At 68.1% G+C, this 49,612-nt stretch carries 51 protein-coding genes (1 of these 51 only partly in view); 20 read left to right on the forward strand and 31 right to left on the reverse strand.

Translation table 11 applies throughout. The features are described 5' to 3' along the window. From ACJH6J_RS04205 to ACJH6J_RS04220, 4 genes are all read right to left on the reverse strand, one after another. Positions 1 to 854 carry the 5' portion of a cytosine permease gene (locus ACJH6J_RS04205; protein ID WP_318984122.1) on the reverse strand. It extends 541 nt beyond the left edge of the window, so 854 of the gene's 1,395 nt are visible here — the first part of the coding sequence; its start codon is at positions 852 to 854; its stop codon lies beyond the left edge, outside the window. Between the two features lie 58 nt (positions 855 to 912). Further along, complete coding sequence (locus tag ACJH6J_RS04210) at positions 913 to 1,767, reverse strand: TIGR02569 family protein (RefSeq protein WP_073697168.1); 855 nt, start codon at positions 1,765 to 1,767, stop codon at positions 913 to 915. Between the two features lie 36 nt (positions 1,768 to 1,803). Beyond that, positions 1,804 to 3,009 (reverse strand): adenylyltransferase/sulfurtransferase MoeZ, encoded by a 1,206-nt coding sequence (gene moeZ / locus ACJH6J_RS04215; protein ID WP_318984121.1) that lies wholly within the window; start codon positions 3,007 to 3,009, stop codon positions 1,804 to 1,806. A 126-nt stretch (positions 3,010 to 3,135) separates the two neighbouring features. Further along, on the reverse strand, positions 3,136 to 4,182 hold the full coding sequence (locus tag ACJH6J_RS04220; protein WP_212806559.1) for a DUF3152 domain-containing protein: 1,047 nt from the start codon (positions 4,180 to 4,182) through the stop codon (positions 3,136 to 3,138). A 224-nt stretch (positions 4,183 to 4,406) separates the two neighbouring features. On the opposite strand from ACJH6J_RS04220, the gene ACJH6J_RS04225 reads away from it, so the two are divergent. After that, positions 4,407 to 5,084: a TetR/AcrR family transcriptional regulator gene (locus ACJH6J_RS04225; RefSeq protein ID WP_212806560.1), complete on the forward strand. Its 678-nt coding sequence runs from the start codon at positions 4,407 to 4,409 to the stop codon at positions 5,082 to 5,084. 70 nt (positions 5,085 to 5,154) lie between these two features. On the opposite strand, the gene ACJH6J_RS04230 is transcribed toward ACJH6J_RS04225, so the two are convergent. Then, positions 5,155 to 5,391 (reverse strand): DUF3107 domain-containing protein, encoded by a 237-nt coding sequence (locus tag ACJH6J_RS04230; RefSeq protein ID WP_135355331.1) that lies wholly within the window; start codon positions 5,389 to 5,391, stop codon positions 5,155 to 5,157. A gap of 335 nt (positions 5,392 to 5,726) precedes the next feature. Between ACJH6J_RS04230 and ACJH6J_RS04235 the strand changes: the two genes are divergently transcribed. Further along, on the forward strand, positions 5,727 to 6,659 hold the full coding sequence (locus ACJH6J_RS04235; protein ID WP_293019003.1) for a hypothetical protein: 933 nt from the start codon (positions 5,727 to 5,729) through the stop codon (positions 6,657 to 6,659). Positions 6,660 to 6,692: 33 nt separating this feature from the next. On the opposite strand, the gene ACJH6J_RS04240 is transcribed toward ACJH6J_RS04235, so the two are convergent. Then, positions 6,693 to 7,406, reverse strand: coding sequence for a ferritin-like fold-containing protein (locus tag ACJH6J_RS04240; RefSeq protein ID WP_244872814.1), 714 nt, complete (start codon positions 7,404 to 7,406; stop codon positions 6,693 to 6,695). Between the two features lie 336 nt (positions 7,407 to 7,742). On the opposite strand from ACJH6J_RS04240, the gene ACJH6J_RS04245 reads away from it, so the two are divergent. After that, on the forward strand, positions 7,743 to 9,290 hold the full coding sequence (locus tag ACJH6J_RS04245; RefSeq protein WP_318984120.1) for a DEAD/DEAH box helicase: 1,548 nt from the start codon (positions 7,743 to 7,745) through the stop codon (positions 9,288 to 9,290). Between the two features lie 20 nt (positions 9,291 to 9,310). Beyond that, positions 9,311 to 10,525 carry a PQQ-binding-like beta-propeller repeat protein gene (locus tag ACJH6J_RS04250; RefSeq protein WP_318984119.1) on the forward strand — a complete coding sequence of 405 codons (1,215 nt, stop codon included), beginning with the start codon at positions 9,311 to 9,313 and terminating at the stop codon, positions 10,523 to 10,525. 9 nt (positions 10,526 to 10,534) lie between these two features. Here the strand turns inward: ACJH6J_RS04250 and ACJH6J_RS04255 are convergent, their stop codons facing one another. Continuing rightward, positions 10,535 to 11,338, reverse strand: a complete 804-nt coding sequence (locus ACJH6J_RS04255; RefSeq protein WP_318984118.1) for an AAA family ATPase — start codon at positions 11,336 to 11,338, stop codon at positions 10,535 to 10,537. A 50-nt stretch (positions 11,339 to 11,388) separates the two neighbouring features. On the opposite strand from ACJH6J_RS04255, the gene ACJH6J_RS04260 reads away from it, so the two are divergent. The 5 genes from ACJH6J_RS04260 (at position 11,389) to ACJH6J_RS04280 (ending at position 17,258) form a co-directional block, all read left to right on the forward strand. Continuing rightward, positions 11,389 to 12,024: an acid phosphatase gene (locus ACJH6J_RS04260; RefSeq protein ID WP_212806565.1), complete on the forward strand. Its 636-nt coding sequence runs from the start codon at positions 11,389 to 11,391 to the stop codon at positions 12,022 to 12,024. A 35-nt stretch (positions 12,025 to 12,059) separates the two neighbouring features. Further along, on the forward strand, positions 12,060 to 13,103 hold the full coding sequence (locus tag ACJH6J_RS04265; protein ID WP_318984297.1) for an isochorismate synthase: 1,044 nt from the start codon (positions 12,060 to 12,062) through the stop codon (positions 13,101 to 13,103). Between the two features lie 13 nt (positions 13,104 to 13,116). Continuing rightward, complete coding sequence (locus tag ACJH6J_RS04270) at positions 13,117 to 13,608, forward strand: GNAT family N-acetyltransferase (RefSeq protein ID WP_318984117.1); 492 nt, start codon at positions 13,117 to 13,119, stop codon at positions 13,606 to 13,608. A 126-nt stretch (positions 13,609 to 13,734) separates the two neighbouring features. Further along, the gene (locus ACJH6J_RS04275; RefSeq protein ID WP_318984116.1) at positions 13,735 to 15,861 is read left to right on the forward strand and encodes an adenylate/guanylate cyclase domain-containing protein; all 2,127 of its coding nucleotides are present in this window, start codon (positions 13,735 to 13,737) and stop codon (positions 15,859 to 15,861) included. Beyond that, positions 15,861 to 17,258 (forward strand): mechanosensitive ion channel family protein, encoded by a 1,398-nt coding sequence (locus ACJH6J_RS04280; RefSeq protein WP_406774255.1) that lies wholly within the window; start codon positions 15,861 to 15,863, stop codon positions 17,256 to 17,258. The genes ACJH6J_RS04275 and ACJH6J_RS04280 overlap by 1 nt, the downstream gene beginning before the upstream one ends. 5 nt (positions 17,259 to 17,263) lie before the next feature. On the opposite strand, the gene ACJH6J_RS04285 is transcribed toward ACJH6J_RS04280, so the two are convergent. Together ACJH6J_RS04285 and aroQ are read right to left on the reverse strand one after the other, a co-directional pair. After that, entirely contained in the window at positions 17,264 to 17,653 is a 390-nt protein-coding gene (locus ACJH6J_RS04285) for a hypothetical protein (RefSeq protein ID WP_212806569.1), read from the reverse strand. Continuing rightward, a complete protein-coding gene (gene aroQ, locus ACJH6J_RS04290) occupies positions 17,650 to 18,093 on the reverse strand; it encodes a type II 3-dehydroquinate dehydratase (RefSeq protein WP_020102966.1) in 444 nt (147 codons plus the stop codon). Before aroQ ends, ACJH6J_RS04285 begins: the two co-directional genes overlap by 4 nt. A 39-nt stretch (positions 18,094 to 18,132) precedes the next feature. Here aroQ and ACJH6J_RS04295 point away from each other — a divergent pair, with 39 nt between their 5' ends. From ACJH6J_RS04295 to whiB1, 3 genes are all read left to right on the forward strand, one after another. Next, on the forward strand, positions 18,133 to 18,528 hold the full coding sequence (locus ACJH6J_RS04295) for a YchJ family protein (protein ID WP_212806570.1): 396 nt from the start codon (positions 18,133 to 18,135) through the stop codon (positions 18,526 to 18,528). A gap of 51 nt (positions 18,529 to 18,579) precedes the next feature. Then, the gene (locus ACJH6J_RS04300) at positions 18,580 to 19,539 is read left to right on the forward strand and encodes a diacylglycerol kinase family lipid kinase (protein WP_318984115.1); all 960 of its coding nucleotides are present in this window, start codon (positions 18,580 to 18,582) and stop codon (positions 19,537 to 19,539) included. 250 nt (positions 19,540 to 19,789) lie between these two features. Then, a complete protein-coding gene (gene whiB1, locus ACJH6J_RS04305; RefSeq protein ID WP_020102963.1) occupies positions 19,790 to 20,044 on the forward strand; it encodes a transcriptional regulator WhiB1 in 255 nt (84 codons plus the stop codon). Positions 20,045 to 20,243: 199 nt separating this feature from the next. Here whiB1 and ACJH6J_RS04310 read toward each other — a convergent pair whose 3' ends face one another. Both ACJH6J_RS04310 and ACJH6J_RS04315 read right to left on the reverse strand, forming a co-directional pair. Then, complete coding sequence (locus ACJH6J_RS04310) at positions 20,244 to 21,737, reverse strand: sensor histidine kinase (RefSeq protein WP_212806572.1); 1,494 nt, start codon at positions 21,735 to 21,737, stop codon at positions 20,244 to 20,246. A 27-nt stretch (positions 21,738 to 21,764) separates the two neighbouring features. Then, positions 21,765 to 21,980 carry a biotin/lipoyl-binding carrier protein gene (locus ACJH6J_RS04315; RefSeq protein ID WP_036421130.1) on the reverse strand — a complete coding sequence of 72 codons (216 nt, stop codon included), beginning with the start codon at positions 21,978 to 21,980 and terminating at the stop codon, positions 21,765 to 21,767. A gap of 137 nt (positions 21,981 to 22,117) precedes the next feature. On the opposite strand from ACJH6J_RS04315, the gene ACJH6J_RS04320 reads away from it, so the two are divergent. Next, positions 22,118 to 22,192 (forward strand): 50S ribosomal protein bL37, encoded by a 75-nt coding sequence (locus ACJH6J_RS04320; RefSeq protein ID WP_085976028.1) that lies wholly within the window; start codon positions 22,118 to 22,120, stop codon positions 22,190 to 22,192. A gap of 55 nt (positions 22,193 to 22,247) precedes the next feature. Here ACJH6J_RS04320 and rsrA read toward each other — a convergent pair whose 3' ends face one another. Together rsrA and ACJH6J_RS04330 are read right to left on the reverse strand one after the other, a co-directional pair. Further along, entirely contained in the window at positions 22,248 to 22,559 is a 312-nt protein-coding gene (gene rsrA / locus ACJH6J_RS04325; RefSeq protein ID WP_212806573.1) for a mycothiol system anti-sigma-R factor, read from the reverse strand. Beyond that, on the reverse strand, positions 22,559 to 23,185 hold the full coding sequence (locus ACJH6J_RS04330; protein WP_168176135.1) for a sigma-70 family RNA polymerase sigma factor: 627 nt from the start codon (positions 23,183 to 23,185) through the stop codon (positions 22,559 to 22,561). Before ACJH6J_RS04330 ends, rsrA begins: the two co-directional genes overlap by 1 nt. A 210-nt stretch (positions 23,186 to 23,395) precedes the next feature. Here ACJH6J_RS04330 and ACJH6J_RS04335 point away from each other — a divergent pair, with 210 nt between their 5' ends. Together ACJH6J_RS04335 and ACJH6J_RS04340 are read left to right on the forward strand one after the other, a co-directional pair. After that, positions 23,396 to 23,887 (forward strand): aminoacyl-tRNA deacylase, encoded by a 492-nt coding sequence (locus ACJH6J_RS04335; protein WP_212806574.1) that lies wholly within the window; start codon positions 23,396 to 23,398, stop codon positions 23,885 to 23,887. A 23-nt stretch (positions 23,888 to 23,910) separates the two neighbouring features. Then, positions 23,911 to 24,759 carry an NAD(P)-dependent oxidoreductase gene (locus ACJH6J_RS04340; protein ID WP_212806575.1) on the forward strand — a complete coding sequence of 283 codons (849 nt, stop codon included), beginning with the start codon at positions 23,911 to 23,913 and terminating at the stop codon, positions 24,757 to 24,759. Here ACJH6J_RS04340 and ACJH6J_RS04345 read toward each other — a convergent pair. Genes ACJH6J_RS04345 through ACJH6J_RS04355 form a run of 3 tightly spaced genes read right to left on the reverse strand, consistent with a single transcriptional unit; the run spans position 24,756 to position 26,115 of the window. Continuing rightward, the gene (locus tag ACJH6J_RS04345) at positions 24,756 to 25,001 is read right to left on the reverse strand and encodes a hypothetical protein (protein WP_318984114.1); all 246 of its coding nucleotides are present in this window, start codon (positions 24,999 to 25,001) and stop codon (positions 24,756 to 24,758) included. The two genes, ACJH6J_RS04340 and ACJH6J_RS04345, sit on opposite strands and share 4 nt — an antisense overlap. Beyond that, positions 25,001 to 25,885, reverse strand: coding sequence for an oxygenase MpaB family protein (locus ACJH6J_RS04350; RefSeq protein WP_318984113.1), 885 nt, complete (start codon positions 25,883 to 25,885; stop codon positions 25,001 to 25,003). Before ACJH6J_RS04350 ends, ACJH6J_RS04345 begins: the two co-directional genes overlap by 1 nt. Then, positions 25,882 to 26,115 carry a hypothetical protein gene (locus ACJH6J_RS04355; protein WP_318984112.1) on the reverse strand — a complete coding sequence of 78 codons (234 nt, stop codon included), beginning with the start codon at positions 26,113 to 26,115 and terminating at the stop codon, positions 25,882 to 25,884. Before ACJH6J_RS04355 ends, ACJH6J_RS04350 begins: the two co-directional genes overlap by 4 nt. A gap of 31 nt (positions 26,116 to 26,146) precedes the next feature. Here ACJH6J_RS04355 and ACJH6J_RS04360 point away from each other — a divergent pair, with 31 nt between their 5' ends. Next, positions 26,147 to 26,908 (forward strand): methyltransferase domain-containing protein, encoded by a 762-nt coding sequence (locus tag ACJH6J_RS04360; protein ID WP_318984111.1) that lies wholly within the window; start codon positions 26,147 to 26,149, stop codon positions 26,906 to 26,908. 2 nt (positions 26,909 to 26,910) lie between these two features. Here the strand turns inward: ACJH6J_RS04360 and ACJH6J_RS04365 are convergent, their stop codons facing one another. Continuing rightward, the gene (locus tag ACJH6J_RS04365; RefSeq protein ID WP_318984110.1) at positions 26,911 to 28,380 is read right to left on the reverse strand and encodes a class I SAM-dependent methyltransferase; all 1,470 of its coding nucleotides are present in this window, start codon (positions 28,378 to 28,380) and stop codon (positions 26,911 to 26,913) included. Next, entirely contained in the window at positions 28,377 to 29,177 is an 801-nt protein-coding gene (locus ACJH6J_RS04370) for an SOS response-associated peptidase (protein ID WP_318984109.1), read from the reverse strand. Before ACJH6J_RS04370 ends, ACJH6J_RS04365 begins: the two co-directional genes overlap by 4 nt. A gap of 18 nt (positions 29,178 to 29,195) precedes the next feature. On the opposite strand from ACJH6J_RS04370, the gene aroA reads away from it, so the two are divergent. Both aroA and rsgA read left to right on the forward strand, forming a co-directional pair. After that, entirely contained in the window at positions 29,196 to 30,470 is a 1,275-nt protein-coding gene (aroA, locus tag ACJH6J_RS04375; RefSeq protein ID WP_318984108.1) for a 3-phosphoshikimate 1-carboxyvinyltransferase, read from the forward strand. Between the two features lies 1 nt (position 30,471). Continuing rightward, complete coding sequence (gene rsgA / locus ACJH6J_RS04380) at positions 30,472 to 31,449, forward strand: ribosome small subunit-dependent GTPase A (RefSeq protein ID WP_318984107.1); 978 nt, start codon at positions 30,472 to 30,474, stop codon at positions 31,447 to 31,449. Here rsgA and ACJH6J_RS04385 read toward each other — a convergent pair. From ACJH6J_RS04385 to ACJH6J_RS04405, 5 genes are all read right to left on the reverse strand, one after another. Continuing rightward, positions 31,446 to 31,850 carry a hypothetical protein gene (locus tag ACJH6J_RS04385; RefSeq protein ID WP_318984106.1) on the reverse strand — a complete coding sequence of 135 codons (405 nt, stop codon included), beginning with the start codon at positions 31,848 to 31,850 and terminating at the stop codon, positions 31,446 to 31,448. The two genes, rsgA and ACJH6J_RS04385, sit on opposite strands and share 4 nt — an antisense overlap. Positions 31,851 to 31,909: 59 nt before the next feature. Next, entirely contained in the window at positions 31,910 to 33,169 is a 1,260-nt protein-coding gene (locus ACJH6J_RS04390; RefSeq protein WP_318984105.1) for a fatty acid desaturase, read from the reverse strand. 93 nt (positions 33,170 to 33,262) lie between these two features. After that, complete coding sequence (locus ACJH6J_RS04395) at positions 33,263 to 34,405, reverse strand: ferredoxin reductase (RefSeq protein ID WP_318984104.1); 1,143 nt, start codon at positions 34,403 to 34,405, stop codon at positions 33,263 to 33,265. 85 nt (positions 34,406 to 34,490) lie between these two features. Next, entirely contained in the window at positions 34,491 to 35,000 is a 510-nt protein-coding gene (locus tag ACJH6J_RS04400; protein WP_318984296.1) for a DUF6912 family protein, read from the reverse strand. A 14-nt stretch (positions 35,001 to 35,014) separates the two neighbouring features. Beyond that, positions 35,015 to 36,427 (reverse strand): wax ester/triacylglycerol synthase family O-acyltransferase, encoded by a 1,413-nt coding sequence (locus ACJH6J_RS04405; RefSeq protein WP_318984103.1) that lies wholly within the window; start codon positions 36,425 to 36,427, stop codon positions 35,015 to 35,017. A 181-nt stretch (positions 36,428 to 36,608) separates the two neighbouring features. On the opposite strand from ACJH6J_RS04405, the gene ACJH6J_RS04410 reads away from it, so the two are divergent. Beyond that, on the forward strand, positions 36,609 to 37,109 hold the full coding sequence (locus tag ACJH6J_RS04410; protein WP_318984102.1) for an Rv3235 family protein: 501 nt from the start codon (positions 36,609 to 36,611) through the stop codon (positions 37,107 to 37,109). Between the two features lie 5 nt (positions 37,110 to 37,114). Here ACJH6J_RS04410 and secA read toward each other — a convergent pair whose 3' ends face one another. From secA to ACJH6J_RS04445, 7 genes are all read right to left on the reverse strand, one after another. After that, complete coding sequence (gene secA / locus ACJH6J_RS04415; protein ID WP_318984101.1) at positions 37,115 to 39,883, reverse strand: preprotein translocase subunit SecA; 2,769 nt, start codon at positions 39,881 to 39,883, stop codon at positions 37,115 to 37,117. A gap of 128 nt (positions 39,884 to 40,011) precedes the next feature. After that, complete coding sequence (gene hpf, locus ACJH6J_RS04420) at positions 40,012 to 40,644, reverse strand: ribosome hibernation-promoting factor, HPF/YfiA family (protein WP_406774253.1); 633 nt, start codon at positions 40,642 to 40,644, stop codon at positions 40,012 to 40,014. 343 nt (positions 40,645 to 40,987) lie between these two features. Beyond that, on the reverse strand, positions 40,988 to 41,617 hold the full coding sequence (locus ACJH6J_RS04425) for a ComF family protein (RefSeq protein WP_406801412.1): 630 nt from the start codon (positions 41,615 to 41,617) through the stop codon (positions 40,988 to 40,990). A 35-nt stretch (positions 41,618 to 41,652) separates the two neighbouring features. Then, positions 41,653 to 43,401, reverse strand: coding sequence for an MtrAB system accessory lipoprotein LpqB (lpqB, locus tag ACJH6J_RS04430; protein WP_346414821.1), 1,749 nt, complete (start codon positions 43,399 to 43,401; stop codon positions 41,653 to 41,655). Between the two features lie 8 nt (positions 43,402 to 43,409). Then, entirely contained in the window at positions 43,410 to 45,062 is a 1,653-nt protein-coding gene (mtrB, locus tag ACJH6J_RS04435) for an MtrAB system histidine kinase MtrB (RefSeq protein WP_029105562.1), read from the reverse strand. A gap of 43 nt (positions 45,063 to 45,105) precedes the next feature. Then, positions 45,106 to 45,792, reverse strand: a complete 687-nt coding sequence (mtrA, locus tag ACJH6J_RS04440) for a two-component system response regulator MtrA (RefSeq protein WP_020102929.1) — start codon at positions 45,790 to 45,792, stop codon at positions 45,106 to 45,108. A gap of 87 nt (positions 45,793 to 45,879) precedes the next feature. Further along, entirely contained in the window at positions 45,880 to 46,509 is a 630-nt protein-coding gene (locus tag ACJH6J_RS04445) for a dTMP kinase (protein WP_406801411.1), read from the reverse strand. 98 nt (positions 46,510 to 46,607) lie between these two features. Between ACJH6J_RS04445 and dctA the strand changes: the two genes are divergently transcribed. Beyond that, positions 46,608 to 48,002, forward strand: coding sequence for a C4-dicarboxylate transporter DctA (gene dctA, locus ACJH6J_RS04450; RefSeq protein WP_406801410.1), 1,395 nt, complete (start codon positions 46,608 to 46,610; stop codon positions 48,000 to 48,002). Between the two features lie 107 nt (positions 48,003 to 48,109). On the opposite strand, the gene ACJH6J_RS04455 is transcribed toward dctA, so the two are convergent. Continuing rightward, the coding region (locus ACJH6J_RS04455) for a DUF222 domain-containing protein (RefSeq protein ID WP_406803558.1) at positions 48,110 to 49,612 on the reverse strand (1,503 nt) is incomplete at its 5' end.

The raw sequence follows: 49,612 nt of genomic DNA on the forward strand, positions 1-49,612 counted from the left end.
GCCGTGAACGACGCGGTCGGATTGGCCAGGCTCGCGGTGCCGAACGTCGCCGATGCCGCCCCGACGATCTCCAGGACCGCGCACGAGATGAACAACCCGGTCGAGGCGAAGAACCCCGTCGCGAAAGTGGACACCGCCGACGGCAGATAGCGCGTGTAGTCCGCGGCGTACGGGGTCCAGCCGGCCGCGTAGCCGAACGACGTGCCGACGGTGAGCAGGAAGCCGCCGAGTCCGCCGACGCCGCCCGACGGCGCGGGCGCACCCAGATTCGCGTGCGCGAAGATTCCGACCGATGCCGCGCCGAAGACGACGACGAGCGCGGGGAACGACCACCGCTCGAACGCCTGCACCAGGTTGTGACCGAAGAACGCGAACGCCGTCTGCAGCACCACGATGATGATCAGGCCGATCAGCGGCCCGAAGCCGAACAGGGTGGACAGGGCAAACGCACCGCTGACGCTGTTGGTGGCGAACCAACCGACGCCCGCGGTGATCGACATCAGCGTCGCCGGCAACGCATTGCCCTTGAACCCGAACGCCATTCGGCCCAGCACCATCTGCGGCACGCCGTGCAGCGGCCCACGCGCGGACAGGAAATAGTGCGCGATGGCACCCAGCCCCGTCCCGACGACGATCCCGGCGACCGCCTGCCAGAAGCTCATGCCGAAGGCGAGGACGGCCAGCATGCCGACGAACACCGTCGCGAATTCCATGTTGGGCGACGTCCACGTCCAGAACAGCTGGCTCGGCTTGCCGTGCCGGTCCGCCTCGGCGATGAACTCGTTGCCACCGGGTTCGACCGCAGCGATCCGGTCTTTGTAGGTTCCGTCGGTGGTGGGTTCAACAGCCGTCATGCGAGGTAACTTTCCCACCGAACGGGGCGCGCTGCCATTCGAACGACGGTGCGCGGAATTACAGCACCAGGCGGACCAGAGCTGCGGTGCGGGCCAGCCCCGGGAAAGCCGCGGCCGTCGACCGGGGGTGCAGGGCATGCACAGCGAGCCGGAAGATCAAGGCACGCAACAACATCTGCGGCCACTCCGGCAGCGATGCCCAGCGTTCGATGAGACCGTCGTCGGCCTCGCCCCAGGACAGCGCATCGACGACGACCACGCCCGCGGCCCACGACGCCGGGCGCCAGTACGGCGTGATGTCGGTGATGCCCGGCGCGGCGGTGCCGGCGAACAGCACGGTGCCGTAGAGGTCGCCGTGCACCAGCTGGCTCGGGTTGCGGGTCGGCTTGCGCAGCGACGCAAGCTGATTGATCAGCTCGATCGAACGGCGGCCGTCGGTGGTCCCGGGTACCACCCGCGAGCCGGGCGGCAACGACTGCAGTGGCCGGTCTTCCCACGCGGCGCGGTCGGCGGCGATGAAGACATCGACGTCGCTCCACGGCACCGCGGGCGGCTGCGTCAGGAACCGTGGACGCTCGAGCTTGGCCGTCGCCTCGTGCAGGCGCACCGCCGCCGAGACGATCTCGTCGTGCCGCGGTTCCGGTGTCCCGGTGACGAACGTGTCAGCGCGCCAGCCGGCGACGACGTAGCGGCCGTCGGTGGCACGCACCGGGCGGGCCAGCCGGACGCCGTCCACGAACAGCGTCTCGCGCACCTTGGCCGACCAGGACGCCCGCGCGTTGTCGGCGACCATGGACAGCACGACCTCGCCACAGCGCCAGCCGCCCTCCCAGCTCGAGCCGAGCGGCACCGGCCGGAGACCGGTCAGGCCGAACGCCGTGAGCACATGTTCGGGAGGACGGTCGACGGTCACCCGATCAGACTAAGGTGTGCCCGGCCAGACCTGACGTCAGTACATGACCATGTCGGGCTCGAGTTGCCGGGCCCAGGCCACGATTCCGCCCTGCAGGTGCAACGCGTCGGCGAATCCGGCCTGTTTGAGGGCGAGCAGGACCTCGGCCGAGCGGATCCCGGTCTTGCAGTACAGCACCGCAATTCGGTCCTGTGGCACCCGGGCCAGCCCGGCCCCGGAGTCGAGCGTCGACTTGGGAATCAGTTCGGCACCCTCGATGCGGTTGATGGCCCACTCCGCGGGCTCCCGCACGTCGATCAGGGCGACGGGCTTGCCGGAGTCGATCAGCTCCCGCAGCTCGAGCGGAGTCACCGTCGAGTCGGCCGCCGCCTCGGCGGCCGCGTCGGACACCACGCCGCAGAACGCGTCGTAGTCGATGAGTCCGGTGATCTTCGGGGTCGCCGGGTCCTTGCGGATCGCGATGGTGCGGTAGGTCATGTCGAGGGCGTCGTAGATCATCAGCCGGCCCAGCAACGACTCGCCGATACCGGTGATCAGCTTGATGGCCTCGGTGCCCATCACCGAGGCGACAGACGCGCAGAGAATCCCCAGCACGCCGCCCTCGGCGCATGACGGCACCGTGCCCGGGGCCGGCGGCTCCGGGTAGAGATCGCGGTAGTTCAGCCCGCGCCCGTCGGGGGCGTCCTCCCAGAACACCGACACCTGGCCGGAGAACCGGTAGATCGAGCCCCAGACGTACGGCTTGTGCGCCAGCACCGCGGCGTCGTTGACGAGGTAGCGGGTGGCGAAGTTGTCGGTGCCGTCCAGGATCAGGTCGTACTGCTCGAACAGCGGCACCGCGTTGTCGGTGTCGAGCCGGAATTCGTGCAGATTGACGGTGACCAGCGGGTTGATCTCCAGGATCGATTCGCGGGCGCTCTGGGCTTTCGACCGGCCGACGTCGGACTGGCCATGGATGATCTGGCGCTGCAGGTTAGATTCATCGACGACGTCGAACTCGACGATGCCGATGGTGCCGACGCCCGCCGCCGCGAGATAGAGCAGGGTCGGGGAACCCAGTCCCCCGGCGCCGATCACGAGCACCCGTGCGTTCTTGAGCCGCTTCTGCCCGTCGACGCCGAGGTCCGGGATGATCAGGTGGCGGCTGTATCGCGCCACCTCGTCGCGGGTCAGTTCGGCTGCCGGCTGCACCAGCGGCGGCAAGGAGCCGTTTTCCTCCTTGCGTCCGGACGGGGATGCCATGCCCTCAACAGTAATCAGCGGCTTCGCATGACATTTCGGGGCCGCTCGGCGGCGACGAGCGTGCGCTCCATGTACGCCGAATACGGCGTGTCGGGGTACAGACACGGCCGCTCGCGGGAGGGGCGGCTAAGGAATGGGGTACGGCCAGGAGTTGACGTGGCAGGTCTTGCCGTCGGGCTTGACCGACTCCGGGTCGAACTTGGCGTCGTCGTTGTTGTTGGTCGAGAAGGTCTGCTGCATCATGATCGGCGCCAGCCCGCCGTTGTCACCGCAGGGCTCGTGCATCCGGAAGCCGAGGGCGTGGCCGACCTCATGGTTGATCAGGTACTGGCGGTACGAGCCGATGTCGCCCTGGAACGGCACCGCGCCGCGCACCCAGCGCGCCTCGTTGATGAAGACGCGGGACTGCGCCTTGCCACCGTCGGCCGGGAAGTACGCCGGGTTGAAGCACGACGACTCCAGCTGGATGTCGTAGCCACAGCCCTCGCGGACCGTCATCGGCGAGGTCAGGGACACCCGGAAATCCGGTGTCTCCGGCGACGACGCGTCGAGCCGGGTGAAGGCGAACTTCCCGTCATGCGTCCAACTCTTGGGGTTCGCGAGGGTTTCGGCGACCATCCGGGCGAACGCCTCGTCACCGCCGAAACTGGTGGTGTCGACGCCGTCCTCCACCTCGACGGTGTAGGTCACCGACTTGGTGGTGCCCTGACCGATCTTGCCGGTGGTACCCGGCACGATGTGCCAGGCCTTGGCGCCGGCCTCGGTGAACGGACCGCCGTCCGGCAGGATGCCGGTGGGCAGGTTGACGTCGAACTGCGTCAGGCCCTTGGGCGGTGCGCCGACGATCGCGGTGCTCGCCGAGTTGATGGTGGGCTGGCCGACCATCGGCACGTGCGGATGCGACGGTGTGATCGGCGCCGGACCGGAGATGCTCTGGTAGACCACGATTCCGGTGACGACGGCCAGGGCCGGCAGGGCGTAGGCGCGCCACCCGTAGGTGGATACGAAGCGGCCCAGCCAGGACTGCTTGCGCCACTGCTGCCGGTCGTCCCGGTTGGACCGCAGCCGTCCGGAGTCCTCGGCCACCGGATCCCGCTGCGCGCGCAAGGGCTCACGCCACTCGTTGCGCACCACAGGGACGCGACCGGTGCCTCGGCCCGGGTCGTAGGTCACCGAACCAGGATGGCACAGAGCTGGGCGTACGCCGGTAATGGCACGCCACCAGGTTGTTCAAGTGGGACCGGACACAATCGCCGAACCGCTGGTAGCACGCGAATGCCGCGAACTAACGGTAGTAGTGTCGTGGCGATAAACTGCCGGGTCGGTCAACCTGAACAACACGTTGGGCGGCCATGAACAGCGGGGTCCAGATCGGACAATGCCAGATTGAGGACGTAATGAGCGAGGTTGCCAACACCTCAGACGCCAGAGGCACGCAAGCCGGAACCGACGGTGCGCAGGGCGGCCCGACCACGAATCGACGGGGCAACCGGCTGCCTCGCGACGAACGCCGCGGCCAGCTGCTGATCGCGGCGAGCGACGTCTTCGTGGACCGCGGCTACCACGCAGCCGGCATGGACGAGATCGCCGAACGCGCCGGCGTGAGCAAACCCGTCCTGTACCAACACTTCTCGTCGAAGCTGGAGCTGTACCTGGCCGTGCTGCAGCGGCACGTCGACAACCTGCTGCAGGGCGTGCGCGGCGCGCTGAGCGCCACCACCGACAACCGGCTGCGCCTGCGTGCGGCCGTCGAGGCGTTCTTCGACTTCATCGAGCACGACAGCCAGGGCTACCGGCTGATCTTCGAGAACGACTACGTCACCGAGCCGCAGGTGTCGGCGCAGGTGAAGGTCGCAACCGATTCGTGCACCGACGCGGTGTTCGACCTGGTGAGCAGCGATTCCGGGTTGGAGCCCCATCGCGCCCGGATGATCGCCGTCGGGCTCGTCGCGATCAGCGTCGACTGTGCCCGCTACTGGATCAACAACGACCGGCCGATCTCCAAGGACGCGGCCGTCGACGGCACGGTGCAGTTCGCCTGGGGCGGACTGTCACACGTTCCACTCACCCGCTGACGCGGCCAGAACAAAGAAAGCTGCCCCTTTCCATGATGGAAAGGGGCAGCTTTTCTGCGTGTGGGCGGTGTCAGTCCTTGCCGGTGACGCCGAAGCCGACGCGGCGGACGTCGGCAGCGCCGATCTCGACGTAGGCGATCTTTGCGGTCTGCACCAGGAACCGGCGACCCTTCTCGTCGGTCAGTGCGAGCACGCCCGAATCCTGACCGAGCGCGTCGGTCACCAACTTCTCCACTTCCTCGGGAGTCTGCGCGCTGTTGAGGAACAGTTCGCGCGGGCTGTCGGTGACACCGATCTTGACCTCCACGCTGACCCCTTTCATTCGTTTTCAAGACTTCGGTCGAGCTGCTGTCGAACTCTCCTCAGGAGGCTAGTGGACGACGGCCGCCGCGGTGGCCGCGGGCCGTTCGCCGGTGGCGAACCGGTGCAAGTCCCGGCGCCGAGGTCACGACGTCATCACAGTTGTCGGCCCGAAAACACCGCCCGGCGGCACCGCTCTTCGAGGTCGCGACAGGTCGTCTCGGCGCGGTCGACCGAACCGAGTCCCGACCGTTATCCGACGGTCAGCGAGCCGACCTCATCCGTAACTTTTGCACCATTAGCATCGACGAGGTAAGTGATACTCGACCGGGGAAAGTCGCCATGAGCAGGACATATTCGCGATATTCAACACCGTCGGGGGCGTCCACCGGCAGCTACGGGGACACCCCGAGCCACCAGGGCTACGACCGCGGCTACAGCTACAGCTACGGCTCCAGCACCGGGTACGGCAGCGACCGGACCCACTCGTACGGCTCGTACAGCTCGTACAGCTCCGCCACCGACCTGGCCGACCGCCCCACGCGCGAGTACAGCAGCACCTACGGCGACACCGATCGGTTCACCGCAGCCGATACGGACTACACCGGTGGCGACGCCGACGCGGCCTATGACGACGCGGCGTATGACGACTACGACGACGAGATCTACGAGTACGACGAAGGCATCGACCGGCGCTGGGTGTGGGTGGCCGGTGTCGCCGGCGCCATCCTGCTGGTGGCGGTCATCTGCACCGTCGTCATCCTCGGCGGCGGTGACAGCGGGCCTGTCACGGCGCCGATCACGCCGCCCAGCACGAGCCAGTCGGCCACGCCGACGGCCGCCGCCACGCCGTCGGCCGCACCGCGTCCCCGGGTGACGGCGGCGCCGCCGACCGCGTCGCTGGCTCCCGAGACGGTCACGACCGTCACCCCGACCGCAGCGGCGCCCACACCGGCCGAGGCCGTACCGCCGGTCGACCCCGCGGCCGTGCCCGCGGCACCGCTGCCGAACACGGTCACCTACCGCATCACCGGCAACAAGTCGCTACTCGACCTCGTGACGGTGATCTACACCGACGGGCAGGGTGCGCTGCAGACGGACGTCAACGTGGCACTGCCGTGGGCCAAGACGGTCACGCTGAACCCGGGCGTCACGCTGAGTTCGGTGACCGCCACCAGCGTCACCGGTCAGCTGAACTGCTCGATCAGCGACGGTTCGGGACAGCCGGTCGCCGTGCAGAGCAACAACACGATGATCACCACCTGCACGAAGTAATCGCCACAGGCATCCAGGACCGGGTGTGTGAGCTCAGCCGAGGCCGAGTTCGCGCACCCGGTTCTTGTGTGTCTCCTGCAGGCGCTCGAAGAACTCGGTCATCTGGGTCAGGCCCTCGCCGCTGGACAGCACCAGGTCGACGAGTTCGTCGTGCTCGGCCATCACGAACTGCGCCTGGGTGATGGCCTCCCCCAGCAACCGGCGCGACCACAACGCCAGCCGGTGCCGCTGCCGGTCGCTGGCGCTGACCGCGGCCCGCACCTCGGCCACCACGAACTGGGAGTGCCCGGTTTCCGACAGCACCGCGCGCACCACGTCGGCGGCCTCGGCGGGCAGCGACCCGGCGATCTCCAGGTAGAAATCGGCTGCCAGGGCGTCGCCGACGTAGGTCTTGACCAGCGCCTCGAGCCACGTGCTCGGTGTGGTCAGCCGGTGGTAGTTCTCCAGTGCCGGAGCGTATTTCGTCATCGCCGGGACGACGTCGACACCGCGGCGCAGCAGCGCCTCGCGCAGCACGTCGAAGTGCCCCATCTCGGCGGCGGCCATGCGCGCCAGGTTGATGCGACCGGCCAGGTTCGGCGCCATCCGCGCCTCCTCGGTCAGCCGGTAGAACGCGGCGACCTCGCCGTACGCGAGCAGGGCGAACAGCTCGTTGATACCGGGATGATCGCCGGTCACCGCCGGCTGCGCCGGAGTTGCCGTCTGCTCGGGCAGCGCCTGGGACCTCGAAGGCGACGGGGAAGGCATGGCCCCAACTGTAGACCGCGACTCGCGTCACAGCCGACCGGCGATGCGACCAGCTACAATGTTCTCGGCTGTAGCCAGTTCCGGGCAAGTTCCGGATCGGGAAAAGGTCCGGCGCGGGCAACGCGCGACCGGCTGCGACCAAGGAAATGTGCGTGCACGTGTTGGCCCACCTCCATCCGCGACCGACGCGGTAGACGGTTCTCCAGCTCGCCGGAACACCCGGCTGATTCGGCAGAACCGCCCCGAGGGCCCAAGTGTTGATCGTCAGACTCGTGCGCGCGTGGACAAACAGCGAGCACAGACTCCGATGACACTGGAAGGCATCCACGCCACCTCATGACCGCATTGACTGCAAAGACAACCGAAGAAAAAACATTCGCTGACCTGGGCGTTCGGGACGAAATCGTCCAGGCACTCGCCGAAGACGGCAAGGCCCACCCGTTCGCGATCCAGGAGCTGACCCTCCCGCTCGCGCTGGCCGGCGACGACCTGATCGGCCAGGCCCGCACCGGTATGGGCAAGACCCTGGCGTTCGGTGTGCCGCTGCTGCACCGCGTCGCGTCCGACGCCTCGCTGCCGCTGACCGGCACCCCGCGCGCGCTCGTCGTCGTCCCCACCCGTGAGCTCTGCATCCAGGTGCACGGCGACCTGACGATGGCCAGCAAACACCTCAAGGCCGGCGAGAACGGGGAGCGCAAACTCCGCGTCGAGGCCATCTACGGCGGCCGCCCCTACGAGCCGCAGATCGAGGCCCTGCAGCAGGGTGTCGACGTCATCGTCGGTACCCCGGGCCGGCTCCTGGACCTGGCTCAGCAGGGTCACCTGCAGCTCGGTGGCCTGAGCGTTCTGGTCCTCGACGAGGCCGACGAGATGCTGGACCTGGGCTTCCTGCCCGACATCGAGCGCATCCTGCGGCTGACCCCGGATTCCCGGCAGGCCATGCTGTTCTCGGCGACCATGCCGGACCCGATCATCACGCTGGCCCGCACGTTCATGAACCAGCCGACGCACATCCGGGCCGAGGCCCCGCACTCGGCGGCGACCCACGACACCACCAAGCAGTTCGTCTACCGCGCCCACGCGCTGGACAAGGTCGAGATGGTGAGCCGCATCCTGCAGGCCAACGGCCGCGGCGCGACCATGATCTTCACCCGCACCAAGCGCACCGCGCAGAAGGTGTCCGACGAGCTCGCCGAGCGCGGTTTCAAGGTCGGCGCCGTCCACGGTGACCTGGGCCAGATCGCCCGCGAGAAGGCGCTCAAGTCCTTCCGCAACAGCGACATCGACGTTCTGGTCGCGACCGACGTCGCCGCCCGCGGTATCGACATCGACGACATCACGCACGTCATCAACTACCAGATTCCCGAGGACGAGCAGTCCTACGTGCACCGCATCGGCCGTACCGGCCGCGCCGGCAAGACCGGTATCGCCGTGACGCTGGTCGACTGGGACGAGCTGACGCGCTGGGCGCTCATCGACAAGGCCCTGAACCTGGACTGCCCGGACCCGGCCGAGACCTACTCGCGGTCGCCGCACCTGTACGAAGAGCTCGACATCCCCACCGATGTCACGGGCTCGATCGGCGCCTCGCGGGCCAAGCCCGCCAAGAAGTCCTCGGACCCCGAGCTCAAGCGCGAGTCGAGCGCCGACAAGGACCGTCCCGCCCGCAACCGCAGCCGGTCGCGCCGCCGCACCCGCGCCGGTGAGTCCGCTACGGGTCATGTCGAGGCAGCGGGCACAGTCGAGGGCGACACTGCCGAAGCCGGTGCCCCGGCCGGTGACAGCCCGGCCGAGTCGAGCCACTCGGGCCGCCGCCGCCGGCGTCGTCGTCCGAGCAAGGCCGCCTCGGAGGCCGCGGCCGTCGCAGCACCTGCCGCCGAATAGCCGCAGGCCGCCCGAGCCCTATGGTCAAACCGGAGCGACGTACCAGAGCTGATCTGATCGCCGCCGCGGCCATCGTCGTGGTGGTCGCGGTCGGCGCAGCGCTGATCTGGTGGAACAGCGACGCGCGCGCCACCGTCAGCCGGCCCGCCGACCGTCCCATCCCGGCCTTGCACGCCGCCAAGACGGTGCCGACGACGCTGCGCGAACTGTGGACCGCGGCCAGCGGCAAGACCAGCCAGCCGTCGGTCGTCGGCGGCGTCGTGGTGACCGGCGACGGCGATCAGATGCTGGGCCGCGACCCGGCGACCGGCAACACGCTGTGGAGCTACTCGCGCGCCCGCGAGCTGTGCGGCGTCACGACCGTGTACCAGTACGCGGTGGCGGTGTACCCCGACGGCCGCGGCTGCGGACAGGCCAGCGCCATCGACGCCGGCACCGGACGCCGCGGACCGGCCCGCAGCAGCCTCGCCGATGCCGAGGTGAAGCTGTCCACCGACGGGACGACGATCCTGTCGTACGGCGACAGCCGCCTGGAGCAGTGGCGTTCCGACCTGGTGCGGATGATCAGCTACGGCTACCTCGACGCGGTCGTCAAACCCGGCGTCCCGGCCTCTCCCCTGTGCCGCTTGGTGTCCGCCGCGGCCAGCTCGGCGTCGGTGGCCGTCATGGAGGCCTGCCCCAAGCAGAACGACCTGCGGCTGACACTGCTGAAGGCCGCCAAGGAAGAGGACCAGCCGGACGTCAAGCGGGTATCGCTGCCCGGCGTCAGCGTGGACTCCGACGCACAGGTGATCGCGGTGTCGGACACCAAGGTGGCGGTCTACCTGCCGACGCCGCAGCCGTGCGTGAACGTCATCGACGAGACCGGCAACACCATCGCCAGCACGCTGCTGCCGCATGCCGCGACGCCGGTGACGGCGACGACCCGCGTCGGTGACGTCGTCACCTGGTACACGGGTGACTCGGTGCTGGTCTTCGACAGCAACGGGCTGCGCTACAAGTACACCGTCAGCGCGCAGGGCGGGCAGGCACCGATCGGCCCGGCCACCATGCTGGCGGGGCATCTGCTGGTTCCGGTGACCAGCGGCTACGACACGTTCGACGCGCAGAGCGGCGCCGGTCAGACGCACATCGCGCTGGCGCGGCAACCGGTCAACTCCGCGGTGATCCCGGCCCTGGCCGGTTCGGTGCTGCTGGAGCAGCGCGGCAGCCAGTTGGTGGCGCTGGGTCAGTGACCTGAGGTGTCACACCTCAGGGGTGAAGACCGGCAGGGCCTTGTTCTTCTTCCAGTGCTTGATCAGCGACTGCGCCAGTTCGCGATAGGCGATGGCGCCCTTGTTCTTCCGGCCCGCGAGGACCGACGCACCCGAGGCGCTGGCCTCGGCGAAGCGCACCGTGCGCGGGATCGGCGGGGCGAGCACCACGAGGCTGTAGCGGTCGGCCACGTCGAGCAGGACGTCGCGGCTGTGCGTGGTGCGGGCGTCGTACAGCGTCGGCAGCGCGCCCAGCAGCCGCAGGTCGGGGTTGGTGATCTGCTGCACGTCGTTGACGGTCCGCAGGAACTGGCCGACACCGCGGTGCGCCAGCGTCTCGCACTGCAGGGGCACGACGACGTCGTTGGCGGCAGTCAGGCCGTTGAGGGTCAGCACGCCGAGTGACGGCGGGCAGTCGATGATGACCACGTCGAACTGGTCGGCGATCTTCGCCAGCGCGCGCTTGAGCGCGTACTCCCGGCCGGCCCGCATCAACAGCATCGCCTCGGCACCGGCCAGGTCGATGTTGGCCGGCAACAGGGTCATGCCCTCGGCGGTCGAGACCAGCGCGACATCGGGTTCCACGTCGCCGAGCAGCACCTCATGCACCGAGACCGGCAGCTTGTCGGGGTCCTGGCCCAGAGAGAAGGTCAGACAGCCCTGCGGATCGAGGTCGACGAGCAGTACGCGCTGCCCTTCCTCGGTCAGCGCTGCACCCAGCGACGCCACTGTCGTCGTTTTTGCGACCCCACCTTTTTGGTTGGCGACCGCAAGTACCCGTGTCACGGTGCCCATCCTGACACGCGGCCAAGTGGCGCCGCTCACCGTGGGGCAGAATCTCGGGCGTGAGTATTGGCGTCGACCCGGCAGGCGAACTGCTGACACACCGGCTCATCCTGCTCCGGCACGGCCAGACCGAATGGTCGCGCAGCGGCCGGCACACCGGACGCACCGACCTCGATCTGACCGAGGAAGGCCTGCAGCAGGCCCGCAGCGCCGCCTCGGCGCTGGCCGAACTGAAGCTCGACAACCCCTTGGTGATCAGCAGTCCGCGCCGGCGGGCAGTGGTCACCGCCGAACTCGCCGGACTGGACGTCGCCGAGACCACCGAACTGCTGGCCGAGTGGGACTACGGCGACTACGAAGGCCTGACCACACCGCAGATTCGGGAGCAGGTGCCCGACTGGCTGGTGTGGACGCACGGCTGCCCCGGCGGCGAGAGCCTGGCCGACGTCAGTGCCCGCGCCGACCGCGCCGTCGCGCTGGCCCTCGAGCACATGGCGACGCGCGACGTGGTGTTCGTCGGGCACGGCCACTTCTCGCGGGCCGTGATGACCCGCTGGATGGAGCTCCCGATCACCGACGGCATCCGGATCTCCATGGCGGCGGCCTCGATCTCGGTGTGCGGCTTCGAGCACGGTGTGCGCCAGTTGGTCGCGCTGGGTCTCACCGGCCACCCCAACCCGTGCCTGCCCGAGTGACCCCGGTTTTCGTGCTGGCAGGTCCCGATGGGGTCATGCTGGCGGACGGGCCGGCGCAGGCGTACCCGAATCTGGACGAGGCGCGGCGCGCGCTGGCCGACGACGTACCGATCCTGGTGGGCGCCTTGCCTTTTGACCTCGATTCCCCCGCGGCGCTGATGGCGCCGGCCGCCGTCACGTACGCCGACGCCCTACCGTTCAGAGCCGACCGGCTGCCGGCGGTCCGGATCGCGGCCAGCCTGCCGTCGCCCGCCGAACACCGGGCCCGGGTGGCCGCCGCGGTACAGGCCCTGCGCGACCCGGCGGCAGGCCTGCACAAGGTGGTGCTGGCGCGGGCGCTCGAGCTCGTCGCCGACGACGCCCTGGACCCGTACGTGGTGCTCAGCCGTCTGGCCGACGACCGCAGCGCCACAGCGTTTTTCACCGATCTCAGCGCGGCCGGCGCGCCGTACTCCGGCACCGCGCTGCTCGGCGCGAGCCCCGAACTGCTGGTGGCCCGCCGCGGCGATGTGGTGACGTGCAAACCGTTCGCGGGCTCGGCACCGCGGTCCGCCGACCCCGAGACGGACGCCGCCAACGGCGCCGCGCTGGCGGCCTCGGCCAAGAACCGGCACGAGCACCAGCTGGTCGTCGACATCATGCGTGCGGCGCTCGAACCGCTGTGCAGCGAGCTCGACATCGCCGCCGAGCCGCAGGTGAGCGCCACCGCGGCCGTCTGGCACCTGAGCACGCCGATCGTCGGGCGGCTGCGCGAAACCTCCACCACCGCACTGGATTTGGCCATCGCGCTGCACCCGACGCCAGCTGTCGGCGGGGTGCCCACCGCGGCGGCGGCACGGCTGATCAACGACCTCGAAGGCGACCGCGGGTTCTATGCCGGTGCGGTCGGCTGGTGCGACAGTGCCGGCGACGGCCGGTGGGTGGTGTCGATCCGGTGCGGGCAGCTGTCCGCCGACCGGTTGTCCATCGACGCCCGCGCCGGCGGCGGTATCGTCGCCGAATCCGATCCCGATGACGAAGTCACCGAGACCACAACAAAATTCAGGACGATGCTGACCGCACTGGGGGTAGCGCAATGATGGGACACCACAAATGACGACGATCATCCGCCCGGTCCGGCCCGGCGACGAAGTCGAGATCACCGCGATGATCCACGAATTGGCCGAGTTCGAGAAGGCCGCCGACCAGTGCACCGTGACCGAAGCGCAGATCCGGACGGCGCTGTTCGGCGGCGCCGAATCGGGCCAGGCCGCCGTTTCGGGTCATTTCGTCGAGGTCGACGGCCGGCCGGCCGCGTTCGCGCTGTGGTTCCTGAACTTCTCGACGTGGGACGGCGTCTCCGGCATCTACCTCGAAGACCTGTTCGTGCGCCCCGACTTCCGGCGCCGCGGCCTGGCCCGCAAGCTCCTGTCGACGCTGGCGCAGGAATGCGTCGAGCGCGGGTACACGCGGCTGCAATGGGCGGTGCTGAACTGGAACGTGAACGCCATCGCCCTGTACGACGAGGTCGGCGGCAAACCGCAGTCCGAGTGGACGACGTACCGGGTGTCCGGGCCCGAGTTGACGGCCCTGGCCCAGGGCTGATCCGGCGTCCGCTGACGTCCGGCGCAAATTTCTTCCCCAATTCCCTTCTGCACGTGGGCCTCGGCTGCCACCATCGGTGTTGATCCGCGGCCCGACCGATGAGGCCGGGCCGGCGAAGGGACGGCAATGCGATTTCAGCGTCGCCAACTGCTGTCCAGGGTGAGCATCCAGTCGAAGCTCGTGGTGATGCTGGTGCTGTGCACCATCATCGCGGCGACCGTCGTCGGCGTCATCGGGTTCCGGGCCGGCCGCGCCTCGCTGCGGGACTCGGTCCTGAACCGGCTCACCGAACTTCGGCAATCGCAGTCCCGTGAGCTCAAGGACCAGCTGTCCGACCTGAAGAACTCGATGATCATCTACGCGCGCGGCGCCCACACCCAGGGCGCGCTGGCGGAGTTCACCGCGGGGTTCGACGCGCTCGCGGACAAGCCCGTCAGCCCGGCACAGTCACAGGCGATCACCGACTACTACACCAACACCTTCCTCAAGGAGGTGCAGCAGTCCAGCGGCGCCAAGCTCAACGTCGATCAACTGCTGCCGCGGGACAACGCCCAGCGGTATCTGCAGGCGAACTACACCGCCGTGCGCAAGGACGACGACACCGCGGTCAAGGTCGACGACGCCCACGACGGCAGCACCTGGTCCGCGGCGAACGCCCGCTATCAGGACTTCTTCCGGCAGATCGTCACCCGGTTCGAATTCCAGGACGCACTACTGCTCGACAACCGTGGCAACGTGGTCTACACCGCGTACAAGGACGTCGACCTGGGCACCAACATCCTGACCGGGCCCTACAGCGGCTCCAAACTCCGTGGCGCATATGAGAAAGCGATGGCCGCCAACGCCGTCGACTACGTCGGCATCACCGATTTCGAGGTGTACCAGCCGGCGGAGAACGTGCCCACGGCGTGGATGATCACGCCGATCGTCACCGCCGGGCGCGCGATGGGCGCGCTCGCCCTGCAGTTCCCGGTCACCAAGATCAACCGGCTGATGACGTTCGACCAGCGCTGGAAGGAATCCGGCCTGGGCAACACCGGCGAAGTCTTCCTGGTCGGCCCCGACGACCTGATGCGCTCGGATTCCCGGATGTTCCTGCAGGACCGGCAGACCTACAAGAACGACGTCGTCGCGGCCGGCACCCCGGCCGACGTCGCCGACCGCGCCATCCAGTTGGGCGGCACCACCCTGGTGCAACCGGTGCCACCGACCACCAACAAGCAGGCCCTGCGGGGTGAGTCCGGAACCCGGCTGGCCACCGACTATCTGGGCCACGAGGTGCTACTGGCCTACGCCCCCATCACGATTCCCGACGCCGAGCTGCACTGGACCATCATCGGCAAGATCGACACCGCGGAGGCGTTCCAGCGGGAGACCGCATTCACCAGGACCATCGTGTTGACGACCGTCGGCATCATCTTCGTCGTGTGCATCGCCGCGATGTTCCTGGCGCAGCTCTTCGTTCGGCCCATCCGGCGGCTGGAGGCCGGCGCGCAACGGATCAGCGCCGGCGACTACAACATCAACGTGCCCGTCGAGACACGCGACGAGATCGGCGAGCTGACAGAGGCTTTCAACGAGATGAGCCGGAGCCTGACGGTCAAGGAGGAGCTGCTCGTCGCGCAGCGCAAGGAGAACGCCAAGCTCTTGACGCTGTTGATGCCCGAACCGGTCGTCGAGCGCTACCAGCAGGGCGAGGAGATCGTCCCGGAGGAGCACCAGAACGTCACGGTGATCTTCACCGAGGTCATCGGGCTGGATCGACTGCAGGCCCAGTTGACGTCGCAGGGGTCGCTCGCCGTCGTCACCGAGCTCGAACGCCAATTCGACGCGGCCGCAGACAGTCTCGGCATCGAACGCGTCCGCGCGATCCGGAACGGCTACCTGGGCAGCTGCGGCCTCAACACCCCGAGGCTCGACAACGTCCGGCGGACCGTCGACTTCGCCCTGGAATGCCAGCGCATCATCGACCGGTTCAACAGCGAGACGGGTAACCACCTGGGCCTGCGTGCCGGCATCGACACCGGCACCGTCAGCAGTGGCCTCGGCGGCGAGTACTCCGTGGTCTACGACATGTGGGGCGCCGCGGTCAACGTCGCCTACCAGGTCAAGAGCGGTTCACCGCAACCCGGAATCGACGTCACCGACCGGGTTTATCAGGCGCTGCAGGCCACCATGACGTTCACGTCGGTCGGCACCATGTCCGTCGACGGGCAGGACGAGCCGATCTGGCGACTGGTGGTGCCGGAATGATCGCTGACGTGTTCACCTCGGCCTGGTTCTACTGGGCCGTGGGCATCGCGATCGGGCTGCCGATCGGGCTCGTCGTGCTCACCGAATGGCAGCACGCGCTGCGCCGCAGGCACAGCTTCCTGGTGCGGCCGGTGACCGTGCTGCGCAACTACCTGCTGCCCCTGGGCGCACTGCTGCTGCTGTTGACCGAGGCCCGGCAGGTACCGGCCGCAGCCACCTCGGTCCGCACCGTCGCAACGCTTTTCGCGTTCGTCGTGCTGATCCTGCTGCTGTCCGGCGTCAACGCCACCCTGTTCCAGGGGGCGCCCGCGGGGACCTGGCGCAAGCGCGTCCCGACGATCTTCGTCGACGTCGCCCGGTTCGTCCTCATCGCGGTCGGCCTGGCGGTGATCTTCTCCTACATCTGGGGAGCGAACGTCCGCGGCCTGTTCACCGCACTGGGTATCACCTCGATCGTCATCGGCCTGACACTGCAGAATTCGGTGGGCCAGATCATCTCGGGCCTGTTGATGTTGTTCGAGCAGCCGTTTCAGATCGGCGACTGGCTGGACACGGCCGCCGCACGCGGCCGGGTGGTCGAAGTCAATTGGCGTGCCGTGCATCTGGAAACCGGCGCCGGAACCCAGATCACCCCGAACTCGGTGCTGGCGGGGGCGTCGTTCACCAATCTGAGCCGGCCGGCCGACGCGCACTCGATCACCGTGACAACGATCTTCTCCCTCGACGATCCGCCGAACCAGGTGTGCGCGTTGCTCACTCGCCTGGCCGCGGACCTGCCGATGCGGCGTCCTGACGGCACCGTGTCGGCAACGCCCGCAGGCGGGCTCGAATATCAGACCACCATCCCGCTGCACTCCCCCGCCGACGACGGAGAGACGAGAAAGCTTTTCCTGCAATGGGTCTGGTATGCATCACGGCGGGCCGGTCTGCACCTGGACGAAGCCGAGGACGACTTCTCCACAACCGAACGGCTGGCCGAGGCCGTCGCCGAAGTCGTCGCACCGACCCTGCGGCTCAGTGCCGACCAACAACGCGAACTGCTGAGTGCGGCGAATCTGGAACGCTACGGCATCGGCGAACTGGTCCAGCGCGTCGGAGAGGTGCCCGACCGCATGACGTTCATCCTCTCCGGACGTGTTCAGCTGACTGCCGGCGGTGACGATGGAGCCGAGACGCTGATCGGAATCCTCGAGAACGGCAGCTATCTGGGTCAGAGCACATTGACCCGGCAGCCGGTCATCGGCAATGCCCACGCCCTCGACGAAGTCACCGTGGTGCACGTGGAACGCGACCACATCGAGACCGTGGTGCAGCGAAATCCGGTGCTGCTACAGGAATTCGGCCGGATCATCGAAGACCGCCGGGCCCACGCCCGGCGCCTGCTGAGTGCCGACTGAAACCGTCACTCCCGCTTGGAGATCCACTCCACCGTGGACGGGCTGAACAACAACCCCAGCGTGACGATGGCGACGAGCGCAACCACGATGGCGTACTGCAGCTGGCCGGATTGGAAGACGTACCAGGCGACGCCGAGCAGCAGCAGGTTGGCGAACACCCCGATACCGCGGCCCCAGCGCCGCCCGGTGATCAGTGCCCAGCCGCCGGCGAGCACCGCCCCGCCGACGCACACCAGCCAGATCGCGTTGCCGTAACCGCTGACGATGTGCTGGTCTGCGCCGGCCAGCCCGCGCACCACGTACACCACGGCGCCGATCAGGCCGAGCGCACCTTCGGCCGCCACCAGGAACCCGGCCCGGCGCACGGCCGGCGGATGGATCGCCGGATCACTCACTGCGACAACCGATCTGCCAGGTACCGCACCGCCAGCTCGTAGCCGATGGGCCCGGCGCCGGCGATCACCGTCTCGGCCACCGCCGACACGTAGGAGTGATGCCGGAAGGCCTCGCGCTTGTGGATGTTGCTCAAATGCACTTCGGCGACCGGCAATTCGGCTGCGGTGAGAGCGTCAGCGATGGCCACCGAGGTGTGGCTGTAGGCGGCGGGGTTGATCACGATGCCGACGCAGTCGGTGCGCGCCGCCTGGATCGCGTCGACCAGTTCACCTTCGTGGTTGCTCTGCACCGCGCGCACGGAGAAGCCCAGTTGCGCCGCGAGGTCGGTGACGGCCTGCTCGATCTGCGCCAACGTGGTCGAGCCGTAGATTTCCGGCTGGCGAGTGCCCAACAGGTTCAGGTTGGGCCCGTTGACGAGGAGCAGGCGGCGATCGGTCACCCACTCACGGTACCGGCTGCGAACAGGCAGAATTGTCCGGTGCCGACCAACAATCCACCGTGTCGCTGCGACACCGGGGCCGTGTATGCCGCCTGCTGCGGCCCGCTGCACCGCGGCGAGCGTTCCGCTGCCACCGCAGTGGCGCTGATGCGTTCGCGGTTCACCGCGTTCGCCCTCGGTGATGTCGACTACCTGCTGGCGACCTGGCATCCGGACACCCGACCGGCAGACCTCGACCTCGATGACGCCGTCACATGGCGCCGGCTGCAGATCGTCGACACCGAGGCCGGCGGCACGGACGACCCGACCGGCGTCGTGCAGTTCCGCGCGCAGTACGTGCGCGACGGCAGCCGGCACATCCTGCACGAGCGCAGCCGATTCGCCCGCGGCAGCGATGGCCGCTGGCTGTACGTCGACGGCGACTTCGTGGACTAGCCGCCGGCGACCGAGTTGCCGACGGTCGCGGCGCGGATAGGCTCGTCACCCGTGCGTGCCGTGCTGATCGTGAATCCGAACGCAACCTCGACGACCCCGGCAGGCCGGGACCTCCTTGCCCACGCGCTGGAGAGCCGCGTCGACCTCACCGTCGCGCATACCGACCACCGTGGCCATGCCATCGAGATCGGGCACCAGGCCGCCGCTGACGGCACCGACGTGGTGATCGTGCACGGCGGCGACGGCACCGTGAACGAGGTGGTCAACGGCATCCTCGGGCACGCGAACGGCGTGCCGGGCGCCTCCAACACCGCCGTCGGCGTGGTGCCCGGCGGCTCGGCGAACGTGTTCGCCCGGGCCCTCGGCATCAGCCCCGATCCACTGGAGGCGACGAACCAGCTCGTCGACCTGCTCAGCGATTACCGCCGGGGCGTGCCCTGGCGCCGCATCGGGCTGATGGACTGCGGGGACCGCTGGTCGGTGTTCACCGCCGGTATGGGCGTCGACGGTGAGGTCGTGGCGGCCGTCGAGGCGCAGCGGGCCAAAGGCCGCAAGGTGACCGCGTCGCGGTACATCCGGGTGGCGATCCGCGAGGCCGTCGGCAGCGCCCGCAAGCCCCCGCGGTTGACGCTGCACCTGCCGAACCGCGAGCCGGTCACCGGTGTGCACTTCGCGTTCGTGTCGAATGCCAGCCCGTGGACCTACGCCAACAGCCGGCCGGTCTGGACCAACCCCACAACGACGTTCGAAACGGGGCTGGGCGTGTTCGCGACCACGAGCATGGGCATCTGGACCAACCTGCGATTGCTACGACAAATGCTGTCGCGTACGCCACAGATCGAGGGCCCGCACCTGATCCGCGATGACGACCTGCCGTGGCTGCGCGTGACAAGTGACACACCTATCGCGTGTCAGATCGACGGAGATTTCGTTGGCCTGCGCGAAAGCATGACGTTCACGTCGGTGCCGGCGGCTCTCAATGTGGTCGCGCCCCCAGCAAAAACACAGTGACCAGCGATCTTGGTAACACTTTGCAAAATTTAGGGCGCAGGTGGGCCCAGTGTAGTACAACTGGTTCAGGGGCCTGCCAACGCGGGTCCGCAGTGACATTGCCCACGAGTTAACGCGCCGCTATTGACATCTGTCCAGCCTGTGAAAACATCAGATGCAACAGTGCAGAAACATTTCGTGTGCACCCGTTAACAGCCGAAGTGAAAAAACATTGCGCGCTTTGCTGCGCGCCCAGTGAGGAGTGTTGACCATGGATTGGCGCCACAAGGCGGTCTGTCGCGACGAGGATCCGGAACTGTTCTTCCCCGTGGGAAACAGCGGCCCGGCCATCGCTCAGATCGCTGACGCGAAGCTCGTGTGCAACCGCTGCCCGGTGACCACCGAGTGCCTGAGCTGGGCACTCGAGTCCGGCCAGGATGCGGGTGTCTGGGGCGGCATGAGCGAAGACGAGCGTCGCGCGCTGAAGCGTCGCAACGCCCGCACCAAGGCCCGCACCAGCGTCTAGCCACGGCATTCGAAAAATGACCCCGGCGACGAGCCGGGGTCATTTTTTGTGGGGCAGGGCCGATGGCCGGCCCCGCTCGCGAATGTGCCGTCAGATCGTCGAATCAGCGATTTTCGTGATCTGTGTGCACGCTCGCGGCGGGTGACCAAACGCGAAACATATTGCACGGCTGGGTTATTGCGCGGCCCGGCCGCTGTACCTACTGCGCGGCTCGGCCGCGGCGACCGATGGGCACCCGCAGCACCACATCCGTGCCACCACCCGGCGCCGCATTCATGCTCAGCGTCCCGTCGAGCACCGACGACACCTGCGTCTGCACGATCTGCAGCCCCAGCCGGTCCGAGTTCTCGAGGGTGAAGCCGTCGGGCAACCCATGGCCGTCGTCGTGCACGACGACGTCGAGCCAGCGCGCCGACCGGTCCGACTTGATGGTCACGCTGCCCTGCTCGGTACTCGGATCAAAAGCGTGCTCGATGGCGTTCTGCACCAGCTCGGTGATGACCATGATCAGCGCGTGCGCGCGGTCGGCGTCCAGGACACCCAGATCACCCTCCCGCCGCACCCGGATGGGGGCGCCCAGCGAGGCCAGGTCGTTCATCATCGGCAGGATGCGGTCGATCACCTCATCGAGGTTCACTTCCTCGTCCACCGACAGCGACAGGGCGTCGTGCACCAGCGCGATCGATGACACCCGGCGCACCGAATCCAGCAGCGCCTCCCGCGCCTCGGCGTTGTTCATGCGCCGGGACTGCAGGCGCAGCAATGCCGCCACCGTCTGCAGGTTGTTCTTCACCCGGTGGTGAATCTCACGGATCGTGGCGTCCTTGGACAACAGCGCGCGGTCCCGCCGCTTGATCTCCGTGACGTCGCGGACCAGTACCGCCGCGCCCACGGCCTGCCCGCCCACGGACAGCGGGATGGTGCGCAGCAGCACCGCGGCGCCGCCGGCATCGATCTCCATGCGCATGCTGGAGCCGCCCGCCAGCAGATCCCGGACGTGGTTCGCCAATTCCTGCGCGTCGAAGGGATCGGAGATCAGCGGACGGGTGACGCTGATCAGGTTCTGGCCGTCGAGCTCGGTGGCCAGCCCCATGCGGTGATAAGCCGAGATGGCGTTGGGGCTGGCGAACGTCACGACCCCGTCGACGTCCAACCGGATCAGGCCGTCACCGACGCGCGGGCTGGACCGCGACATCGGCACGTCACCGACGTTCGGGAACGTCCCCTCGGCCAGCATGCGCAGCAGATCGCGGGCGCAGTCCAGATAGGCCCGCTCGAGCGGCGCCACCTTGCGGCGGTCGGCGAGCGCAGTCTGGTGCGTGAGCACCGCGACCACGTCATTGCCGTAGCGGACCGGGACGGCCTCCAGGTTCAGACGCGAATCACCTTGTACGGCAGCGCTTTCGGCTCCCCGGCCGATGAGCCCGGTCTCGAAGGCCGCCGTGACGGCGGGCATGTCCGCGGCCGAGTTGATGGTCCCGACCGCGTCGGCGAACAGCACCGTCAGCGCGGTGTTGGGCCGAATCTGGGCCACGCACACCAGTGCCCCGTCGTCGCGCCGGACCCACATGAGGTAATCGGCGAACGACAGGTCGGAAAGCAGCTGCCATTCACCGACCACGGCGTGCAGGTGGTCGACCGCATTGCCGGGCAGGACCGTGTGCTCGGCGAGCAGATCACCGAGTGTGGACACGTCTCGTTATCCCGTTCTGGGGGTTGCCTAGCCGATGACGGCGATCAGGTCGCCGGCCTGGATCACGTCGCCGACGGCCACGTTGACGGACGTCACCGTGCCGGCGACCTCGGCCAGCACCGGAATCTCCATCTTCATCGACTCGAGGAGCACCACCGTGTCACCCTCGCCGATCTGGTCGCCCTCGCGAACCACGACCTCGAGCACACTGGCCACGATTTCAGCGCGAACGTCCTCGGCCATCTTCACCCCACTCGTCTACGTATCTGTACGCAGGCGGTGCCTGCGGCCTCTATTGCACCACAGCACCACGGTTTGCAATTGGGTGGCGTGGCCGTGCGACACTGTAGGGCGAGCAACCGAACCTTTGGAGGACCATCATGGCCAAGCGTGGCCGCAAGAAGCGTGACCGTAAGCACTCGAAGGCCAACCACGGCCGGCGTCCCAACGCCTGACCCACGCCTTCAAAAAACCGCCCGGCTCCTCACGGAACCGGGCGGTTTTTCGTTGTCAGCCGCGGACGATGGTGGTGCGGCTGATCTCGAGCTTCAGGCGCGCCCGCAGGCCCTCAGGAGCCTTCTCGCCGCTGCACTTGGTGGCGATCAGTGCCTTCACCCGCTCCTCGATGCCGTACTGGCGCAGGCAGGTGGGGCATTCCTCCAGGTGGACCCGCAGCTTGTCGCGCGTCTCCGTGGTGCATTCGCCGTCGAGCAGCGTCCATACCTCGGCGATCACCGCGGCGCATTCGGGATGCTCCGGGTCGACCGGGCCGATCGGCGGCTGGAAGTCGTGCCCCTCGGGGCGCGTGAACTCCTCGCCCATCAGGACACCTCCTGGGTGTCGAGGCTCTCTCCACGGAGGAAGCCCCGGTCGCGGGCGACGCCCGTCAACAGTTCACGCAGCTGCTTGCGGCCACGGTGAAGGCGGGACATCACCGTCCCGATCGGGGTATCCATGATTTCGGCGATCTCCTTGTACGGGAAGCCCTCGACGTCGGCGTAGTACACCGCCATCCGGAACTCTTCCGGCAACGCTTGCAGCGCCGCCTTGATTTCAGTGTCCGGCAGTGCCTCCAGCGCTTCAACCTCAGCTGACCGCAGACCGGTCGACGAGTGCTCGGCGTTGGACGCCAGCTGCCAGTCGGTGATCTCGTCAGTCGGGTATTCCGCAGGCTGCCGCTGCTTCTTGCGGTAGCTGTTGATGTACGTGTTGGTCATGATCCGGTACAGCCACGCCTTGAGGTTCGTGCCCTCACGGAACGAGTGGAAGGCCGAATAGGCCTTCACCATGGTCTCCTGGACCAGGTCCTCGGCGTCCGCAGGATTGCGCGTCATGCGCAGCGCACCGCCGTAGAGCTGATCGAGCAGCGGAATCGCATCGCGCTCGAACCGCGCCGTCAGCTCCGCGTCGCTCTCGACCGCGGAACCCAGCCCGTCGATGTCGGTCATCGTGATCGAGACCGTCCCTTCTGTCGCGGCGCCACGCAACAGGTCCGGTAACTCGACCGGACGTTCCAGACATGCCGTTGGCACCTGTGTCCCCTTCCGTCCGATCCTAGAGGCTGCGACCGACAAGTTCGCGAGCCATTAATTGACCATGCTGACGGGAGTAACAGCACCGCACCACACAGTTGTTCCCGGCCTCTACGCTTGCCAGCCATGGCGAGCGCGGCAACACCGGCGATCAAGGCCCTGCAGGCCGCGGGAATCGGCTACGAGATCCGGCAGTTCCGGCACGACCCGCGGGCCACGTCGTTCGGCGACGAGGCCGTCATCGAGCTGGCGGCGGAGGGGTTCGTCGCGGCGCAGATCTTCAAGACGCTGGTGCTGGCGATCCCCGGTGGCCTGGCCGTCGCGGTGCTGCCCGTCCCCGACAAGCTGTCGTTCAAGGCCGCCGCCGCGGCGCTCGGCGTACCCAAGGCCGAGATGGCCGAGCAGGCCGCCGCACAACGCGCCACGGGCTATGTCGTCGGCGGCATCTCCCCGTTGGGGCAACGCAAATCGCTGCCCACGGTCGTGGACCGGTCGGCACTCGACTGGGACCGGGTGCTGTGCAGCGCCGGCAAACGCGGATTGGACCTCGTGCTGGCCCCCGCAGACCTGGTGGCCGCCACCTCGGCGGTGACTGCCGAGATATGTACTCCGCGGTAACTCCGGCGGCATAGGGTGTGCGCATGACACTGTCCGGGAAGACCATGTTCATCTCCGGTGCCAGCCGTGGCATCGGTCTGGCCATCGCCAAGAAGTTCGCGGCCGACGGCGCCAACGTCGCGCTGCTCGCCAAGACCGCCGAACCCCATCCCAAGCTGGACGGCACCGTCTACACCGCGGCCAAGGAGATCGAGGAGGTCGGTGGCCAGGCGCTGCCGATCGTCGGCGACGTCCGCGACCCCGACTCGGTCACCGCCGCCGTGGCCCAGGCGGTCGCACAGTTCGGCGCCATCGACGTCTGCGTCAACAACGCCTCGGCCATCAACCTCGGCTCCATCGAAGAGGTGCCGATGAAGCGCTTCGACCTGATGAACGGTATCCAGATCCGCGGCACCTACGCCGTCTCGCAGGCGTGTATCCCCCACATGAAGGGCCGCGAGAACCCGCACATCCTGACCCTGTCGCCGCCCATCCGGATGGAATCGGAGTGGCTGAAGCCGACCGCGTACATGATGGCGAAGTACGGAATGACGTTGTGCGCGTTGGGTATCGCCGAAGAGATGCGCGAGGCCGGCATCGCCTCGAACACGTTGTGGCCCCGCACCCTGGTCGCCACCGCCGCGGTGCAGAACCTGCTCGGCGGTGACGAGGCGATGGCCAAGGCCCGCAAGCCCGAGGTGTACTCCGACGCCGCCTACGCCATCTTCAACAAGCCGGCCCGGGAATACACCGGGCAGAGCCTGCTCTGCGAGGACGTGCTGCTGGAATCCGGCGTCACCGACCTGTCGGTGTACAACTGCACCCCGAACGCCGAGCTCGGCGTCGACCTGTGGGTGGACACCCCCAACCCGCCCGGATACACCGGCCCCTAATCGGAGGCCGGGCAGATCTCGACGCCCGCGACCATGGGCGGCCACGCCACCGTCACCTCGACGAGCGCGGCCAGTGGCGCGATCGCGGGAAATGCCCGGTCCCACTGCTTCTGCACCTGCTGCACCGCGTGCGGGTGCAGAAACGTCCAGGCCATCCCGATCAGCAGGTACGGCAGCGCCAGCCACAGCAGGAATTCGGCCATCGCGCCGACACTGACCCGCCGGCTGAGCAAGCGCCGCATCAGATCAACTCCCCATCTCGGCGAATCTGCCTGCGGACGTAGGCCAGCAGCACGTAGCTGCCGGCCTGCCGGATGAACAGCGGCAGGAACCGGTTGACGAATGCGACGAGCCGGAACAGCGTTTCGAACAGATACTGGCGGCCGCTGCCCCACGACATGCGCATCGCGTCCCGGAACACCGGTGCCAGGAAACCTCCGGTGAGGAACGCCAGCAGCGGCCGAAACGGCAGTGCCAGAACCGGATTGATCATCTTGAGGCGCACGAGGTCCGTCAGGTAACTGCGGACGGCGTCGTCCATGGCGACCTTGGCGCAGGCCGCCGTCCAGTAGTCGTCGAAATCGGCCCGGGTGGCCGGCCACTGGTCGGCGGTGACCTGCAGCGTGGTGCCGAGCGGGGCCGCCGACCGGTAGAACTGTTCGGCCAGTTCGGGTGTCAGCTCGCCGCGCAGCAGTTGGTAGACGTCCTCCATGCCGACGAACAGGCATGCGGCGACCCACATCTGCAGGTCGCGGTCGAAAGCGTTGTAGCGCACCGGGCTGTCGGGGCCGGACTGCACCTGCCGGTGCGCGGTGTCGACGGCCTTGCGCATGGCGGCCCGGTCCTCGTCATTGCCCAGGATCGCCACCGCGAGGTACTGGAACGTGGTGCGGGCGCGCTTCCACGGATGTTTGAGCAGGTTCCCCGAATCCACCTTGCTCTCCACCACGCCGTACCCGACACCCGGCCACGACAGCTGCATGATGACGTTCGCGGCGCTGGCCGCGGCGCCCCAGAAGTCGGCGGCGTCGGCGATGGTCACGGGGTACTCGTCCCAGCGCGCGGTGCGGCGCCGAATCTGGATGCGGCAGTCCGCGAGCGTCAGCGCGGATGGGTCGCTCGTCATGGCAGGCACATGTTCGTCAGCAGCAGCATCGGCCAGAACACCACGGTCCGGGCGAACACCAGCACGCGCTCGGGGCCGTGTGCCGCTTCGAACGCGCCGGTGTGGGTCACGGCCCACAGCACGCCGAGCACGAGATACGGCGCGGCGAGCATGGCGGCGGTGCCCAGCCACTCCGCGATCGTCATCTCGAAACCGAAGATGCCCGCTGCACGTTCTTCGTCGTCGGTCATGGTGCTTTCAACCTAGGCATACAGTGGCCGCATGTCGACGTGGTCAGTCGGACGGTATGAGGCCGTCGCCGAATTCATCGCACCCATCGCCTTCGAGGTGGTCGACGCGGTGCCGCATGGGCCGGACACCGCACTGGTCGACCTGGCCTGCGGGACCGGTAACGCGTCGCTGCACGCGGCCGGCCTCGGCGCCCAGGTCACCGGTGTCGACATCACGCCGGAGTTGCTCGCCATCGCCGCGGCCAAACCCGGAGGTGAGGCTGTCGAGTGGGTCGCTGCAGACGCGTCGGCCACCGGACTGCCCGACGCCTCCTTCGACACCGCGGTGTCCAACATGGGCGTCATCTTCGTCGAACCGACAACGATGGTCGCCGAGCTGGCAAGACTGCTCAAACCCGGTGGCGCCCTGGGGTTTTCGACATGGGTCAAGGCCGGGGACAATCCGTTCTTCACCCCGGTCGTCGAGGTTCTGGGGCAACCAGAGCCCGGCCCGTACTCACCCGATCAGTGGGGCGTACCCGAGCTCGTCCACGAGCGGCTGGACACCGATTTCGCCGACGTCGCCATCGAAAACAGGGTTCTCGTCTGGCGATTCGGCTCCGTGGCGGACGCGGTGCGCTTCGTCACCGACGAATCACCCATGCACGTCACCACGTTGACGTACCTGGACGACGAGACCCGGAGCCGACTCATCGCGGCCTTCACCGCAGCGTTCACCGCGCACGAATCGCCCGACGGCACCGTCGCCTTCGACGCGCCGTACGCGGTGATCACGGCGCGGCGCCGGAGCTGAATTCAGTTGGCCTGATACAGGATTCCGCGGGCGATGGCCTCGCGAATCTCCGGCAGCGCCGCCTCCGCCAGGGCGTCGGCATCGACACCGTGATGCGCGGCGAGCAGCCCGATCAGTGTGCCCAGCGGCACCTCACCGCGGCAGCCGGCCAGCAGCGCGGTGAACACCTCGTCCACCCCGAGGACCGCGCCCGGCCCGCCGGGACGACGGACCGCGCACCCGATCTCCTGCCAGCCATCCGGCCCCGGCAGTGAATGCTGTTCCAGCAGTACCGGAGCGGTCGACAGCCGGGCGGCCAGCAGCGCCTCGTCCGAGGTGTCGCGCAGGTAGGCGCGACGGGCGAAGAACGCCTCCACCTCGATGCCCGTGATGGGTTCGTCGGTGATCTCCTCGAGGATCTGCTCGGGCGCTTCACCGGGACGCGGCACGCGCAGCGAGATCAGTCCCATGCCGATCCCGGTGATGCCCTCGGCGTCGAACCAGTCCAGCCAGTCCGCGCCGCGCTGCGCGATCTGTTCCGCGGACTCCCCCGCATCGGCCAGCCACAGCGACACATAGCTGACCGGGTCGGCCAGTTCCCGTTGCACCACCCAGGCGTGCAGTCCGGTGCCGGCCAGCCAGTCCTGCACCCGGGTCCGCCAATCGTCGTCCCGGACAATCCAATTGGCCATGATCTGCGCGGTGCCACCGGGCGTCAGGTAGTTGCCGACGTTCTCGATGATGGTGCGGCACAGCCCATCTCCGGCCACGCCCGAATCGCGGTAGATGTAGTCCTGGGCACCGGCGCCCACCACGAACGGCGGGTTGGACACGATCAGGTCGAACCGTTCCCCCGCCACCGGCTCGAACAGGCTGCCGGGCCGCAGGTCCCACGACATGCCGTTGAGCCCCGCGGTGGCCCGTGCCAGCGTCAGCGCCCGCGGGTTGGTGTCGGTGGCGACGATGTCGGCGCAGTGCCCGTTCAGGTGCAGTGCCTGGATGCCGCAGCCGGTGCCCAGATCGAGCGCACGCTGCACCGGGGTGCGAATCACGGCCCGCGCCAACGACATCGACGCACCTCCGATGCCGAGCACATGCTCGTGCTCGACCGGCCCGCCGCGCAGGGCGGCATCCTGGTCGGAGACGACGAAAAAATCGCGAATCCCGTCCGAATGCGGGCGGATGTCGAGAATCGCCCGGACGGTGTCGTCCACCCGCAGTACGCCCGCCGTCGCCAGCTCGGCCAGGCCGGCCGACGGGAACGCCGCCTGCACCTGGTCCACGGGTTCGTCGGTGCCGAGGAGGAACAGCCGCACCAGCGTGGCCAGGCGACCGCCGCCGGACGTGGCCCGCAGCGCCGGCCACCACACGCCGCGGCCCATGGCGGCGTTCGCGTCGTCGCCGAGCAGTTCGGCCACCCCGTCGGTGGTGTATCCGGCCGAGCGCAGATCAGCGCCGAGGGCTTCCACCAACAACGGGTCCAGGGCGGTCAAAACAGGGTTCCTTCGGGTTCGTTCTTGGCGGGCTCGATGAGTTCTGGGCCGTTGTTGCGAATGCTGTTGACCAACTTGGACACCTCACGGGTGACGATGCGGTCCAGGTCGCCGTGGCCGCGCAGCAGGCCCTCGTCGATGGGCGCGTCGGGGTCCAGCCAGCGGTCCCAGTCGCCGGCACTGATGGTCAGCGGCATGCGGTCGTGGATGCCGGCCAGCGGCCCGACCGACTCCGTCGTGATGATGGTGCAGCTGACCAGGGGCAGGCTGTCCTTGGGCGCGCCGGCCGGCCGCCACGTCGACCACAGACCCGCCATGAACAGCAGATCGTCGTCGGCAGCGTGCATGTAGAACGGCGTCTTGGTGGCCTTCTTGCCGTCGGCGGCCGGGTTGGGCCGCCACTCGTACCAGCCGTCCATCGGGATGAGGCAGCGCTTCGATTTCGCCGAGCCCCGGAACGCCGGTGACGTGGTCAGCGTCTCGGCGCGTGCGTTGATCAGCAGCGGCCCCTTGGTGTCGGGCGCGCCGTCGGCCGTGGTCTTCACCCATGGCGGGATCAGGCCCCAGCGCATCGACCGGACCCGGCGGGTGGCCTCGTCGTCGGGCTCGGAATGCCGCCGCACCACGGTGCTGATGGTCGTGGTCGGCGCGACGTTGTAGTTGGCCGACGGCGTCGTGCTGCCCTGTTCACCGCCGTCTTTGGCGGCGTCCGACGCCTTGGCATTGGTCTCGTCCAGAGCCTGGATTTTCTCGGCCAGCAGCGCCGGGTCGGTGGTGACTGCAAATCGCCCGCACATACCAGGCAGGATAGGGGCATGGAACTCTGGCCCGCACCGTCGGTGACCGGTCCGGTGCAGGCCACTGTCACCGTGCCGGGATCGAAGTCGCAGACCAACCGAGCGCTGATCCTGGCAGCCCTGGCGACCCCGCAGGGCACCTCGACCGTCAGCGGCGCGCTCCGCAGCCGCGACACCAACCTGATGATCGGCGCGCTGCAGGCCCTCGGCGTGACGATCACGGGTGACGGCACGGAACTGACCGTCGGTGGCGCCATCGCCCCGTCCGGGGACGTGCGCATCGACTGCGGCCTGGCCGGCACCGTGCTGCGGTTCGTCCCGCCGGTCGCGGCCGTCGGTCGTCATGTCGTCACCTTTGATGGCGACGAGCAGGCCAAGACGCGCCCCATCACCCCGCTGCTCGACGCCATGCGCGGCCTCGGCGTCGACATCGACGGCGACGGCATGCCGTTCACCGTGTCGGGCACCGGGTCGGTGGCCGGCGGCGAGGTCCGGATCGACGCGTCGTCGTCGTCGCAGTTCGTGTCCGGACTGTTGTTGTCGGGGGCCACGTTCCGTGACGGCCTGACGGTCATCCACACCGGTGCGGCGGTGCCGTCACAGCCGCACGTCGAGATGACCATCACGATGCTGCGCGAAGCGGGCGTCGAGGTCGACGACAGCGAGCCGAACCGCTGGCACGTGGCGCCCGGGCCGATCGCGGCGCGGCACTGGGCCATCGAGCCCGACCTGTCGAACTCGGTGCCGTTCCTCGCGGCCGCCGCGGTGACCGGCGGCACGGTGCGGCTGGCCCACTGGCCGCAGCAGAGCGTGCAGCCGTCGGGCGACATTCTCGAATTGCTGGACAAGCTGAACACCGTTGTGCAGGTGGTCGATTCGCACCTGGAGGTCCGGGGCGCGCAGAGCTACGGCGGCTTCGACGCCGATCTGAAGGCCGTCGGCGAGCTGGCGCCGTCGATGGCCGCACTCGCCGCGCTGGCGAGCCCGGGTTCGGTGTCGACACTGTCGGGCATCGCGCACCTGCGCGGGCACGAGACCGACCGGCTTGCCGCGCTGACCGCCGAGATCAACGGGCTGGGCGGCCAGTGCCGCGAGACCGACGACGGTCTGGTCATCACGGCCGTGCCGCTGCACGAAGGCACCTGGCGGTCCTACGCCGACCACCGGATGGCCACCGCCGGCGCGATCATCGGCCTGCGGGTGCCCGGCGTGCAGGTGGAGGACATCGCCACCACGGCCAAGACGCTGCCGGACTTCCCCGGTATGTGGGCAGACCTGCTGGCCGGGAAATAGCTTGCGGGAGTACGACGAATCAGATGTCCGGGTGCGCTCGGGCAAGGGTTCGCGTCCCCGCACCAAGAACCGGCCGACGCACGCCGACGCCCGCGAGGCCATGGTCGTCACCGTCGACCGCGGCCGCTGGGGCTGCGCGCTGGACGGCAATCCCGACCACATCGTCACCGCGATGCGGGCCCGTGAACTGGGCCGCACCCCGATCGTGGTCGGCGACTCGGTGGGCATCGTCGGCGACCTGTCGGGCAAGCCCGACACCCTGGCCCGCATCGTGCGCCGCGACGAACGCCGAACCGTGTTGCGCCGCACCGCCGATGACACCGACCCCACCGAACGGGTGGTGGTCGCCAACGCCGACCAGTTGTTGATGGTCGTCGCCCTGGCCGATCCGCCGCCGCGCGCCGGGCTGGTGCAGCGTGCCCTGATCGCCGCGTACGTCGGTGGGCTGCGGCCGATCCTGTGCCTGACGAAGAACGATCTGGCGCCGGCCGAGCCGTTCGCCGCCGAGTTCGCCGGCCTGGACCTGACGATCATCACCGCCGGCCGCGACGATCCGCTCGACGCCGTCGCGCCCCTGCTCGAGGGCAAGGTCACCGTGCTGCTCGGCCATTCCGGTGTCGGCAAGTCGACGCTGGTGAATCGCCTTGTGCCCGAGGCAGACCGGGCCACCGGTGAGGTGTCGGGCGTCGGGAAGGGCAAGCACACGTCGACACAGTCGGTGGCGCTGCCGCTCGACGACGGCTGGGTCGTCGACACCCCGGGCATCCGGTCCTTCGGCCTCGCGCACATCCAGCCCGACGACGTGCTGATGGCGTTCTCGGACCTCGCCGAGGCCATCGAGGACTGCCCCCGCGGCTGCGGGCACATGGGGCCACCGGCCGACCCGGAATGCGCGCTCGACACGCTCACCGGCCCGGCCGTCGACCGCGTCGAAGCGGCTCGTCGCCTCCTCGCGGTGCTGAACGAGCCGGCGTACTAGCGGGCCACCAGCATCGTCGCGCGGTAGTCCGTCAACGCAATGGTGCCCGGCGTCTCGGGATACGGGTCCAGCGAGCGCAATTCGACGATGTACCCGCCGACCGTATCGGTCAGGTGGGTCTGCCCCGGTGCGGGATTGGTGTCGAACTCCAGTGTGGTCGGCTGCTGACCGTCGGGGGTGACGACGACAGCGATCCGGGCCGCGCCCGTCCATACGCATGACACCCGCTTCGGGCAGCGCGAATCATCAAGCACCCGATCGAATTTCAGCCGCAGCCCGGCGCCGTCGACCATCGCGTCCTGCCCGCCGGCGAGGACGAACTCGTGGCCCAGTTGCGCCGTGGCGGTGTCGGGTCGCGCCTGTCCCGGTGTGCAGGCGACGGCGAGTGCCACCCCCGGCACGACCAGAGAACGCGAAAACCCCCAAAACCTGGTGGTTTTGGGGGTTTTCACGGGACTTGCTAGGCGGCGGCCACGCGCTTGGCCCGACGGCGGCGGCCACGCACGGTGGCGATCGCCGTCTTCAGACCGCGCTTGTTGCCGGTCGCCGGGTCGATGGCGCCGAAGCTCTCGTCGAGCTCGACGAACATCCGCTCGCTCCGGGTCTCCGGGGCGTCGTCGACCGTGTCGATCAGATACTTGTCCGGCACCGACAGCTTGGCGATGGTGCGCCACGTCTTGCCGTACTGCACCAGGAAGTTCCCGGTGGTGTAGGGCAGGTCGTACTTCTCGCACAGCGCCCGCACGCGGATCGAGATCTCGTGCAGCCGGTTGCTGGGCAGGTCCGGGTACAGGTGATGCTCGATCTGGTGGCTCAGGTTGCCGCTCATGAAGCGCAGCACCGGGCCCGAGTTGAAGTTGGCACTGCCCAGCATCTGGCGCAGGTACCACTCGCCCTTGGACTCGCCGACCATGTCGGTCTTGGTGAACTTCTCTGCGCCATCGGGGAAATGGCCGCAGAAGATCACCGCGTTGGCCCACACGTTGCGGATGACGTTGGCCAGGAAGTTGGCCTTCATCGTCGACTTGTACGTGGCACCCGGGGACAGGGACGTGAGTGCGGGGTACGCGACGTAGTCCTTGGTCAGCTGGTGCACGGCCTTGGTGCTGAACTCACGCACGCGGACCATGGTCGCCTTGCGGTCGTCGCGGCCCTTGAAGATCTTGCCGAGCTCCAGGTGCTGCAGACCGACGCCCCACTCGAACAGCAACGCCAGGACGGTGTTGAACCCGAGGTTGAAGAGGTGGTGCGGCTTCCACTTGATGTCACGCGTGACGCGCAGCAGGCCGTAGCCCACATCGTCGTCCATCCCGAGGATGTTCGTGTACTTGTGGTGCATGAAGTTGTGGGTGAACCGCCAGTGCTTGGAGACCCCGTTCATGTCCCACTCCCACGTCGAGGAGTGAATCTCGGGATCGTTCATCCAGTCCCACTGGCCGTGCATGACGTTGTGGCCGATCTCCATGTTCTCGATGATCTTGGCCACGCCCAGGGTGCTTGCCCCGGCCCACCAGTACGCCCGCTTCGAGCTGCGCAACAGCAGCAGACGGCCGGCTACTTCGAGAGCACGTTGTGCCGCGATGGTGCGGCGGATGTACCGGGCGTCGCGGACGCCGCGGGATTCTTCGATGTCTTGCCGGATCGCGTCCAGCTCGACGCCCAGAGCCTCGATATCGGCTTCGGTCAGGTGCGCGAACTCAGGTACGTCAGTGACTGCCATATCGACCTCCTTCCAGTTACCTACGCTAGCGTAACCTACTCAACCGTAGGTTGCTAGACAGCAAATTCTATATTTCCCAGATCTGCGGTTTTGTTAAATATCCAGCACGCAGTCGCCGGCCGCAGCCGAAACGCACGTCTGCACCCGACTTCCGGGTTCCCGTTCCTCTCCGGTCCGCAGATCTCGCGCGTGCCCCTCCAGCAAACCCACCACGCAGGACTGACAGATACCCATCCGGCAGCCGAACGGCATCTGCACGCCGGCCTGTTCACCGGCCTCCATCAGCGATGTCGCCGCATCGGCGACGACGGTCTTTCCGCTGCGCTCGAACGTCACCGAACCACCGGTGCCCTCGACCGCAGCCCGCGACGCCGCGAAGCGCTCCAGGTGCAGCCGCACCCCGAGCCCCGCTGCCTCGTACTCGCGCTCGGCGTCGTGCAGCATGGCCTCCGGGCCGCACGCCCACGCTTCGCGCGTCCGCCAGTCGGCGACTTCCTCGTCCAGCTTGGTCAGGTCGAGGCGCCCCTCGGTACGGGTGGCCCGCACGCGCAACTGGTAGCTCGGGTGATCCTTGGCCAGCTTCGCCAGCTCATCGGCGAAGATGACGTCGGCCGCAGTCGGGGCAGAGTGCAGGTGGACGATGTCGGTGATCTGGTCCCGGCGCGCCAGGGTGCGCAGCATCGACATCACCGGGGTGATGCCCGAGCCGGCGGTCAGGAACAAGACCTTGCCCGGCGCGGGGTCCGGCATGACGAACTCGCCCTGCGGCGCGGCCAGTCGCACGATGGTGCCGGGCGCCACGCCACCGACCAGGTGGGTCGACAGGAAGCCCTCGGGCATGGCCTTCACCGTGATGGTGATGGTGTGGTCGCCGCGCGATTCCACCGGGCTCGACGTCAGCGAGTACGAACGCCACCGCCAGCGGCCGTCGACCAGCAGACCGATGCCGATGTACTGCCCCGGGTGGTAATCGAAGGAGAATCCCCAGCCCGGCTTGATCACCAGGGTTGCCGAATCCTCGGTCTCCCGGCGCACGTCGACGACCTTGCCGCGCAGCTCCCGTGCCGACCACAGCGGATTGACCAGCTTGAGGTAGTCGTCCGGCAACAGTGGTGTGGTGATGCGCCCGACGAGCGTGCGCAGCGCGTGCCAGCCCGGCCGCTCCTTGGCGCCGGCCACCGTGGGCCGCACCGTGTCGACCACATTGGCCGAGACCTTGATGCTGTTCTTGGCCACGTTCACTCCCGCTCGGTTGGTCGTCCTAACCTACGGTACCGTAACCTACGCTCAAGTAGCTACCCCTGCAGGCGAGGCGCAAGGGCTACAGCAGCTCCAACAAGAACGGTAACTCTTGAGCGGCGTACCACGCCAGATCATGATCCTGCGCATCTCCGACGGTGAGCTCGGCGTCCTCGTCGCCGAGGTCGGCAGCGTCCACGACGGCCACCGCAGCAAGCACCGCCGGCTCGGCCGCCGAGTTGTCGACGTACGCCGCGATCACGTCGGCCAGCTTGACCGGCCCGGCCAGACGCACCACGGCGTCGTCCAGATCGGGGCGCACCGTCACACCCTCGGCCTCGGCCACCAGCACCGCCCGCCGCGGCGGCAAGCCGGCGTCCTCGCCGACCCCTTCGCCGGCCAGTAGCCGCAGCGACGCCAGGGCCGCTTCCTGCAGTGCGATCTCGCCCAGCTCGTCCTCGTCGCCGTGCGCGTACGCCTCACGCAGGGTCGGCGTCACCGCGAACGCGGTACCGCTGCGGGCCGGCATCACCCCGTCTGCCACGAGTTGCGTGAGCATGGCCAGGGTCGCCGGAATGTAGACGCGCACCAGGGCACTCTAAGCGATCAGCGCGCCGTCTCCCGCAGCTCGTCGAGCGCTTCGCGCAGCAGGCTGGGAAACACGTCGACGTCGCTCATGGCCTCGCGGTCGGCGTTGATGCCGTAGTACAGGCTGCCGTTGTACGACGTGATGCCGAGCGCCAGCACCTGATTGTTCAGCAGCGGTGGCACCGCGTAGGTGTCCAGCAACTTGGTGCCCGCGACGTACATCTGCTTCTGCGCGCCCGGCACGTTGGTGATCAACAGGTTGAACTGCCGCGCCGGGAAACTCGTCGCGACCCGGGTGCCCATGGCGTGCAATGTCGGCGGCGCGAAGCCCGACAGCGTGACGATGGTGCGCGCGTCGACCGGGGTGGTCGTGGTGGCCTGCGTCTCGGTGGCGTGCGCGATCTGGGACAGCCGCACGAGCGCGTTGTTCTCGCCCACCGGCAGGTCGACCAGGAACGGCGTCACCTCGCTGATCGCCTGCCCCGGCCCGGCGGTCTCGAGGTGGTCGGTTTCGGGATAAACCGACATCGGCGCCATGGCCCGCACCGTCAGCCCCGTCGACACCGACTGACCGCGGGACATCAGCCAGTTCCGCAGCGCGCCGGTCACCACCGCCAGCACCACGTCGTTGACGTCGCAGTCGAAGCGCGTCCGCAGCTGGCGGTACTCCTCCAGCTCGTGCTTGGCGACGGTGAACCGCCGGTTGCGGGACACGGTGGCGTTCAGCGGGCTGCTCGGGGCGGTACCCCGTACCAGCGTGCGCGCCATGTCGATGACCCGCCGGCCGGCCTCGACGAACTGTTCGGTGCTCGAGATCATGTCCGCCGCCGCCGACTGCACGGCGGCCAACTGCGCCGTCGGACGCGTGATCCACTCCCCGATGGCGCCCAGCAGCAGCGAGGCATCGCTGGGCTCGCGGCCCGGGATCCAGATGTCCTCGCCGAACTCGGGGGGCTTCTGGGTCCGGTCCGCGATGACGTGCCCGATCTCCAGCGCCGTCATGCCGTTGACGAGCGCCTGGTGGGTCTTGGTGTAGATCGCCAGGCGATTGTCGGAGAGCCCTTCGACGAGGCACATCTCCCACAGCGGCCGGGTCTTGTCCAGCGGCCGCGAGCCCAGCCGGGCCACCAGATCGTGGAGCTGGGCATCACTGCCCGGAGACGGCAGCGCCGAGCGCCGGATGTGATAGGTGATGTCGAAGTCGCGGTCGTCGACCCAGACCGGCCGGGCCAGGCCCAGCGTGACCTCGCGGACCTTCTGCCGGTAGCGCGGAATCTGCGGGAGCCGGGCCTCGACGGTCGCCAGCAGTGTCTCGTAGCTCAGGCCGGCCCGCGGTCGCCGCAAGATGGACAGCGTCCCGACGTACATGGGTGTCGATGAGTCTTCCAGCCCGTAGAACGACGCGTCCGACGCCGACAACCGGGTCACCATGCAGCCGCTCCCCCTTCACCTCCTGAACGACCCCGTCACGGTATCCCCGGGACCGGTCCCCCGCAGCACCGGATCGGCGAATTGGCGTCGAGCACCTGGTGAAACCGGTGCGATGATTTAGCGGTCTGCGACTCTCCAGCAGATGCGCCTCATGCACCGGACCGACCGCTGGAGAGATTTCATGACCGCATCGACCCGCATCGACGTCGACCTGACGGTGCCGATCGTCGACTACGAGCCCGCGCCGATCGAGACGGGCACGCCGGTCCGTGTCCCCAACCGGCTCCAGGTGGTGGCCGATCCCGAACCGGATTGCGCCACCGGATCCGCTGTCGGGTCGCCGCTCGAGGTCGCGCCGCCCAGCGCCGCACTGATGTTCGCCGACGCCGCACTGCGCCGGGTCCTGGAGGTCAGCGACCGCCGGCGGCCGATGGCGCAAGTGCGCCCGCTGGTCACCGCCACGCTGTTCGACGCCATGTCGTCATGGCCCCGCCGCACCAGGACCGACGGCACCGCCGCGCTGCGCCGGGTGCGGCTACGCACCGCCCGCGAACAGGACGGGTCACCCACGGCCGTCGAGGTGTTCGCCACCTTCAGCCGCGGGCCACGACTGCATGCCGCCGCCGGACGCATCGAAATACTCGGCGGGCGTTGGCAATTCGTGGCCCTGCAGCTGGGTTGAGCGGGTCAGCGCCGCTTCTGCTTGCGCGCGGCCTCACGACGTTCCCGGCGTGAGCCCGGGCCCGCTGCGTGCCGGCCGCCCTCGCGACGAACCTCCGCGGACCCGTCCTCGGCCGGGCCGCTGTAGGTCATGGCCGGGGCCTTGTCCTCAATTCCCTTGGCGCGCAACGCGGCCGGCGCGGCCTGCTCTTGGGCAGCGTTCTGCTCGGCCTCCGCGGCGAACTGCGCGAGCCCCTGCGGCGCGGCGACCGGAGCCACCTGCGGCGCCTGCTGAGCCTCGACCTGCACGTTGAACAGGAAGCCGACCGACTCCTCCTTCAACCCTTCGAGCATGCCCGTGAACATGTCGAAGCCCTCGCGCTGGTACTCGACCAGGGGGTCGCGCTGCGCCATGGCCCGCAGGCCGATGCCCTCCTTGAGGTAGTCCATCTCATAGAGGTGCTCGCGCCACTTGCGGTCGATGACGTTCAGCAGGACGCTGCGCTCCAGCTGCCGCATGGCACCGGGCCCGGCGATGGCCTCCAGGTCGGCTTCGCGCTTGGCGTAAGCCTTTTCGGCGTCGGCGATCAGCGCGTCGCGCAGCTCTTCCTGGGTCAGCTCGCCCGGCTCGCCGACAGCATCGGAGTCGATCAGGTTGTGGTAGTCCAGACCCACCGGGTACAGCGTCTTGAGCGCGTCCCACAACTTGGCCAGATCCCAGTCCTCGGCATAGCCCTCGGCGGTGGCGCCGTCGACGTAGGCGGTGATGACGTCGACCAGCATCTTGTGGGCCGTGTCCTGCACGTCCTCACCCTCGAGAATCGCCCGGCGCTCGCGGTAGATGACCTTGCGCTGCTGGTTCATCACCTCGTCGTACTTGAGGACGTTCTTGCGGACCTCGAAGTTCTGCTGCTCGACCTGGGTCTGCGCGCTCTTGATCGCGCGGGTCACCATCTTGGCCTCGATCGGCACGTCGTCCGGCAGGTTCAGGCGGGTCAGCAGCGCCTCGAGGGTGGCGCCGTTGAAGCGGCGCATCAGCTCGTCGGACAGCGACAGGAAGAACCGGGACTCGCCCGGGTCACCCTGACGGCCGGAGCGACCGCGCAGCTGGTTGTCGATACGACGGGACTCGTGGCGCTCGGTGCCCAGCACGTACAGGCCACCGACCTCGCGAACCTTCTTGGCCTCTTCCTCGACCAACTCCTTGACCTTGGGCAGCTCCTCGTGCCAGGCCGCCTCGTACTCGTCGGGCGTCTCGACGGGGTCCAGGCCACGCTTGCGCAGCCGCGCGTCGGCGATGAAGTCGACGTTGCCGCCCAACACGATGTCGGTACCGCGACCGGCCATGTTGGTGGCGACCGTGACGGCCTTCAGCCGGCCGGCCTCAGCGATGATGTTGGCTTCCTGCTCGTGGTACTTGGCGTTGAGCACGTTGTGCGGGATGCGGCGCTTGGTGAACTGCTTGGAGAGGTACTCCGACCGCTCCACGCTGGTGGTACCGATCAGAACCGGCTGGCCCTTCTCGTAGCGCTCCTGCACATCGTCGACGACGGCGATGTACTTGGCCTCTTCGGTCTTGTAGATCAGGTCGGACTGGTCCTGACGGATCATGGGCCGATTGGTGGGGATCTGCACCACGCCCAGCTTGTAGATCTCGTGCAGCTCAGCGGCCTCGGTCTCGGCGGTACCGGTCATACCGGACAACTTGTCGTAGAGGCGGAAGTAGTTCTGCAGCGTGATGGTGGCCAGGGTCTGGTTCTCGGCCTTGATCTCGACGTGCTCCTTGGCCTCGATGGCCTGGTGCATGCCCTCGTTGTAGCGGCGGCCGACCAGCACGCGGCCGGTGAACTCGTCGACGATGACGACCTCGCCGTCGCGGACGATGTAGTCCTTGTCGCGCTGGAACAGTTCCTTGGCCTTGATGGCGTTGTTCAGGTAGCTGACCAGCGGTGAGTTGGCGGCCTCGTAGAGGTTGTCGATGCCCAGCTGGTTCTCGACGAACTCCACGCCGGCCTCGTGCACACCGATGGTGCGCTTGCGGATGTCGACCTCGTAGTGGACGTCCTTCTCCATGAGCGGCGCGATGCGCGCGAACTCGGTGTACCAGTTCGAGGCGCCGTCGGCGGGGCCGGAGATGATCAGCGGGGTACGGGCCTCGTCGATGAGGATCGAGTCGACCTCGTCGACGATGGCGAAGTTGTGGCCGCGCTGGACCATGTCGTCGACCGAGTGCGCCATGTTGTCGCGCAGGTAGTCGAAGCCGAACTCGTTGTTCGTGCCGTAGGTGATGTCGGCGTTGTACGCGGCGCGACGCTCCTCCGGCGTCAGCTGCGACAGGATCACCCCGACCTCCAGGCCGAGGAAGCGGTGCACGCGGCCCATCCACTCGCTGTCGCGCTTGGCCAGGTAGTCGTTGACGGTGACGACGTGCACACCCTTGCCGGAGAGCGCGTTGAGGTAGGCCGGGAGCACACAGGTCAGGGTCTTGCCCTCACCGGTCTTCATCTCGGCGACGTTGCCGTAGTGCAGCGCCGCGCCGCCCATCACCTGGACGTCGAAGTGGCGCTGGTCCAGCACGCGCCAGGCCGCCTCGCGGGCGACGGCGAAGGCCTCGGGCAGCAGGTCGTCGAGCGACTCGCCACCGGCGATGCGCTTCTTGAACTCTTCGGTCTTGGCGCGCAGCTCGTCGTCCGACAGCTTCTCGACGTCATCGGACAAGGTGTTGACATAGTCGGCGACCTTTTGCAGGCGCTTGACCATGCGGCCTTCACCGATGCGGAGCAACTTCGACAGCACGCTTTTCCCCTGTGGGTCTGGAACGGATATACGTCGGCGGGTTAGACGTGACCATCGTAGGTGACCGGCGGAATCGGCAGATAAGAGTGCGCCCCCGGCGGTTCGGCCGGGGGCGCATCAGCGGGACCTCAGGACAGACGGATCAATCCGTAGTCATAGGCATGTCTGCGGTAGACCACCGTCGGCCGGTCGCTCTCCTTGTCATGGAACAGGAAGAAGTCGTGTCCGACCAGCTCCATCTCGTAGAGCGCATCATCGACCGTCATCGGGTTGGCCGGGTGTTCCTTGACGCGGACCACCTGACCGGGCACATGGTCGTCGACCTCGGCGGCTGCGGTCTGGTTCGGCACCTCCGGCAGATCCTCGGGCGGGACGATGGACGTCGCCTCGGCCAGGCCCACCGGCGTCTTGTCGCCGTAGTGGATCTTGCGGCGGTCCTTGCTGCGCCTGAGCCGGTTCTCGAGTTTGCCGACGGCCGATTCGAGGGCCGCGTAGAAGCTGTCGGCGCAGCCTTCGCCGCGAACGACCGGCCCGCGGCCGCGTGCCGTGATCTCGACATGCTGGCAGTTCTTGCGCTGGCGCCGGTTCTTCTCGTGGTCGAGTTCGACATCGAACAGGTAGATGGTGCGATCGAAGCGCTCCAATCGAGCGAGCTTCTCGGAAACGTAGATGCGGAAGTGTTCGGGGACCTCGACGTTGCGGCCCTTGACGACGACGTCGGCGTGCGGTTCGGGCGCAGGCTCGGTGTCGTCGGCAAACATGGTCGAGCGGGCAGAATCCACGGATTGGGTTGTCATGCTTAGCAACTCGCTTCTCTCTCGCAGTGCACGTGTGGCTCTTCTTGCACACGGTCTGAACTACGCGCCGAGCGGGTCTGCAAGTCGCCGCAGCCCGGCGCAAGGTGTTGAGTACTCACCTCCTACCGCTGTTAGCGATTTGGCACCGAGTGAATATGTCGGTACCGCCGTGAGGCTTCACGGGTGGTTGCAGCCGACGGTAGTCCGAGTTCACCTAGTCGTGCCACCGATTTCGCATACCGGTTTTGAGAACTTCATATCGAGTTGATGTACGTACTCCTCCGGCCGTGTCATGCCGCCTGGAGGGTCACGCGTGTGCTATTGCGAGCACCGCCGCCACCTGCGCTCCGGATGTTTGCAGGACCCGAACGGCCTCAGCTGCCGTCGCACCCGTCGTCACCACATCGTCGAACACGACGGCCTCCCCGCGCACCGGTGTGCGCAGTCGGACGCGGCCGCGGATGTTGCGCTGGCGCTGCGCGCTGGAGAGGCCCACCGAGTCGCGCGCGAAGGCCCGCATGGCCAATGCCGGCTGGACCGTCATTCCCGGTAGACCCGCGGCCGCGGTGCGGGCGATCTTCGCGACGGGGTCGCCGCCGCGGCGCCGGGCGGCCAGACTCCGGGTGGGCGCGGGCACCACCGTCAGCGGCGGCACGATCAGGCCCCAGGCGATCAGCGTCCGCAGCGCCGCGGCGACGGCGTCGGCGAGCGGTGCGACGAGATCGGTGCGGCCATGTTCTTTGAGCCCGACGACGGCGCGCCTTCTGGCCCCGGCGTAGCGCCCGAGCGCGAACACCGGGATGCCGGGGTCCTCCCGCGGCGAGACGACGTGCGGCTCGTCGGGGCGGACGGTCAGTTCCGCCGCGCAGGCGGGGCACCAGCGGGTCGACGGCGCACCGCAGCCACCGCATTCGACGGGCAGGACGAGGTCGAGCATGAGGCCAGCATGGCGCGGGGGTACGACAGATTGATTCAGCCAGGAAGCACGGGCAGTGCGCCCGCGACCATCAGCGGCCGGACATCGGTCCACATGAGGTTGTTGTCCGCTGCCGAACCCGACAGCTGGAGCACGCCACGTTGGTCGGCGAGGTACACCGTCGAGGTGTTCGCGGCCACGGTCGACACCGGGACGACCAGGTTCCTGGTGGGCCCGTCGGAGTTGACGCCGTCGAGGTTGACGTACGACACGGGGTGCGCGCCGTCGGTGCGGGTCACGACGATGTCGTCGCCGGTGCGCCAGGACAGCGACAGCGCCGTGTTGCCCAGGCCGAAACCGAGCCGGCGTGGATAGGTGAGCGCGAGCTGGCCGCCCTCGCGCTGCTCGACGCTGGCCAGGATCACCTGGCCGTTGATCACCATCGCGGCGCGGGTGGCGTCCCGCGACAACTGCAGCGCGCTGATCGGGCCGGGGAATTTGGTGGCCACCGCCGACGAGTCGACAGGAATGCGGGCGGGTTGGCCTGACGCCGCCTCCTGGATCGCGCGCACGACGTTGGCGCCATCGACGACGATCCAGATCGCGTCGTCGAGCGACCAGCTGGGACGCGACAGCGTATGCGCGTCGAGCGCCTGTGCGGCGTCGCCGTTGACCGGACCCACCCACAGCGACTGCGCCATGTCCGGGGCGCCGGGCCGCAGCGTCACCACCGAGGCGACCTCCTGCCCGCTACGCGACAACGCCGCCGAGGTCTGGCCCGGCAGTTGGCCGAACGCCCCGGCGACCCGCGGCGCGTTGTCACCTTCCAGCGACACCAGCGATCCCCCGGCCAGAGCATGCAGGCCGGCCGCGGCGCCGGGGTCGGCACCCGGATCGGTGGCCGCGACGTCGGAGGTGTTCCAGCCTTCGGCGAAGCGGTCGTCGAGGGCGGCGCCGTCGGCGTTGATCACGTACGGGCCGTTGACCCCGGCCCGGAACAGCGTCCAGATGATCTGCGCCGCAAGCAGTTGCCGGCTGTGCGGGTCGGTGGTCGACAGGCTCTCGAGGTCGATGCGGGCGCCGCCGTAGCCGCGTCCGACACCGGTCTTGCCGCCGTCGGCCCGCGTCACCGGACCCCGCAACCGCAGCGGTGCGGCCATCAGATTCCGTACGCTGCTTGCCATCTCGGGCCGCGGTCCGGACAGCAGCTTGGTGACGAGTTCGGTGGCGAGCTGGTCCGGGTCGGACACCGCGACGTAGCGCGGGTCGGGCACGACGGTCTTGCCGGTCGGGTCGACGAAGTACAGCGTGTCGCGTTTGTAGGTGGACTGGAACTGTTGCCAATCCAGGAATACCCCGTTGGGCAGCTTGTCGATGCGCCAGCCCCGCGGCGTCTTCACCAGATCGATGGGGCCCGGGTCGGGCAGCGCGCCCTCCCCCGTCTCGAACACCCCGACGTCCGACAGCGAGCCCAGGATGTCGGCGTGCATGGTCACCGAAACCTTGTCCGTGCCACGGGTTTCCACGAACACAACGCGGTCGATCAGCAGGGCGCTACCGGCGTCGTCCCACGACCGGGATGCCGATTCGGTGAGGAACTGGCGCGCCGCCAGGTGCCGGTTCGCGGGATCGGCGGTGGCTTTGAGGAATTCGCGCAGCAGCAGGTCCGGGTCCATGCCGGGCGACGGCGTCGGCAGGTTGCGCGGCGCCGGCCGGTCGACGGTGCCCACGGCCTGTGGTGCCGACGAACTGGGTACGCCGGCGCACCCCGTCAGGACCAGCATCAGCACCGCGCAGAGCGCCAGTGCCCCTTTCACGATGCGTCCCCCGCGGGCAGTTCCCCGGACGAGAGAGCCGTAACCGATTTGGGCCCAGTGGGTTTGAGGGGCAGCGGGCTGGTGGTCACCTTGTGACCGCGCACCAGCGGCAGCGTGAGCCGGAAGCAGGCGCCGTGGCCGGGTTCGCCCCAGGCCTCCAGCCGACCCTGGTGCAGGCGGGCATCCTCGATGCTGATGGCCAGGCCGAGGCCGGTGCCGCCGGAGCGCCGCACCCGCGAGGGGTCAGAGCGCCAGAACCGGCTGAACACCATCTTCTCCTCGCCCGGTCGCAGACCCACGCCGAAATCGCGGACCGTCACTGCCACGGTATCCACATCGGCGGCCATCTTGATCTGAACGGGCTTCTTCTCCGCATGGTCGATCGCGTTGGCGATGAGGTTGCGCAGGATCCGCTCGACGCGGCGCGGATCCACCTCGGCGATGACGGCCTCGTCCGGAAGATGCACGGCGAGTTTGATGTTTGCGTCGTCGGCCAGGTGGCCGACGTTGTCGAGTGCGCTCTGCACGGTGTCGCGCAGGTCGACCGATTCCACCGACAGCTCGGCCACACCGGCGTCGTGCCGGGAGATTTCGAGCAGGTCGGCCAGCAGTGTCTCGAAGCGGTCGAGTTCGTTGACCATCAACTCCGTCGAGCGCCGCAGCGCCGGGTCGAGTTCCTCGCTGTGGTCGTAGATGAGGTCCGCGGCCATGCGGACCGTCGTCAGCGGCGTCCGCAGCTCGTGGCTGACGTCAGAGGTGAAGCGGCGCTGCAGGTTTCCGAACTCTTCGAGCTGGGTGATCTGCTTGTGCAGGCTCTCGGCCATGTCGTTGAACGACACCGCCAGGCGCGCCATGTCGTCCTCACCGCGTACCGGCATGCGCTCGGTGAGGTGTCCCTCGGCGAACCGCTCGGCGATGCGCGACGCCGACCGCACCGGCAGCACGATCTGCCGGGCCACCAGCAGCGCGATAGCCGCGAGCAGACCCAGCAGCACGATGCCACCGGTGGCCATGGTGCCGCGCACCAGCGCGATGGTGCTCTCTTCGTTGCTCAGCGGAAAGATCAGGTACAGCTCGAGGTTGGTGACCTGCGACGACGTCGGGCTGCCGACGATCAGCGCGGGACCGGAGAAGCCATCGGTGTGGACGGTCGCGTACTGGTAGCTGACCTGGCCCGCTTTGACGAAGTCGCGCAACGAGTTCGGAATCTCGCCCACCGGCCCGGCCGACGTGGCCGCGCGCGGACCGTCACCCGGTACCACCAGCACCGCGTCGAACGCACCGGCCAGCCGCGAGCCCGAATCGACCTTGCGGTCGATGAGCGTGTTGCGCGCCAGCTGCAGGCTGCTGTTCAGCGAGCGCGTCTCCTCGCCGCCGACGATGCCGCTCACCGTCGTGCGGGCGTGCTCGACCTCTTCGGTGCCGGCACGGACCTTGGCTTCGAGGATGCGGTCGGTGATCTGGCTGGTCAGCACGAAACCCAGCACCAGGATGACGGCAAGGGACAACCCCAGCGTCAGGGACACCACACGCAGTTGTAGCGAGCGGCGCCAGGCATAGCCGACCACCCGGCCGACAGCACCCAGCCCGCGCACGAAAGCGCCCGAGCCGAAACCGCCACGGATACGCCGTCGGGATCCCCAGATCACCGGCGCCCTACGGTCTCAGGCTCGGGCTTGACGAGCCGTCCGATCACGGCGGTCCGGCCTTGTATCCCACTCCTCGAACGGTGAGCACCACCTGCGGGTTCTCCGGGTCCTTCTCGACCTTGGCCCGCAGCCGCTGCACGTGGACGTTCACCAGGCGGGTGTCTGCCGGGTGGCGGTAGCCCCACACCTGTTCGAGCAGCACGTCACGAGTGAAGACTTGGCGCGGCTTCCGGGCGAGGGCCACGAGCAGGTCGAACTCCAGCGGAGTCAGCGAAATCTGCTCACCCTGGCGGGTCACCTTGTGGGCCGGCACGTCGATGTCGACGTCGGCGATGGACAGCATCTCTGCCGGTTCGTCGTCGTTGCGGCGCAACCGCGCACGCACCCGCGCCACCAGCTCCTTCGGTTTGAAGGGCTTCATGACGTAGTCGTCGGCACCGGACTCCAGGCCCAGCACCACGTCGACCGTGTCGGTCTTGGCGGTCAGCATGACGATCGGCACGCCAGAGTCGGCGCGCAGCACACGGCACACGTCGATGCCGTTCATTCCGGGCAGCATGAGGTCCAACAGCACCAGATCCGGGCGCAGCTCGCGGACCGCGGTCAGCGCCTGGCTGCCGTCACCGATGACGGCGGTGTCGAAGCCTTCGCCCCGCAGCACGATGGTGAGCATCTCGGCCAGAGATGGGTCGTCGTCGACGACCAGAATGCGTTGCCTCATGGCGTCCATGGTGTCACCAGATCGCGATAAAGCTGTGATCTCCGATGGGTGTTTTGCCTCTTACCTGACAACTCGCTGGTAGACGAGGCGGCCAGATCACCCCAGCAGCGTTGTGGCCAGCTCCCCCGGGTCGACGTCCGGGGCGACCAAAGCCCAACGGCCGACCCAGTTTTCGGCCGCGAGCGCGGTGTACACCGCGGCCGTGCGGCCCTGCAGGCCACCGTCGCGCTCGTAGGCGTCGCGGGTTCGCGTCGCGTCCTGAGCTTCCCGGCGTGCCGCCCGCTCTGCGGCGAGATCGGTCGGCACATTGAGATAGAGCTGCCAGTCCGGCACCGGCAGCGCCAACCGCTCGAACTCCAACTCCCGCACCCAGGCGACGACGTCCCCGCCCGCCCCCTGATGCAGCCGGGCCGCGCTGTAGGCGGCGTTGGACGCAACGTAGCGGTCGAGGATCACAACATCGTGCGCGTCGTTCAATGCGGCGATCTCGGCCTTGGCGCCCGCGCGGTCGAGCGCGAACAGCATCGCCATGGCGTACACCGAATCGGCGAGGTCGCCGTGCCGGCCATGGAGCGCCTCGGCGGCGATATCCGCCTCGACCGAGCGGCCGTAGCGCGGGAACGCCACGGTGGTCACCGACTTCCCGCGGGCCTCGAACTGCGCCCGCAGACCCTGGGTCAGCGTGTTCTTCCCCGCACCATCGACGCCTTCGATTGCGATCAGCACGTGGCGAGACTAATTGCTGGATTCGATATATCTCATGCGCGACGTCACAGAAACATCGCAGAAATCGCGCGGTGACGCCCGATCAGTACTTTCGCGCGATGGCGACCACCATGCAACCGCCCAAAAGCGAGATGATCCGGCTCGCGAACAAGCCTCCTTGGTACACGTCGCTTTTCGTGCAGCTGCTCGTCGCGATCGTCGCCGGCATCCTCGTCGGCTGGCTGCAGCCCAAGGTCGGCGCCGACCTCAAGCCGCTCGCCGACGGCTTCATCAAGCTGATCAAGATGCTGATCGCGCCGATCATCTTCTGCACCGTCGTGCTGGGCATTGCGCACGTCGGCGACCTCAAGTCCGTCGGCCGGATCGGCGTGAAAGCGTTGATCTACTTCGAGGCGGTGACCACCTTCGCGCTGCTCTTCGGGCTGGTCGTCGGCAACATCGTCAAACCCGGGGCCGGTTTCCACGTCGACGCCGCCACGCTGGCGTCCGGGGCCGACGCGATCGCGAAGAAGACCCAGAACAAAGAGCTGCCGCACACCGTCGATTTTCTGCTGAACATCATCCCCGAGTCGGTGTTCAAGGCGTTCACTGAGAACAACCTGCTCCAGGTCCTGTTCTTCGCCGTCCTCTTCGGGCTGGCGTTGGCAAAGTTCGGCGAGAAGGGCCCGCCCGTCATCCTCGAGATCGTCGACCATCTGAGCCACGTGTTCTTCACGGTCATCGGCTGGGTGATGCGACTGGCGCCCATCGGCGCCTTCGGGGCGATGGCCTACATCATCGGCCAGTACGGCATCGGCTCCCTGAGCAGTTTCGCCAAACTGATCGGCGCTTGCTACCTCGCCGCCGTCTTGTTCATCGTGGTGCTCGCGGTCGTTGCGAAGGTCTTCGCGGGAGTGAACCTGTGGAAGTTCGTCGTGTACATCAAGGACGAGCTGTTCCTTGCGCTCGGCACCGCTTCCACCGAGGTTGTGCTGCCGCGCATCATGGCCAAGCTGACCAATGCCGGATGTTCACGCACCACAACGGGTCTGGTGGTGCCGACGGGCTACTCGTTCAATCTCGACGGAGCGACCCTCTACCTCTCGATCTGTGTGCTGTTCCTGGCCCAGGCATTGGGCGTGAACCTGAGCCTGGGTGAGCAGATCACCGCGGTGCTGGTACTGATGCTGACGTCCAAGGGCATGGCCGGCGTTCCCGGGTCCTCATTCCTCGCGCTGTCAGCGACCGTCGCCGCCATCGGCCACGGCGCCATCCCGGTCGCCGCGGTGGCCCTGCTCCTGGGCGCCGACCGCATCATGGACTCGATGCGCGTCTCGGTGAACTTGCTGGGCAACTGTGTCGCGACGTTCGTGGTGGCCAATTGGGAGGGGCAGCTCGACAAAGACCGTCTGTGCAAGGTCCTCGACGGCCAAGACGTCCCACCACTCGACGAGCCTGACCCGATGGCGGATCCGGCTGGAGGTGGCGGGCGTACTGCATCCACGTCCAACTGATCGTGAGGCGCCAGGCTGGCGCCATCGGGGTGAAATAGCCCTCTATCCGTGAGCGACACGCGTGAATACCCTGAAAGTCATGCCTTTTCAGGGGTATTACGCCGCACTCAGAGTGGCGGTGGGATGTCTTGTTGCTCTGCTGATTCGGCCGCCGCGGTTTCTGCGGCTTCGCGTTCTTGGCGTTCTTTACGCTGGCGGGCGAAGGCTTCTTGTGCGGCTTCGCGCTCGTCGATGTCGGCTTGGTTGAGGGCGCGTTCGTAGGCGATCTGCTGGGCCTGGTTCTGGGCGCGGGTGCGGCGCCGGATGGGCATCATCACATCCCGGCCAGGAGCCGGTGGGGCGTCCAGATCGGTGTCCTCTGGCGGTGGGTTCGGCAGCGGGGTGTCGGTGACCGTGCGAGGAAACAGGATTCGACTTTCCGGCACGCTGATGTAGGTGTGGCCGGTGGGTGCGGTCCACACAATCGTCCCGTCAGGCTGTTGACGGTCACTCCAGCCATCCGGCCCGCCGTAGAACGTTTTGAGCAGGTGGTGTTTGCGGCACTTCGGGCTCAGGTTGCCCGGATGCGTCGGCCCGACCGGCCACGCAATCGTATGGTCCACATCGCAGGCGGTGGCAGGCTGATCACAGCCCGGGAACATGCACGTCATGGCCCGCACCCGGACGAATTCATCCATCGCCGCCGTGGGCCGGTACCGCGGCACCTCATCCAGATCCGCGGCCGAGGCGACGGTGCGGACCTTCGCACCGCGGGCCACCAGATCGGCGAGCACCGCCGGGGGCACCACGCCGCCGCCGAGGACATAACCGACCGGGGTGCATACCGGCGCCGGGGGCTTGGTGGAAGTCGGAGCGGAAGTCGGGACCGGCGGGTGCGCCGCATGAGCTTCAGGGGTGGACGCCGACTCAGCCGCCGGAGCAGGTGTATGCGCGGGTCTGCTGGCCGGCACTGGCGTGGACGTGCTGTCGCCGGCCCGTTCGTCCCCAGCAGGGGTCGAGGCATCGGCAGACCCCGAGTCGGCCGCCGACGCAGGCGCGGGCATCGGCGCCATGTCATCCGCCGGCGCGGGCTCAGGCTCAGGCTCGGGTGTGAAGACCGGCTCAGGCGCGGGATCCGGTTGTGGTGCGGGATGCGGTTCTCGCGCCGGAGTCGGGGTCTGAGGCGCGGCCGGATCCCCGTGCAACAGCGGATCCGCCACCGGCACCGGCAGCTGATCGGTGAGCACATGAATCACCACCGCCGCCGCCCGCGCATCCGGCCCAGCCGCCGGGCAATCGGGATTGCCGCACTGGCACGCGAGCCGATCCCCACGGGCCGCCAACACCCCGAGCGCGTCAGCACGCCGCTGCCCGAACGTCCGCGGATCGTCCTCACACACCTGCCGGGCCATCTCGTCCAGCACCCGATCCAGCAACTCGGCATCGGTGGCCAACAGCGCACCCCAGATCGACGCCACCCCGGTCTCATCATCGGGCTTACCCACCCCGACCCCACGCCGGCGCGCGGCCGAGCGCACCTTCAAAACAGCGGCCGGGTCGAACTTCTGCACCCAACCGTCGATCTTGCGTTCAATCTTCTTGCGCGACAACCCCGCCCACTCCGACAGCGC

This window comes from Mycobacterium sp. SMC-18 (genome assembly GCF_045310895.1).
In the GTDB taxonomy this organism is placed as follows: Bacteria; Actinomycetota; Actinomycetes; order Mycobacteriales; family Mycobacteriaceae; genus Mycobacterium.

Bases quoted from the DNA above. Each gene is read 5' to 3' on its own strand.
- aroA (WP_318984108.1), top strand. From the start codon at position 29,196: ATGGAACTCTGGCCCGCACCGTCGGTGACCGGTCCGGTGCAGGCCACT.
- rsrA (WP_212806573.1), bottom strand. From the start codon at position 22,559: ATGGGCGAGGAGTTCACGCGCCCCGAGGGGCACGACTTCCAGCCGCCG.
- ACJH6J_RS04270 (WP_318984117.1), top strand. From the start codon at position 13,117: ATGACGACGATCATCCGCCCGGTCCGGCCCGGCGACGAAGTCGAGATC.
- ACJH6J_RS04235 (WP_293019003.1), top strand. From the start codon at position 5,727: ATGAGCAGGACATATTCGCGATATTCAACACCGTCGGGGGCGTCCACC.
- ACJH6J_RS04405 (WP_318984103.1), bottom strand. From the start codon at position 36,427: ATGGTGACCCGGTTGTCGGCGTCGGACGCGTCGTTCTACGGGCTGGAA.
- ACJH6J_RS04340 (WP_212806575.1), top strand. From the start codon at position 23,911: ATGACACTGTCCGGGAAGACCATGTTCATCTCCGGTGCCAGCCGTGGC.
- ACJH6J_RS04315 (WP_036421130.1), bottom strand. From the start codon at position 21,980: ATGGCCGAGGACGTTCGCGCTGAAATCGTGGCCAGTGTGCTCGAGGTC.
- ACJH6J_RS04350 (WP_318984113.1), bottom strand. From the start codon at position 25,885: ATGACGAGCGACCCATCCGCGCTGACGCTCGCGGACTGCCGCATCCAG.
- ACJH6J_RS04255 (WP_318984118.1), bottom strand. From the start codon at position 11,338: ATGGGCACCGTGACACGGGTACTTGCGGTCGCCAACCAAAAAGGTGGG.
- ACJH6J_RS04335 (WP_212806574.1), top strand. From the start codon at position 23,396: ATGGCGAGCGCGGCAACACCGGCGATCAAGGCCCTGCAGGCCGCGGGA.
- ACJH6J_RS04245 (WP_318984120.1), top strand. From the start codon at position 7,743: ATGACCGCATTGACTGCAAAGACAACCGAAGAAAAAACATTCGCTGAC.
- ACJH6J_RS04390 (WP_318984105.1), bottom strand. From the start codon at position 33,169: ATGGCAGTCACTGACGTACCTGAGTTCGCGCACCTGACCGAAGCCGAT.
- ACJH6J_RS04425 (WP_406801412.1), bottom strand. From the start codon at position 41,617: ATGCTCGACCTCGTCCTGCCCGTCGAATGCGGTGGCTGCGGTGCGCCG.
- ACJH6J_RS04275 (WP_318984116.1), top strand. From the start codon at position 13,735: ATGCGATTTCAGCGTCGCCAACTGCTGTCCAGGGTGAGCATCCAGTCG.
- dctA (WP_406801410.1), top strand. From the start codon at position 46,608: ATGGCGACCACCATGCAACCGCCCAAAAGCGAGATGATCCGGCTCGCG.
- ACJH6J_RS04345 (WP_318984114.1), bottom strand. From the start codon at position 25,001: ATGCGGCGCTTGCTCAGCCGGCGGGTCAGTGTCGGCGCGATGGCCGAA.
- ACJH6J_RS04370 (WP_318984109.1), bottom strand. From the start codon at position 29,177: ATGTGCGGGCGATTTGCAGTCACCACCGACCCGGCGCTGCTGGCCGAG.
- ACJH6J_RS04265 (WP_318984297.1), top strand. From the start codon at position 12,060: ATGCTGGCGGACGGGCCGGCGCAGGCGTACCCGAATCTGGACGAGGCG.
- ACJH6J_RS04225 (WP_212806560.1), top strand. From the start codon at position 4,407: ATGAGCGAGGTTGCCAACACCTCAGACGCCAGAGGCACGCAAGCCGGA.
- ACJH6J_RS04360 (WP_318984111.1), top strand. From the start codon at position 26,147: ATGTCGACGTGGTCAGTCGGACGGTATGAGGCCGTCGCCGAATTCATC.
- whiB1 (WP_020102963.1), top strand. From the start codon at position 19,790: ATGGATTGGCGCCACAAGGCGGTCTGTCGCGACGAGGATCCGGAACTG.
- ACJH6J_RS04250 (WP_318984119.1), top strand. From the start codon at position 9,311: ATGGTCAAACCGGAGCGACGTACCAGAGCTGATCTGATCGCCGCCGCG.
- ACJH6J_RS04355 (WP_318984112.1), bottom strand. From the start codon at position 26,115: ATGACCGACGACGAAGAACGTGCAGCGGGCATCTTCGGTTTCGAGATG.
- ACJH6J_RS04240 (WP_244872814.1), bottom strand. From the start codon at position 7,406: ATGCCTTCCCCGTCGCCTTCGAGGTCCCAGGCGCTGCCCGAGCAGACG.
- hpf (WP_406774253.1), bottom strand. From the start codon at position 40,644: ATGTTTGCCGACGACACCGAGCCTGCGCCCGAACCGCACGCCGACGTC.
- ACJH6J_RS04410 (WP_318984102.1), top strand. From the start codon at position 36,609: ATGACCGCATCGACCCGCATCGACGTCGACCTGACGGTGCCGATCGTC.
- ACJH6J_RS04330 (WP_168176135.1), bottom strand. From the start codon at position 23,185: ATGACCGACATCGACGGGCTGGGTTCCGCGGTCGAGAGCGACGCGGAG.
- moeZ (WP_318984121.1), bottom strand. From the start codon at position 3,009: ATGGCATCCCCGTCCGGACGCAAGGAGGAAAACGGCTCCTTGCCGCCG.
- mtrA (WP_020102929.1), bottom strand. From the start codon at position 45,792: ATGGACGCCATGAGGCAACGCATTCTGGTCGTCGACGACGACCCATCT.